Annotated in this window: 48 protein-coding genes, 2 tRNA genes and 3 rRNA genes (2 of these 53 only partly in view); 41 read left to right on the plus strand and 12 right to left on the minus strand. The window is 66.7% G+C overall.

All coding sequences use genetic code 11. From position 1 onward, the window contains the following. Positions 1-9: the 5' end (the start) of an amidohydrolase family protein gene (locus ACQPYS_RS04550; protein WP_431941056.1), read on the minus strand. 1,050 nt of this gene lie to the left of the window's left edge; only the first 9 of its 1,059 coding nucleotides appear in the window; the start codon lies at positions 7-9; its stop codon lies off the left edge, out of view. A gap of 124 nt (positions 10-133) precedes the next feature. Here ACQPYS_RS04550 and ACQPYS_RS04555 point away from each other — a divergent pair, with 124 nt between their 5' ends. The 6 genes from ACQPYS_RS04555 (at position 134) to ACQPYS_RS04580 (ending at position 7,066) form a co-directional block, all read left to right on the plus strand. Further along, positions 134-1,237: a DUF2157 domain-containing protein gene (locus ACQPYS_RS04555; RefSeq protein ID WP_433491775.1), complete on the plus strand. Its 1,104-nt coding sequence runs from the start codon at positions 134-136 to the stop codon at positions 1,235-1,237. A gap of 183 nt (positions 1,238-1,420) precedes the next feature. After that, positions 1,421-2,920 carry a CoA-acylating methylmalonate-semialdehyde dehydrogenase gene (locus ACQPYS_RS04560; RefSeq protein ID WP_433491776.1) on the plus strand — a complete coding sequence of 500 codons (1,500 nt, stop codon included), beginning with the start codon at positions 1,421-1,423 and terminating at the stop codon, positions 2,918-2,920. Positions 2,921-2,925: 5 nt separating this feature from the next. After that, entirely contained in the window at positions 2,926-4,077 is a 1,152-nt protein-coding gene (locus tag ACQPYS_RS04565) for an acyl-CoA dehydrogenase family protein (RefSeq protein WP_063035879.1), read from the plus strand. Between the two features lie 37 nt (positions 4,078-4,114). Further along, positions 4,115-5,203, plus strand: a complete 1,089-nt coding sequence (locus tag ACQPYS_RS04570) for an enoyl-CoA hydratase/isomerase family protein (protein WP_063035833.1) — start codon at positions 4,115-4,117, stop codon at positions 5,201-5,203. Then, the gene (gene mmsB, locus ACQPYS_RS04575) at positions 5,200-6,102 is read left to right on the plus strand and encodes a 3-hydroxyisobutyrate dehydrogenase (RefSeq protein WP_063035834.1); all 903 of its coding nucleotides are present in this window, start codon (positions 5,200-5,202) and stop codon (positions 6,100-6,102) included. The genes ACQPYS_RS04570 and mmsB overlap by 4 nt, the downstream gene beginning before the upstream one ends. Before the next feature lie 187 nt (positions 6,103-6,289). After that, a complete protein-coding gene (locus ACQPYS_RS04580) occupies positions 6,290-7,066 on the plus strand; it encodes an enoyl-CoA hydratase (protein WP_433491777.1) in 777 nt (258 codons plus the stop codon). Between the two features lie 26 nt (positions 7,067-7,092). On the opposite strand, the gene ACQPYS_RS04585 is transcribed toward ACQPYS_RS04580, so the two are convergent. Together ACQPYS_RS04585 and ACQPYS_RS04590 are read right to left on the minus strand one after the other, a co-directional pair. Beyond that, the gene (locus ACQPYS_RS04585) at positions 7,093-8,091 is read right to left on the minus strand and encodes a hypothetical protein (RefSeq protein ID WP_431941053.1); all 999 of its coding nucleotides are present in this window, start codon (positions 8,089-8,091) and stop codon (positions 7,093-7,095) included. Positions 8,092-8,309: 218 nt separating this feature from the next. Then, a complete protein-coding gene (locus ACQPYS_RS04590) occupies positions 8,310-8,852 on the minus strand; it encodes a MarR family winged helix-turn-helix transcriptional regulator (protein WP_431941052.1) in 543 nt (180 codons plus the stop codon). 179 nt (positions 8,853-9,031) lie between these two features. Between ACQPYS_RS04590 and ACQPYS_RS04595 the strand changes: the two genes are divergently transcribed. Beyond that, a tRNA-Cys gene (locus ACQPYS_RS04595) sits at positions 9,032-9,103 on the plus strand. Between the two features lie 71 nt (positions 9,104-9,174). Here ACQPYS_RS04595 and ACQPYS_RS04600 read toward each other — a convergent pair. Both ACQPYS_RS04600 and ACQPYS_RS04605 read right to left on the minus strand, forming a co-directional pair. Next, positions 9,175-10,587, minus strand: a complete 1,413-nt coding sequence (locus ACQPYS_RS04600; RefSeq protein WP_433491778.1) for a metallophosphoesterase family protein — start codon at positions 10,585-10,587, stop codon at positions 9,175-9,177. Positions 10,588-10,603: 16 nt separating this feature from the next. Beyond that, on the minus strand, positions 10,604-11,128 hold the full coding sequence (locus ACQPYS_RS04605) for an Rv0361 family membrane protein (protein ID WP_157107184.1): 525 nt from the start codon (positions 11,126-11,128) through the stop codon (positions 10,604-10,606). Between the two features lie 161 nt (positions 11,129-11,289). On the opposite strand from ACQPYS_RS04605, the gene ACQPYS_RS04610 reads away from it, so the two are divergent. Together ACQPYS_RS04610 and ACQPYS_RS04615 are read left to right on the plus strand one after the other, a co-directional pair. Beyond that, positions 11,290-12,321 (plus strand): hypothetical protein, encoded by a 1,032-nt coding sequence (locus tag ACQPYS_RS04610; RefSeq protein WP_063035839.1) that lies wholly within the window; start codon positions 11,290-11,292, stop codon positions 12,319-12,321. A 105-nt stretch (positions 12,322-12,426) separates the two neighbouring features. Further along, a complete protein-coding gene (locus ACQPYS_RS04615; RefSeq protein WP_433491779.1) occupies positions 12,427-12,978 on the plus strand; it encodes an FAD-dependent monooxygenase in 552 nt (183 codons plus the stop codon). Between the two features lie 338 nt (positions 12,979-13,316). On the opposite strand, the gene ACQPYS_RS04620 is transcribed toward ACQPYS_RS04615, so the two are convergent. From ACQPYS_RS04620 to ACQPYS_RS04630, 3 genes are all read right to left on the minus strand, one after another. Beyond that, positions 13,317-13,389: transfer RNA gene (locus tag ACQPYS_RS04620), tRNA-Arg, on the minus strand. Between the two features lie 93 nt (positions 13,390-13,482). Further along, positions 13,483-14,214, minus strand: coding sequence for a DUF305 domain-containing protein (locus ACQPYS_RS04625; protein WP_084480598.1), 732 nt, complete (start codon positions 14,212-14,214; stop codon positions 13,483-13,485). Further along, positions 14,214-15,152: a DUF3105 domain-containing protein gene (locus ACQPYS_RS04630; protein ID WP_063035842.1), complete on the minus strand. Its 939-nt coding sequence runs from the start codon at positions 15,150-15,152 to the stop codon at positions 14,214-14,216. The genes ACQPYS_RS04625 and ACQPYS_RS04630 overlap by 1 nt, the downstream gene beginning before the upstream one ends. Before the next feature lie 91 nt (positions 15,153-15,243). On the opposite strand from ACQPYS_RS04630, the gene argS reads away from it, so the two are divergent. From argS to ACQPYS_RS04770, 28 genes are all read left to right on the plus strand, one after another. Next, a complete protein-coding gene (gene argS / locus ACQPYS_RS04635) occupies positions 15,244-16,902 on the plus strand; it encodes an arginine--tRNA ligase (protein ID WP_063035843.1) in 1,659 nt (552 codons plus the stop codon). A 58-nt stretch (positions 16,903-16,960) separates the two neighbouring features. After that, a complete protein-coding gene (gene lysA / locus ACQPYS_RS04640) occupies positions 16,961-18,376 on the plus strand; it encodes a diaminopimelate decarboxylase (protein WP_431941045.1) in 1,416 nt (471 codons plus the stop codon). A gap of 23 nt (positions 18,377-18,399) precedes the next feature. Continuing rightward, on the plus strand, positions 18,400-19,761 hold the full coding sequence (locus ACQPYS_RS04645) for a homoserine dehydrogenase (protein ID WP_431941044.1): 1,362 nt from the start codon (positions 18,400-18,402) through the stop codon (positions 19,759-19,761). A gap of 77 nt (positions 19,762-19,838) precedes the next feature. Then, positions 19,839-20,900 (plus strand): threonine synthase, encoded by a 1,062-nt coding sequence (gene thrC, locus ACQPYS_RS04650; protein WP_030522408.1) that lies wholly within the window; start codon positions 19,839-19,841, stop codon positions 20,898-20,900. A 26-nt stretch (positions 20,901-20,926) separates the two neighbouring features. Next, entirely contained in the window at positions 20,927-21,874 is a 948-nt protein-coding gene (gene thrB, locus ACQPYS_RS04655) for a homoserine kinase (RefSeq protein ID WP_063035883.1), read from the plus strand. Positions 21,875-22,186: 312 nt separating this feature from the next. After that, positions 22,187-24,277, plus strand: coding sequence for a transcription termination factor Rho (gene rho / locus ACQPYS_RS04660; RefSeq protein ID WP_433491780.1), 2,091 nt, complete (start codon positions 22,187-22,189; stop codon positions 24,275-24,277). Between the two features lie 350 nt (positions 24,278-24,627). Beyond that, positions 24,628-24,855: a 50S ribosomal protein L31 gene (rpmE, locus tag ACQPYS_RS04665; protein WP_058854887.1), complete on the plus strand. Its 228-nt coding sequence runs from the start codon at positions 24,628-24,630 to the stop codon at positions 24,853-24,855. Between the two features lie 95 nt (positions 24,856-24,950). After that, entirely contained in the window at positions 24,951-26,027 is a 1,077-nt protein-coding gene (gene prfA, locus ACQPYS_RS04670) for a peptide chain release factor 1 (protein WP_039822837.1), read from the plus strand. 157 nt (positions 26,028-26,184) lie between these two features. Next, the gene (prmC, locus tag ACQPYS_RS04675) at positions 26,185-27,060 is read left to right on the plus strand and encodes a peptide chain release factor N(5)-glutamine methyltransferase (protein WP_433491781.1); all 876 of its coding nucleotides are present in this window, start codon (positions 26,185-26,187) and stop codon (positions 27,058-27,060) included. Positions 27,061-27,561: 501 nt separating this feature from the next. Continuing rightward, entirely contained in the window at positions 27,562-28,227 is a 666-nt protein-coding gene (locus ACQPYS_RS04680; protein WP_063035847.1) for an L-threonylcarbamoyladenylate synthase, read from the plus strand. A gap of 61 nt (positions 28,228-28,288) precedes the next feature. Continuing rightward, a complete protein-coding gene (locus tag ACQPYS_RS04685; protein ID WP_063035884.1) occupies positions 28,289-29,455 on the plus strand; it encodes an MraY family glycosyltransferase in 1,167 nt (388 codons plus the stop codon). A gap of 10 nt (positions 29,456-29,465) precedes the next feature. Further along, a complete protein-coding gene (locus ACQPYS_RS04690; RefSeq protein ID WP_063035848.1) occupies positions 29,466-29,933 on the plus strand; it encodes a hypothetical protein in 468 nt (155 codons plus the stop codon). A gap of 395 nt (positions 29,934-30,328) precedes the next feature. Then, complete coding sequence (gene atpB, locus ACQPYS_RS04695; protein ID WP_431941040.1) at positions 30,329-31,054, plus strand: F0F1 ATP synthase subunit A; 726 nt, start codon at positions 30,329-30,331, stop codon at positions 31,052-31,054. Positions 31,055-31,134: 80 nt separating this feature from the next. Beyond that, a complete protein-coding gene (locus ACQPYS_RS04700; RefSeq protein ID WP_030522398.1) occupies positions 31,135-31,383 on the plus strand; it encodes an ATP synthase F0 subunit C in 249 nt (82 codons plus the stop codon). Positions 31,384-31,388: 5 nt separating this feature from the next. Beyond that, positions 31,389-31,949, plus strand: a complete 561-nt coding sequence (locus tag ACQPYS_RS04705) for a F0F1 ATP synthase subunit B (protein WP_030522397.1) — start codon at positions 31,389-31,391, stop codon at positions 31,947-31,949. A 19-nt stretch (positions 31,950-31,968) separates the two neighbouring features. After that, a complete protein-coding gene (locus ACQPYS_RS04710; protein WP_431941039.1) occupies positions 31,969-32,778 on the plus strand; it encodes a F0F1 ATP synthase subunit delta in 810 nt (269 codons plus the stop codon). 80 nt (positions 32,779-32,858) lie between these two features. Next, positions 32,859-34,496 carry a F0F1 ATP synthase subunit alpha gene (gene atpA, locus ACQPYS_RS04715; RefSeq protein ID WP_063035849.1) on the plus strand — a complete coding sequence of 546 codons (1,638 nt, stop codon included), beginning with the start codon at positions 32,859-32,861 and terminating at the stop codon, positions 34,494-34,496. A 58-nt stretch (positions 34,497-34,554) separates the two neighbouring features. Beyond that, positions 34,555-35,526, plus strand: a complete 972-nt coding sequence (locus ACQPYS_RS04720) for a F0F1 ATP synthase subunit gamma (protein WP_431941038.1) — start codon at positions 34,555-34,557, stop codon at positions 35,524-35,526. 22 nt (positions 35,527-35,548) lie between these two features. Then, positions 35,549-36,997 (plus strand): F0F1 ATP synthase subunit beta, encoded by a 1,449-nt coding sequence (gene atpD, locus ACQPYS_RS04725; RefSeq protein ID WP_063131414.1) that lies wholly within the window; start codon positions 35,549-35,551, stop codon positions 36,995-36,997. 6 nt (positions 36,998-37,003) lie between these two features. Continuing rightward, positions 37,004-37,384 carry a F0F1 ATP synthase subunit epsilon gene (locus ACQPYS_RS04730; RefSeq protein ID WP_433491782.1) on the plus strand — a complete coding sequence of 127 codons (381 nt, stop codon included), beginning with the start codon at positions 37,004-37,006 and terminating at the stop codon, positions 37,382-37,384. Positions 37,385-37,651: 267 nt separating this feature from the next. Continuing rightward, positions 37,652-38,074, plus strand: a complete 423-nt coding sequence (locus tag ACQPYS_RS04735; protein ID WP_063035853.1) for a DUF2550 domain-containing protein — start codon at positions 37,652-37,654, stop codon at positions 38,072-38,074. A gap of 115 nt (positions 38,075-38,189) precedes the next feature. Further along, entirely contained in the window at positions 38,190-38,822 is a 633-nt protein-coding gene (locus ACQPYS_RS04740; protein WP_063035854.1) for a cob(I)yrinic acid a,c-diamide adenosyltransferase, read from the plus strand. Between the two features lie 154 nt (positions 38,823-38,976). After that, the gene (murA, locus tag ACQPYS_RS04745) at positions 38,977-40,236 is read left to right on the plus strand and encodes a UDP-N-acetylglucosamine 1-carboxyvinyltransferase (protein WP_063035855.1); all 1,260 of its coding nucleotides are present in this window, start codon (positions 38,977-38,979) and stop codon (positions 40,234-40,236) included. Positions 40,237-40,747: 511 nt separating this feature from the next. Then, a 16S ribosomal RNA gene (locus ACQPYS_RS04750) occupies positions 40,748-42,264 on the plus strand. Between the two features lie 328 nt (positions 42,265-42,592). Further along, positions 42,593-45,724, plus strand: a 23S ribosomal RNA gene (locus ACQPYS_RS04755). Between the two features lie 123 nt (positions 45,725-45,847). Continuing rightward, positions 45,848-45,964 (plus strand): 5S ribosomal RNA (rrf, locus tag ACQPYS_RS04760). The 16S, 23S and 5S rRNA genes sit together here, the layout of an rRNA operon. A gap of 493 nt (positions 45,965-46,457) precedes the next feature. Further along, complete coding sequence (nucS, locus tag ACQPYS_RS04765) at positions 46,458-47,144, plus strand: endonuclease NucS (protein WP_063041051.1); 687 nt, start codon at positions 46,458-46,460, stop codon at positions 47,142-47,144. Positions 47,145-47,154: 10 nt separating this feature from the next. Then, the gene (locus tag ACQPYS_RS04770; RefSeq protein WP_433491783.1) at positions 47,155-47,460 is read left to right on the plus strand and encodes an ATP/GTP-binding protein; all 306 of its coding nucleotides are present in this window, start codon (positions 47,155-47,157) and stop codon (positions 47,458-47,460) included. Between the two features lie 420 nt (positions 47,461-47,880). Here the strand turns inward: ACQPYS_RS04770 and ACQPYS_RS04775 are convergent, their stop codons facing one another. Together ACQPYS_RS04775 and mce are read right to left on the minus strand one after the other, a co-directional pair. Next, positions 47,881-48,897, minus strand: coding sequence for a hypothetical protein (locus tag ACQPYS_RS04775; protein ID WP_039822873.1), 1,017 nt, complete (start codon positions 48,895-48,897; stop codon positions 47,881-47,883). Between the two features lie 86 nt (positions 48,898-48,983). Next, positions 48,984-49,457: a methylmalonyl-CoA epimerase gene (gene mce, locus ACQPYS_RS04780; RefSeq protein ID WP_039822866.1), complete on the minus strand. Its 474-nt coding sequence runs from the start codon at positions 49,455-49,457 to the stop codon at positions 48,984-48,986. A gap of 418 nt (positions 49,458-49,875) precedes the next feature. Between mce and ACQPYS_RS04785 the strand changes: the two genes are divergently transcribed. The 3 genes from ACQPYS_RS04785 (at position 49,876) to ACQPYS_RS04795 (ending at position 52,411) form a co-directional block, all read left to right on the plus strand. Continuing rightward, on the plus strand, positions 49,876-51,054 hold the full coding sequence (locus ACQPYS_RS04785) for an acetyl-CoA C-acetyltransferase (RefSeq protein WP_063041055.1): 1,179 nt from the start codon (positions 49,876-49,878) through the stop codon (positions 51,052-51,054). Positions 51,055-51,132: 78 nt separating this feature from the next. Beyond that, positions 51,133-51,501, plus strand: coding sequence for a DUF3817 domain-containing protein (locus ACQPYS_RS04790; RefSeq protein WP_063041057.1), 369 nt, complete (start codon positions 51,133-51,135; stop codon positions 51,499-51,501). Between the two features lie 61 nt (positions 51,502-51,562). After that, positions 51,563-52,411: a tetratricopeptide repeat protein gene (locus ACQPYS_RS04795; protein WP_063041059.1), complete on the plus strand. Its 849-nt coding sequence runs from the start codon at positions 51,563-51,565 to the stop codon at positions 52,409-52,411. A gap of 358 nt (positions 52,412-52,769) precedes the next feature. On the opposite strand, the gene glgB is transcribed toward ACQPYS_RS04795, so the two are convergent. Further along, positions 52,770-54,926 carry a 1,4-alpha-glucan branching protein GlgB gene (glgB, locus tag ACQPYS_RS04800; protein ID WP_433491784.1) on the minus strand — a complete coding sequence of 719 codons (2,157 nt, stop codon included), beginning with the start codon at positions 54,924-54,926 and terminating at the stop codon, positions 52,770-52,772. Positions 54,927-54,933: 7 nt separating this feature from the next. Beyond that, the gene (locus ACQPYS_RS04805; protein ID WP_433491785.1) at positions 54,934-56,937 is read right to left on the minus strand and encodes a maltotransferase domain-containing protein; all 2,004 of its coding nucleotides are present in this window, start codon (positions 56,935-56,937) and stop codon (positions 54,934-54,936) included. A gap of 565 nt (positions 56,938-57,502) precedes the next feature. On the opposite strand from ACQPYS_RS04805, the gene glgP reads away from it, so the two are divergent. Then, positions 57,503-57,671, plus strand: partial view of an alpha-glucan family phosphorylase gene (gene glgP, locus ACQPYS_RS04810; protein ID WP_433491786.1) — the 5' end (the start) only. The gene runs 2,372 nt beyond the window's last position; only the first 169 of its 2,541 coding nucleotides appear in the window; the start codon lies at positions 57,503-57,505; its stop codon lies beyond the right edge, outside the window.

Consider the following 57,671-nt stretch of genomic DNA (forward strand, 5'->3'; position numbering starts at 1 on the left):
GATGTCCATTGCGCTCCGGCACCTCCTGCGATCGTCTGCGGTCCGAGCGCCGAGCCTAGCGCGTGACCAGGGCCCGGTGGCGTGGATCGGCTCGCGCCGGACGAGTCGGCGGATCCGGCGTCATACTGGGTCTGTGGCCGAACAGGATTCGGCGCCGCGGGCGCCGGTGTCGGGAGCCGATGCGGTTCCCGACCGCGTCGTGAGGGATAAATCCCCGGCCGTCGCGCCCCACCCGGCCGGCGGCCCGGTTGCGCCGGAACCGGAGCGCGCGCCCGCCGCGCTGCGCGATCTGGTCGAGCAGGGTGTGCTCGACGAAACCCAGCTGACAGCGGTGGTCACCGCGCTGAAGCAGGAACGGCCACGGCCCACACCGGCCCGGCTGCTGGCCGAGATCGCGGCCTACGCCGGTGCCGGGCTACTGCTGAGCGGCCTGGTGCTGATCCTGGTGGAATCCTGGGACGATATGGCGAAACTCGGCCGCTTCGCGCTTTTCGCGCTGGTCGCTATCGGTTTGATCGTGGCCGGTGTGGCGACCGCGGGTGGTCCTTCGGTGTTGTTGCGTACGGCATGGCGGTCGATACCCGATATCGGGCACACCGCGCGGACCCGGCTCGCGGTGTGCCTGTTCGTGCTGGCCGCGGTGAGTGTGGCCGCGGCCGCGGCGTCGATCTTCGACAACGGGGCTGCCGGCAGCGACACCACCTGGGTCTGGGCTGCGGGGGCGGGTCTGCTGGCCGCGGCCGCCGGGTATGCCGCGCTGCCGTCACTGCTCGGTCTGCTGGTGTGCACCGGGTTCAGCGTGGCGTTGGTCGTGGGGGTATTGGATGAGGTCGTCGAGCTCGACGACAGCTGGGTCGGCGGCGGGGTGCTGGTGCTGGGTGTCGGCTGGCTCGGTCTCACCCGAACCCGCGTGGTACTCGAGGTGTGGGCCGGGTATCTGGCGGGTGTGGTCCTGGCGGTGGCGGGGGCGCAGACCGTCGACGCGTTCGACGGGAGGTGGCCGGCCTACGCGCTCACCGCGGTCGTGGCGGTGGTGTGCTTCGGTCTCTACGCCACCGACCGGTCCTGGGTGCTGGTGCTGGGCGGCGCCGCCGCGCTGACGATGGCGGCGGTGGAGGCGGTCGCGGACTGGACCGGTGAGTCGGCCGGTGCGTCCGGGGCGATTCTGGTGATCGGCGCGGTGGTGCTGGGGATCGGCAGCTACCTGCTGGCGAGGTCCACGAAAACCGCCGGTTAGCAGAGCGGACGAGGGGACTCGCGGGCCCGGGCGGGGCATTTGCCGCGGGCCCTGGTTTCGGTCTGGGGCCGCGTGTATCGTTTTGCTTGGACGTCCAACTATTGGAAGCCCGCAAAACGACCTTCGTGTGACGGACGGCCGCAGCGCCGCGCCCGCCACCCCCGACACGAGGCAGGGAATCGCATGGTTCGAGAACTCACGCATTTCATCGGCGGGCAGCACGTCCCCGGCACCTCCGGCCGGTTCGGCGATGTCTACGACCCGAACATCGGCGAGGTACAGGCCCGGGTGCCGCTGGCGAGCCGGGCCGAGGTCGAGACCGTCATCGCGAACGCCGAAGCCGCACAGCCGGCCTGGGCCGCGACCAACCCGCAGCGCCGGGCCCGGGTGCTGATGAAGTTCTTGACCCTGGTCAACGATGAGATCGACGCGCTGGCCGCGCTGCTGTCCAGTGAGCACGGCAAGACCATCCCCGACGCCAAGGGCGATATCCAGCGCGGCCTCGAGGTCATCGAATTCGCCGTCGGTATCCCGCACCTGCTCAAGGGTGAGTACACCGAGAGCGCGGGCACCGGGATCGATGTCTACTCGATGCGCCAGCCGCTGGGTGTGGTCGCCGGGATCACCCCGTTCAACTTTCCGGCCATGATCCCGCTGTGGAAGGCCGGTCCCGCGCTGGCCACCGGCAACGCCTTCGTGCTCAAGCCCTCCGAACGCGACCCGTCGGTGCCGCTGCGGCTGGCCGAACTGTTCCTCGAAGCCGGGCTGCCCGAGGGCGTGTTCAACGTGGTCAACGGCGACAAGGAGGCCGTGGACACGATTCTGCACGATCCCCGGATCAAGGCCGTCGGCTTCGTCGGATCCACCCCGATCGCCCAGTACATCTACGAGACCGCCACCGCGAACGGGAAACGCGCGCAGTGCTTCGGCGGCGCCAAGAACCACGCCATCGTCATGCCCGACGCCGATCTCGATGATGTCGCCGATCAGCTCATCGGCGCGGGCTATGGTTCGGCCGGTGAACGCTGCATGGCGATCTCGGTGGCCGTGCCGGTGGGCGAGGAGACGGCGGACCGGCTGGTCGAGAAGCTCACCGAGCGGGTGCACAAGCTCAATGTCGGCAAATCCGACGATCCGGGCGCGGACTATGGGCCGCTGGTCGGGCTCGACGGTGTGGACCGGGTGAAGAAGTACATCCAGCAGGGCATCGACGAGGGCGCCGAGCTGGTGGTCGATGGCCGCGACCTCACCGTCGAGGGCGCCGAGAACGGGTACTTCGTCGGCGCGACCCTGTTCGACCGGGTCGGCAAGGAGATGTCCATCTACAAGGAGGAGATCTTCGGTCCGGTGCTCAGCGTCGTGCGCGCCGCGGACTACGAGGAAGGCCTGCGGCTGGCCAACGACCACGAATACGGCAACGGCGTGGCCATCTTCACCCGCGACGGTGACACCGCCCGCGATTTCGCGGCCCGTGTACAGGTCGGCATGGTCGGTATCAATGTCCCGATTCCGGTGCCGATCGCGTACTACACCTTCGGCGGCTGGAAGCGGTCCGGATTCGGCGATCTGAACCAGCACGGCCCGGATTCGATCCGCTTCTACACCAAGACCAAGACCGTGACCCAGCGCTGGCCGGCGGGATTGAAGGAGAGCAACAGCTTCGTCATCCCGACGATGGAATGACGGCCGTGTTCACGCTCGACGAAGACGAGCGGGCCATCCGCGATACCGCCCGGGAATTCGCCGATGAATACCTGGCGCCGCACGCCGTGGAATGGGACCAGAACAAACACTTTCCGGTGGATGTGCTGCGGAAATCGGGTGCGGTCGGGCTCGGCGGCATCTACGTGAGTGAGGAGTTCGGTGGATCCGGGCTGCACCGGCTGGACGCGGTGCGGATCTTCGAACAGCTCGCCACCGGATGCCCCACCGTGGCGGCCTATATCTCGATCCACAATATGGCGGCCTGGATGATCGACGCCTACGGCGACGACGACCAGCGCCGGCAGTGGCTGCCCGGGTTGACGGCCATGGACCAGCTGGCCAGCTACGCGCTCACCGAACCCGGCGTGGGTTCCGATGCCGCCGCCATCACCACCCGCGCGGTACGCGACGGTGACGACTACGTGGTCAACGGGTCCAAGCAGTTCATCTCGGGCGCGGGAAGCAACGACCTCTACGTGATGATGGTCCGTACCCAGGACACCGGGGCCCGGGGTATCTCGACACTGGTGATCCCCGCCGACACCCCCGGTCTCGAGGTCGGGCCCAATGAAAAGAAGATGGGTTGGAACGCCCAGCCCACCCGGCAGGTGATCCTCACCGACGCGCGGGTGCCGGTGGCCAACCGGCTCGGCGCCGAGGGCGACGGGTTCCGGATCGCCATGAACGGGCTCAACGGCGGGCGGCTCAATATCGCCGCGTGCTCGGTGGGCGGGGCGCAGGCAGCGCTCGAGAAAACCGTGCCCTACCTGGCCGAGCGCAATGCGTTCGGCGCTCCGCTGCTGAACAATCAGGCACTGCAGTTCGAGCTGGCCGATATGCGGACCGAACTCGAAGCCGCCCGGACCCTGCTGTGGCGGGCCGCGGCGGCGCTGGACGCGGATGCCCCGGACAAGGTCGAACTCTGCGCCATGGCCAAACGGTTCGCCACCGATGCCGGTTTCGAGGTCGCCAACGCCGCGCTGCAACTGCACGGTGGATACGGTTACCTGGCCGAATACGGCCTGGAGAAGATCGTCCGCGACCTGCGGGTGCACCAGATCCTGGAGGGCACCAACGAGATCATGCGGATGGTCGTCGCCCGGTCGATGACAGCGTCCGTGGCGGGTGTGCCGTGATCGGCGGACGCCCGGCGGCGAGCGCGAAAGGAAATGAATGAGCGACGAACCCGAAGTCCTGGTCGAACAGCGCGGCGGCCTGGGCCTGATCACCCTGAACCGGCCCAAGGCCATCAACGCACTCAACCACGCGATGACGCTTACCATCACCGAGCGGTTGCGGGCCTGGGCAGGCGACGATTCGGTGCGGACGGTGGCCCTCACCGGCGCCGGTGAGCGGGGCCTGTGCGCGGGCGGCGATATCGTCGCCATCCACCACGACGCCAAGGAACAGCAGGCGGCGGGGCATGTGGGTGCGGCGGCGGATTCGGCGACCGGGAGGTTCTGGCGCGACGAGTACATTCTCAACGCGCTCATCGGCCGCTATCCGAAGCCGTATGTCGCGGTGATGGACGGGATCGTGATGGGCGGCGGGGTCGGCCTGTCGGCGCACGGCAGCCATCGCATTGTCACCGAACGGTCCAAGGTCGGAATGCCGGAGGTCGGGATCGGATTCATCCCCGATGTCGGCGGCACCTACCTGCTGTCCCGGGCACCGGGTGAACTGGGCACCCATATCGCGCTCACCACCGCGCGACTCGGGGGCGGTGATGCCGTCGCCACCGGTTTCGCGGACTACTACGTTCCGGCCGACCGGATCCCGGCGCTGCTGACCACCCTGGAGACCGAGGCCGCGGATATCGCCATCGCGAAATTCGCCGCCGAGGCCCCGGAATCGACCCTGCTCGCGCAACGCGACTGGATCGATGCCTGCTACAGCGCCGATACCGTCGCCGAGATCGTGGCCCGCCTGCAGGCGCACGAGTCGCCGGAGGCGAACAAGGCCGCCGCCGACGTACTGGGCAAATCGCCGGTCGCGCTGCAGGTGACCCTGCGGTCGCTGCGTTCGGCGAAGGGCACCGGCAGCCTGGAGGCGGTGCTGAACGAGGAGTACCGGGTGTCGATCGCTTCGCTGGCCTCGCACGACCTGGTCGAGGGCATCCGCGCCCAGGTGGTCGACAAGGACCGCAACCCGCAGTGGTCGCCCGCCGCCCTGTCCGATGTGACCACCGCGCAGGTCGACAGATATTTCGCCGAACTCGGTGCGCGGGAACTGGGTTTGACGATTCCGGAGGACAAACAATGAGCAAGACGATCGGCTTCCTCGGCCTCGGCCATATGGGCGGCCCCATGGCGGCCAACCTGGTCAAGGCCGGCTACGACGTACACGCGTTCGACCCCTCGCCCGCGGCGCAGGAACAGGCCCGCGCCGACGGGGTCGCGCTGGTCGATTCCGGTGTGGCCGCGGCCACCGGGCGTGACATCGTGATCACCATGCTCACCAACGGCAAGCTGGTGCGCACCGTGTACGACGAACTGCTGCCGGCCGCGAACCCGGGAACGCTGTTCATCGACTGTTCGACCATCGATGTGGCCGACGCCCGGGCCGCAGCCGTTGCCGCCGCGGCGGCCGGGCACCGGGCCCTGGACGCGCCGGTCTCCGGCGGTGTCTCCGGGGCGGCCGCCGGAACGCTGACCTTCATGGTGGGCGGTGCGGATACCGATTTCGCCGAGGCGCTGCCGGTGCTCGAGGTGATGGGTGCCAAGGTGGTGCACACCGGTGCCGCCGGGAACGGGCAGGCCGCCAAGATCTGCAACAACATGATCCTCGGCATCTCCATGATCGGCCTGTCGGAAGCGCTGGTGCTGGGTGAGAAACTGGGTCTGAGCCATCAGGCGTTCTTCGATGTCGTATCCACGGCCTCGGGGCAGAGTTGGTCGCTCACCACCTATTGCCCGGTTCCGGGCCCGGTACCGACCAGCCCGGCGAACAACGACTACACACCGGGGTTCGCCACCGCGTTGATGAACAAGGACCTGGGTCTGGCGGTGGAGGCGTTGCGCGCCAACGGTGTCGAGGGCCGGATCGGGCAACTGGCCGCCGAGATCTATCGTGAGTTCAACGAGAACTCGGGCGACCGGGATTTCTCGGCCATCATCACCGACGTCCGCGAACGCAGCGGCGGAACCGGTCCGGCCGAATAGCCGGTCCGGTGGAGGGCAACGTTTCACCGACCACCGCGAGTCGGTAACGCAGCCGTGGGCCGGGCCCCGTGGAGACGTAGACACCGTCGTAACCGTCGTGCCGCGCCCTCGCGCCGTGTCGATACCGCTCGTCCGGCGCGCGGTATCGTCACCGATGTTCATGACCTTTCGAACCAGAGGATGCGCCGTGACCGACTTCGAGACGATTCTGCTGGAGCGCAAGGATGGGGTCGCCCTCATCACGCTGAACCGGCCCAAGGCGCTGAACGCGCTCAACGCGCAGGTCCTCGACGATGTGATCGCCGCGCTCGACGAGGTCGAACGTGACGACGAGATCGGCGCGGTGGTGATCACCGGTTCGGAGCGGGCCTTCGCCGCCGGCGCGGATATCAAGGAGATGCAGCCGAAGTCGTACATGGACATGTTCCTGGACGACTATTTCGCCCGCTGGGAGCGGCTGGCCCAGTTCCGTAAGCCGACCGTCGCGGCGGTCGCGGGGTATGCGCTGGGCGGCGGCTGTGAACTCGCCATGATCTGCGACATCCTGATCGCGGCCGACACCGCCGAATTCGGGCAGCCCGAGATCAAGCTCGGCGTCATCCCGGGTATCGGCGGTTCGCAGCGGCTGACCCGGGCCATCGGCAAGGCCAAGGCCATGGATCTGGTGCTCACCGGCCGCAATATGGATGCCGAGGAGGCCGAGCGCGCCGGTCTGGTGGCGCGGATCGTGCCCGCCGCCGACCTGCTGGACACCGCGCTGGAGGTCGGCGTCACCATCGCGTCGATGTCGCTGCCGGTGGCCATGATCGCCAAGGAAGCGGTGAACCGGTCCTTCGAGACCACGCTGGCCGAGGGCCTGCGGTTCGAGCGGCGCGTCTTCCATTCGCTGTTCGCGACCGCGGACCAGTCCGAGGGCATGGCGGCGTTCGTGGACAAGCGGCCCGCGAACTTCACCAACCGCTGATCCTCCGGTGCGCGGCCCGGCCCGATTCAGGGCGCGGGCGGCGCGTCCAGGATGTCGGTGGGAACGTGATTGCTCCGGGTGGGTTGCGCGGCGCCGTTCTGGGCCGTGAGCAGCCCGGCCACGGTCGCGCCCAACCCGATCGTCACCGCCGCGGCCGCATAGACCTTGCGCCGCCCGACAGTGGACGGGGCCAACGACACCACCTGCCCGCCCGCACGGATATGCGCGGTGCGGATACCGGTGGCGGGCCGTTCGGCCGCGAACAGTAGCGCGCCGCGCGCCGAGACGTACTCCGGTTCGGAATCGCACACCACCGGCAGGTCCAGCAGTTCGGTCAGGCGGGTGCGCAGGGCCGGATTGCGGGCGCACCCGCCGAGGAGGGCCACCGCGTCCGGTGCCGCCTCTGTCTGCTCGGCCACCCGGTGCACCAGCGCGGCAGCCGACTGCACCGCGGCCGCGCAGAGTTCGGCGAGGTCACTACGGGTGATCACCGCGCGTTCGGCGGTATCGGGGTCGGCGGCGGTCACCACGCGGGCGCTACTCAGTGCTTCCCGGTACCGCCGGGCCGCCGTTTCATCGGTGTACACACCCGCGGAGTCCAGCCATTCGCACAGCATTTCGTTGTAGGCGTCGCCGCCCAGCCCCGGGCAGTGGGCGCCGGCCAGCACGGTATCGGTGCGGCAATCGATCTGGGTGAGGGTGAGACCGGAGGAACCCAGGTCGAACAGGGAGACCACCCCGGTCGTCGGCAGTTTCTCGGTGAACCTGAGGTAGCGCAACTGCGCCAGCGGCTCGTCCACCAGGGTGACGCGGCCGGTGCCGAGGGCATCGCCCACCACTTCGGCCTGCTCGCGGTTGTGGCAGGTCACGGCGGTGCCGGTGATGTACTCGTCGCGCCGATCGGCGGCGCCGTACATCCGGCGGATCGCGATGAGCGCCGGTTCGGCCACCGAGGCGCGGGCCGGGCGGGGGATATGGCATCGATCTATCGGCGGCAGGTGCGGTTGATCCGAATGAGTGAGCACCGCACGCGCACCTGAGGCGCCTACTGATACCCCGAGAACCAGCACCATAAACTTATGGTGCGCCGCGGGGCGGTCGTTGCCAAGCCGAACCCCCGAGAAATTCGCCGAACGGGTGCCCGGCCGTGATGTGTTCGCTGCGGACCCGGCGCCGGCGATCATTCGATATGCCCTGTTCGGGGCCGGGTTTGCCGGCCTCACGCCGGAGGGCCGCAATACGGTCAGGGTTCGGCCCAGCGGGCCGGTTCCTCGCCCGTATCGAAGTCTCCCGCGGCGTGCCGGAACTCGGCGAGCAACTGCAGCAGCGTCCGCAACCGGTCGGGCGGCAGTTCCGGTTGCGCGAACACGCGTTCGTTCAGATAACCGGTGGCCTCGGCGACGAGAGCCCGCCCGGCAGCGGTGATCTCGATCAACGTGGCCCGCCGGTCGTTGGGATGCGGTACCCGGTTCACCAGCCCCGCCGCCTCCAGTCGATCCACCGAATTGGTGACACTGGTCGGGTGCACCTGCAGCCGGGCGCTGGCCACCGCCATCGGCAGCGCGCCGGTCGCGCTGAAGTTCAGCAGTTGCAGCAGTTCGTAGCGCGAGAAGGTCAGGCCGGTCGGGCGCAGCGCTTCGTCGACGCGCGCCATGACGATCTGCTGGGCGCGCACCAGTGAGGTCACCGCGGCCATCCCGTCGGCGACCGCACCCCATCCGTGGCCGACCCATTGACGGTGGGCCTCCTGGATCGGGTCGAGGGGGAGCGGGCGGGGGCGAGACATGTGTTCGATCATTGCACGGCACCTCGCCGGTGAACCGCGTCGTGGGCGCTCCCCGGTGGCGGGTGTCACCCGCGGCGCCGGGCCGCGCCGCCGCCGGTCCTGGCACTGTCATCGGTTGCGATCCGGCTGAGCACAACTGTGTGCTGTGCGGTGATGGCGAGCCATGATCATCGGGTCACGCGGGCGTGGCTGAGTGGTTCAGGCAACGGTCTGCAAAGCCGTTCACGCGGGTTCGATTCCCGCCGCTCGCTCGGTATGCCGGCCGGGCCGGAGTCGTTCCCGATTCCGGCCCGGACCGTGCCCGAATCCGGGTCACGGTTCGTCAGGTGAGTCCCGAGAAGTCGCGCAGTACAACGTGATTGCGATCGGCGAAAGTACCGAGTGTGTACTCGGGAAGCAGGCCGAAGTACTCGGTGCGGGTCAGTGTGCTCCAGCGCCGGGATTCCGACGTGCGGGTCTTGTAGAAGTTCACCGTGTACCCGCCCTCGTAGATCCGCAGCAGGCTGTACCCGCCGGGATACTCCTTGATCGCGCCGACCTCCAGGAATTCCACCGCGCAGGCGGTATCCGGCCGGGTCCGGCGATTGCGGTGGCTATGGCCGCTGTGTTGCAGGAAAACCCCCGGCGCGTCCACGTACAACCGCTGCAACCGCAGCGCGGTATCGCGGTCCAGTACGAAACCGGGACCGGCCGTATTGGTGAGCCCGGACTCCACGGTGACCGGGTGGTGACCGAACACCAGTGTGGGGCGGTCGGGTTCGGCGCGCAGCAGTTCGGTGACCCGGTCGAACTGCGCGGCCTCGAGGACCCCGCCCGCGCCGTCCAGTGCGCTGGTGTCCAAGCCGAGGATGCGCAGACCGCCGAGTTCGTGTTCGACCGGCTGTTGCCGGGGCCCGAATACCTCGCTCCAGCAATCACGATGGTCTGTGGCGCCGGGAACGGCCGGGCAGTCCGCGTATTCCGCGCCGGTGTGTGGGCGGTCGTGGTTCCCGCGTACGGCGAGATAGTCCTGACCGTCGCTGCCCCAGCGGTCCAACCGGTCGCGCACCGCGCGCACTTGCGCGGGGGTGGCCTCGGCGGTCAGGTCACCGGCCAGTAGCAGTAGTTCCGCGCCGCGGTCGGGGCGGCGCAGATCGCCGAGCACGGCGTCGAACATGACCTCCGGATAGGGCGGCAGACCCGGTTCCTGGCGTGCCCCGGGTGGCAGCCCGCCCGCGACCAGGCCGCTCACGGTCTCCCCGTAGTGGACGTCGTTGGCGAGCGCCAGGGTGCGCAGTAGCCGTCCCGGCGGCGGTACCGCGGTGCTGAATGTCGCGGTGGCTTCCGGGGTGCCGGGCGCGCCGGTGGCGACCGAGAGCGCGGGCGTCGCCCGCGCCCCGGCCGATCGTGCCTCGAATCGGTAGGCGCGGCCCGGTTCCAGTCCGTCGATCTGCGCGTAATGGAACGGGGTGGGGCTCTCGGAAGCCCAGGCCGGACGGAGCGGGCGGGAACCGTCCGCCGGGCCGAGCAGTAGCTCGCCGTCGGTGGGCACCGGGAGCGCGCTGCCAGGATCGCGGCTGGTCCAGGTGAGCACGGCGACGGTATCGGTGACCGTGACGACTTCCAGGTCGGTCGCCCGCACCGAGCCGGGCGACGCCGCCGCCCGGCCCGCACCGGAGAGTCCGGCGGCGGGCAGCAGTGCCGCGAGGCCGAGCGCGCCCAGTACGGTGCGGCGCGAAGGTCCGCAGCAGCTCATCGGCATCCGCCGTCGATTATTGCGGTGTGCTGTCGGAGGAGGAGCAGACCCGCCATTCGCCGTCCTCTTTCACGAGACTCTCTTCGGAACGGTCGTCCATCTGCTCGTCGTCGCCCCCGCCCGGTGCCGACAGGCTGAACTTACCCTTGATCTCGGCTTTCGCGTGGTCATCGGTGACGACGATATTGTCGACCGAGTCGATATCGACGGTGAATCCGAGCTTTTCGGCCTCGGACTTCTCCGCATCCGACATGGCATCGAAATCGTCCCGATCGGCCTTGCAGGCCAACCCGGTGGCGGCCGCGAAACCGTCGTCGCTGAGCGTGCCGTAGAACTCGCGCAGCGAGGCCTCGATCTGCTGGTCGTCGGAGGACAGTGGGGTGCGTCCCTGCAGAGTCGGCACCACCACGGCGGCGAGGGCTGCGACGACCACGAGTGCGGCCACTACCGCGCCCACGATGAGGCGCCGCTTCCGCGTGGGCCGGGCGCTCTCGGGCGGCCGCGGCTCGTTCGGGGGCGGGCCTGCCGGTGGCTGGGTCAAAACTTTTCTCCGTTCCCGGGGGATCCTCCGAACACTACGACACGTCCCGCGTCGCTGTCCGGCCCCGCAGGTCACCGTGGCCGAGTGATCCGCGCGCGCAACGGCGCCGACTCGCCCTACACTCCTTCCGGCGGTATCCGAAATAGGTGGAGGTAAGTGTTATGTCCGGTCGCGGTGTCCATCTTTGCGGCAGTGTGCCGCTCTCCGACGCCGCGGCGGTCTTCACTCAGGTCGCTATCCGTCTGGGCGGGCATATCACCCGGATCCCCGACGGTGAGACCGGAGAGCGCGATAACTTCGTGGTGTGGCAGCTGCCCAGGCTGCAAGCGCACCCCAACCTTGTCACCGTGCCGCCGCCCAGCCCGGAGTACGGTCCGAGCGAGCGGGTGCAGCCGGCGCCGGGAAACGAAGCAGCGACAATCGATTTCGGCGCGCTCGGGTATGCGCAGGCCGCGCGCGCATCATGGCAGGTGTTCGAACAGCTCCGCGCGCAGGGTGTGCTCCGGCCCGGCGTCCGATTCCAGGTGAGCCTGCCGACCCCGATCTCGGTGATCGGCGCGTTCGTCGCGGGCCCTCAGGCAGAACTGGAGATCCGTTACGAGGCGGCGATCCTGGCCGAATTGGATCAGATCACCTCGGCGATTCCCCATGAGGATCTGGCGATCCAATGGGACGCGCCCGTCGAATTCGCTCTATTCGAAGGCGTCTTTCCGTGTTGGTTCGGCGACGACTATCCCGCCCGGCTGGGCGGCGTGATCGAGCGGCTCTCCCGTCTCGGTGATGCGGTTCCCGCCGGGGCGGAGCTGGGCTATCACCTCTGCTACGGCGATTTCGGTCATCGGCATTTCGTCGAACCCGCCGATTCCTCGAAACTGGTGGATGTGGCCTCCGGTTTGGCTACCGCGCTGAAGCGTCGGCTGAACTGGGTCCACCTGCCCGTCCCGAAGGGGCGCACGGACGCTGCGTACTTCGCCCCGCTCGCGGGGCTGGCGACAGCACCGGAGACCACACTCTTCCTGGGCTTGGTGCACGCCTCTGATGGTTTCGATGGTGCTCGCCGCCGCATCAAGGCCGCGGCCGAGTTCGTGCCCGAGTTCGGTATCGCGACCGAATGCGGTTTCGGCCGCCGACCGGCCGCCCAGATCCCGGAACTGCTGGATCTGCACGCGCGTTTGGCGAATTCATTGGATTGACCGGTGGTCGTGGCCGGACAACATGGCGGAGTCGTGCCCGTTCGCGCCGGCGGTCGCCTTCGACGACTACGAGAATCCGGTTCGCACCTGCCTGCGCTACCTGGTGTGCCCTACCGGGCGCGCGGCCCGGGCGGCCGTGGGTCCTCGGCGTTCTTCACCTACCGCAGCCCCGACCCGGCGGCCGAGCTGGCTCGCGGCGCCGTACCGGCGCTCACCGCGGCATTCGGTGATCTGGGGCGTGGAGTGGCCGAAGCCCTTCGGCAAGTCGCCGCCGACCCGACCGACGCCTACTTCGACTCGGTCGGCCAGATCGTCATCGACCGGTGGAGCAGCGGCCGGGTCGTACTCCTGGGTGATGCTGCCTGGTGCGTCACGGTCTTCGCCGGCTACGGCGCGGCCCTGGCCCTCGACGGCGCCGATCGGCTCGGTACCGCCCTCACGGCCCACGGTGACGACCTCACCGCCGCCCTCGACTCCTGGGAGCAATCGCTGCGTCCGGAGGTCCGCAAGCGGCAAGCTCTCGCTCGTAAAGGGATCGGCCGATTCGTCCCACCCATTCGTGCGCATGTCTGGGCCGGGGATCTCATGCTGCGCGCCATTCAACTCCCCGGTATCCGAGGTCTCGTCCAGCGCTCGATCCGGCGCGCGAACAACTAGCCGCCGGCCGAGGGGTTCGGAAATGCTGCAGGGGATGTTCGGGATGATGCCCGGCATCCGCCCCGGCCGGTGACGGAGGAACGGATAGCGGCCGCCCTCCGGCGATCGATCTCCGCGGCGGGCGGTGCCCGGTGGAGAAAGCCCGCTGACCGGAAGTGTGGTCCGAGCAGGTCGGCGGCGCCACCGCTCGGGGTTCACCCGCGTACCTGGAACGCTGTGCCGGGCGGCGCCGGCGAATACTTCGTGCGGGGGGCGTACCCACTCGTGACATCCGGGCCGGCCGAAAACGAGAAAGACCCCCGACCAGAACCCAGCTGGTCGGGGGCCTTGCTCGTGCGTGCCCTCGGCAGGAATCGAACCTGCGGCCTTCTGCTCCGGAGGCAGACGCTCTATCCCCTGAGCTACGAGGGCGGGGATCCGCCCGGTGTAACCGGCAACCGGTCGATCGGGCGGACCACAGCGTATCGCATCATCGCCGATGCGGCCAAAACGAGTGGTGGCGGTTCAGTTCAGGGGCAGTGGCCGGCCGCCGCGAGCGGCGAGCATATCGGTGATGAGCCGGGCCTCACCCTGCTGCGCGGCGAGCATCTGCCCGGCCAGGATGCCGATCTCGCCGGTTTCGGCGTGTTCGGCGCCGTATTCGAGCATCGGGACCCCGCCCTGGTGGTGGCGCAGCATGAGTTGCAGGAACAGCACATCGAGATCGGCGCCGCGCGCGTCACGCAGCCGCTGGATGTCCTCGGTGCTCGCCATACCCGGCATCGCGGCCACGGCCCCGGCCCCGTGTGCCCCGGAGCCGTGGTCGTGACCGCCGCTGTGCTGGTCGTCACCGTGCCCGGTGTCGTGCATCCAGCCCATGTAGCCGTCCGTGCCGCGCGCGGGGGCGCCCCACATCTGTAACCACCCCTGCATCCGGCCGATCTGGCTCTGCTGGGTGGTCAGGATGTCGTAGGAGAGGCGCTGCACCGCGGGATCGGCCGAACCCAGCAGTGCGATTCCCGACATCTCCACGGCCTGGGTGTGATGGGCCGACATGTCCTGCGCGAATCCGATATCGACCGGAGTCGGCGCGGGCCTGCCGGACTCGTCCGGTGACAGCAGCACACCCGCACCGAATCCGACCACCAGCAGCGCGATGGCGGCGATGATCAGCAACGGGGTGCGCTGCCCGCGCAGCTGCGCGCGAAGCCCGGACTCGGGCCGCCGCCCGGACTCGGGGGTTTCCGTTTCCGGCATTACTGTCCGGCTCCGGGTGCCTGCTGGTCGGGCACAGTGCCGGGTGCCTGCTGGTCGGGCAGGGTGCCGGGCATCCCCGGGATCGCCGGGATACCACCGGGCAGCCCGCCCGGGAGACCGCCGCCGGGCATCCCCATCCCACCGAGTTCGCCCAGGTCGGGCTGCAGGCCGGCACCGTCCATCGGCACGGCGTCGGGGCCCGGTTCGCTCGGGTCGTAGGGCGGCGGGTTCTGGGTGTCGAAGGCGACCGTCGCGCAGTCCGCGCCGACCTCGGGGTAGGCGAAGTTGTTCAGCCGCAGCGCGGTGATGAACTGACCGATCCGCTCGTCGTCGGCGCTGTTCACGGTGAGCTGATGCCCCCAGGACTGCAGCGAGACGGGGGCTTCCTGGGCGGGGTGCGGCGACATGAGCATGTACTGCTCACCCTCGACCTTCTTCTTCAGTGTGTCGATCCCGGCCTGGTCGACCTTGTCCGGGTTGTAGGTGATCCACACCGCGCCGTGCTCGAGCGAATGCACCGCGTTCTCGTCGCGCAGCGCCTTGTCGTAGACGGTGCCCATGCAGTTGGCCCAGGAGGAGTCGTGCGGGCCGCCGAACGGCGGGGTCTGGTCGTAGGCCACCCGCTTGGTCGCGTCGACGTGCAGACCGGCCGGGTACTCCTTCTTCACCACACCCTCGATCTGGTCGGAGGGGTCCTTCTGCTGCTCCGAGGGGGTGAACTTCTCCAGGGCGGCCTTCTCCTGATACTTGGGCACCAGGTTCACCGCCAGCGCCGCGACCAGCCCGACGAGTACCACGACCGCGCCGACGGTGAGCCAGGGGATTCGCTGCGTGATCGGCGGTTTGCCCTTGTTCCTGTTGCTGCCCGCGCGCGCACCCGCGACTTTGCCCGCCGCCTTCACGGCCTTCGCCGATTTGGCGCTCGTCCTGTTCGGCATACCGGTCCCAGTCTTTCCACGTCGATGAACAGTGCCGAGCTGCGGTGCCCACTCGCGGCGCGCACCCACTCGGACCATAGGATAGAGACTCGTGACTCCAGCCGACCTTGCAGATCTCCTTCACGCCACCGCGGCGAAGGTCCTCGCCGAACGTGGACTGGATGCCGCGGTGCTGCCCGATACGGTCGATGTGGAGCGTCCGCGGAATCCGGAGCACGGTGACTACAGCACCAATGTAGCGATGAAGGTCGCGAAGAAGGCCGGGACCAGCCCACGGGAGCTGGCCGGCTGGCTCGCCGAGGCGCTGAGCGATACCGAGGCCGTCGCCGCCGCGGAGGTCGCCGGGCCCGGCTTCCTCAATATCCGGGTTGCGGCGTCCGCCCAGGGCGTGGTGCTCGAGCAGGTGCGTGCGGCCGGGGCCGCCTACGGCACCGGCGCCGCGCTCGCCGGTACGAAGATCAACCTGGAATTCGTCTCCGCCAACCCGACCGGCCCGGTGCATCTGGGCGGGACCCGCTGGGCGGCGGTGGGCGATGCGCTGGGCCGGATCCTGGCCGCGCAGGGCGCCGACGTCACCCGCGAGTACTACTTCAACGATCACGGCGCCCAGATCACCCGGTTCGCCGAATCGCTGGTCGCCGCCGCCACCGGCGCGCCGACTCCGGATAACGGGTACGCGGGCGCCTATATCGGCGAGATCGCCGACCGGATCGTCACCGCCCATCCCGGCGCAGCCGAGCTCGAACCGGAGAAGCGGCTGGAGTTGTTCCGCGCCGAGGGCGTGGAACTGATGTTCGCGCACATCAAGGAAACGTTGCACGAGTTCGGCACCGATTTCGATGTGTATTTCAACGAGAGTTCGCTGTTCGCCTCGGGGGCGGTGGAACGCGCGGTGGACACGCTGAAGAATTCCGGTGACCTGTACTCGAAGGACGGCGCCTGGTGGATCGCCAGCTCCGAGTACGGTGACGATCAGGACCGCGTGGTCATCAAGAGCGACGGGAACGCCGCCTATATCGCCGGCGATATCGCCTACCTGCAGGACAAGCGGTCGCGCGGTTTCGACCTGTGCATCTATATGCTCGGCGCCGACCATCACGGCTACATCGGCCGGTTGAAGGCCGCGGCCGCCGCGTTCGGTGACGACCCCGACAGCGTCGAGGTGCTCATCGGCCAGATGGTGAACCTGCTGCGCGACGGAGTGGCGGTGCGGATGAGTAAACGGGCGGGCACCGTGGTCACGCTCGACGATCTGGTGGAGGCCATCGGCGTCGACGCCGCCCGCTACTCGCTGGTGCGCAGTTCGGTGAACTCGAGCATCGATATCGACCTGGACCTGTGGGCCAAACAGGACAGTGTGAACCCGGTGTACTACGTGCAGTACGCGCACGCCCGTGCCGCGTCCATCGCGCGCAATGCCGCCGAATTCGAATATGACACGGTGACACCGGATTTCGCCCTTCTCGACTCCGAGTTCGAAGGCGCGCTCATCCGCACCATCGGTGAGTTCCCGCGGGTGGTGGCGAGTGCGGCGACTCTGCGGGAACCGCACCGCATCGCGCGGTACCTGGAGGAACTGGCCGGCGCCTACCACCCGTTCCAGACCAACAAGGCCCTGCGGGTGCTGCCGCTGGGCGACGAAGCCGTATCGCCGGTCAACGCCGCCCGTCTGGTGCTGGTGAACGCCACTCGCCAGGTGCTGGCCAACGGCCTGGCCCTGCTCGGCGTCACCGCCCCGGAGCGGATGTGACCGCGCCCGGCAATCGCATCGACCGACTGTTCCGGCAGTGGACGAGGAAGGAAGACCGATGAGTGTCCATCCCGCCGGGCCCCGGCACGCCGAGATACCGCACGCCCCGAATCTGCCGGAACGCCCGGCCGATCCGCGGCAACTGATCGACCTGCCCGCGCAGGTGTGGCCGCGCAACGCCAGCCGCGGCGCCGACGAGGTGGTCCGGCTGGCGGGCGTACCCGTCACCGAACTCGCCGCGAAGTTCGGAACGCCGCTATTCGTGGTGGACGAGGACGATTTCCGCTCCCGCTGCCGCGATATGGTGCGCGCGTTCGGGGCCGATTCGCGAGTCCATTACGCCTCCAAGGCGTTCCTGTGCGGCGAGATCGCGCGCTGGATCCGCGACGAAGGACTCTCGCTGGACGTGTGTTCCGGCGGTGAACTCGCCGTCGCGCTGCACGCCGGCTTCCCGGCCGGGCGCATCGCCCTGCACGGCAACAACAAATCGGTGGCCGAACTGGAGGCCGCGGTGGCGGCCGGAGTCGGCCACGTGGTCGTCGACTCGCTGATCGAGATCGACCGGCTGGACGCCGTCGCCGGTGCCGCCGGGGTCGTGCAGGACGTCCTGGTCCGGGTCACCGTCGGTGTCGAGGCGCACACCCACGAATACATCTCCACCGCGCACGAGGACCAGAAGTTCGGCTTCTCCATTTCCGGTGGCGATGCCATGGAAGCGCTGGCACGGGTGTTCGAGGCCGATAATCTGCGGCTGGTCGGGCTGCACAGCCATATCGGATCGCAGATATTCGAAATCGACGGTTTCGAAATCGCCGCGCACCGGATGCTGGGTCTGCTGCGCGAAGCGGTCGACAAATTCGGTGTCGAGCGCACCTCGCAGATTTCGCTGCTCGATCTGGGCGGCGGTCTGGGTATTTCCTATCTGCCCTCCGACGATCCGCCGCCGCTGGACCTGTTCGCCGAGAAACTCCGCGCACTGGTGGCCCGCGAGGCCGAACGCGCCGGGCTGCCCGTGCCGCGTATCGCGGTGGAACCGGGCCGCGCCATCGCCGGCCCCGGCACCGTGACCCTCTACGAGGTGGGCACCATCAAGGATGTCTCGCTCGATGGCGGCCTGCGCCGCCGCTACGTGAGTGTGGACGGCGGGATGAGCGACAATATCCGGCCCGCGCTCTACCAGGCCGACTACCACTGCCAGCTGGTGTCCCGTGGTTCCGAGGCGCCGCCGGTGGTCGCCCGCGTTGTCGGAAAACACTGCGAGAGCGGCGATATCATCATCCGTGACACCTGGTTGCCGGCCGACGCGGGCCCGGGGGACCTCATCGCGGTCGCCGGTACCGGTGCCTACTGCTACTCCATGTCGAGCCGGTACAACCTGCTGACCCGTCCCGCCGTCGTCGCCGTGAGCGACGGCGCGGCCCGGTTGATCCTGCGCCGGGAAACGGTCGAGGACCTGCTCGGCCTGGAGGTCTGATGGACGCGACGAAAGGGGCGAGCATGCCAGAGGCGGCCGAAGTGGTACCGGGGCGATGGGGTCCGGACCGCCCGATCGGTATCGCGGTACTGGGTATGGGCAATGTCGGCCGCGAGGTCGTGCGGATCCTGCGGGATCACGCCGACGACCTGCAGTCGCGGGTCGGCGCGCCGCTGACCCTGCGCGGAGTCGCGGTGCGCAGCCTCGACCGCGACCGCGGGCTCCCCGCCGAACTGCTGACCACGGATGCCGAGGCCCTGGTGGCCCGGCCCGATGTCGACCTGGTCGTCGAGGTGATCGGCGGTATAGATCCGGCCCGCAAACTCATCCTGGCCGCACTCAATGCCGGGAAGTCCGTGGTCACCGCCAACAAGGCGCTGCTGGCCGATTACACCGGCGAACTTGCCGCGGCTGCCGAGCGCAGCCGCGCCGACCTGTATTTCGAGGCCGCGGTGGCCGGCGCGATTCCGGTGGTGCGGCCGCTCATCCAGTCGCTGTCCGGCGACCGGGTGAACCGGGTGGTCGGCATCGTCAACGGCACCACCAACTTCATCCTCTCGGCCATGGACGAGACGGGTGCCGACTACGGCGACACCCTCGCGGAAGCGACCCGCCTCGGCTACGCCGAAGCCGATCCGACCGCCGACGTCGAGGGCTACGACGCCGCCGCGAAGGCGGCGATCCTGGCCTCGCTGGCCTTCCACACCCGGGTGACGGCCGCCGATGTCTACCGCCAGGGCATCGCCACGATCACCGCCGAGGACCTGGAAACCGCGTCCGCGCTGGACTGCACCGTCAAACTGCTGGCGATTTGCGAGCGGGTACCGGCGGGTGTGGGCGAGCCCACCCCGGCCGAAGGTGGCAAGGACCGGGTGTCGGTGCGGGTCTATCCGGCGCTGATCCCCCGTAAGCATCCGCTGGCCGCGGTGACCGGAGCGTTCAACGCGGTGGTCGTGGAGGCCGAGAATGCCGGTCGGCTCATGTTCTACGGGCAGGGCGCCGGCGGGGCGCCCACCGCCTCGGCCGTACTCGGTGACCTGGTGATGGCTGCCCGTAACAAATTCTTCGGTGGCCGGGCCCCGGGTGAATCGGTCTATGCTGAGCTGCCGATCGCGCCGATCGGCGACACTCCCACTCGCTACCACGTGAATCTCAAGGTCGAAGACCGTCCCGGCGTACTGGCGAGGGTGGCCGGCGAATTCTCCAACCACGGAGTGAGTATTTCGACGGTCCGGCAGGAGGGGCACGACGACAAGGCGCGGCTGGTGGTCGTGACCCACCTCGCGACCGAGGCGGCTCTCTCGGAGACCGTCGCCGCGCTGTCGGGTATGGAATCCGTCACATCTGTCACCAGCGTTCTGAGATTGGAAGGCACCGAAGAATGACAACAGCATCGCGCAGCGATTCGGTGGCGGGCTCCGCGACGGGTGGGCCCTCCGGCGGCGTCGCCCCGCAGGCGGGAGTGCACTCCCGCTGGCCCGGGCTCATCGCTGCCTACCGCGACCGTCTCGCGGGCGCGGCCGACTGGGAACCGGTCACCCTCTTCGAAGGCGGGACCCCGCTGGTCCCCGCACCGCATCTGTCGCAGCTCACCGGTTGCGAGGTGTACCTGAAGGTCGAGGGTGCCAACCCGACGGGTTCGTTCAAGGACCGCGGGATGACCATGGCCATGACCGATGCCAAATACCGCGGTCAGCAGGCGGTGTTGTGTGCCTCCACCGGTAACACCTCCGCGTCGGCCGCGGCGTACGCCACCCGTGCGGGAATGACCTGCGCGGTGCTCATCCCGCAGGGCAAGATCGCCATGGGCAAACTGGCCCAGGCCGTCATGCTCGGCGCGAAGGTCATCCAGGTCGAGGGCAATTTCGACGACTGCCTGGAACTGGCCCGCAAGGTCACCTCGGACTTCCCGTCCATCGGCCTGGTGAACTCGGTGAATCCGGCGCGGATCGAGGGACAGAAGACCGCGTCCTTCGAGATCTGCGATGTGCTCGGCCGGGCCCCCGATGTGCACGCGCTGCCGGTGGGCAATGCCGGAAACATCACCGCCTACTGGCGGGGCTACCGCGAATACCGGGCCGATGGCGTGACCGAAACGCTACCCCGCATGCTGGGCGTCCAGGCGGCCGGAGCGGCCCCGCTGGTCAACGGTGCCCCGGTCAGCCACCCGGAGACCATCGCGACCGCCATCCGGATCGGCGCGCCCGCCTCCTGGAACGGCGCCGTGGCGGCCAAGGAGGAATCCGGCGGTGCGTTCCGTGCGGCCACCGACGAGGAGATCCTGCACGCGTATCGTCTGGTCGCGGCCGAAGAAGGCGTTTTCGTGGAGCCCGCGTCGGCGGCGAGTGTCGCCGGTGTGCTGGCCGCCCACGCCGAGGGCTGGCTGGAACCCGGACAGACGGTGGTCTGCACGGTCACCGGAAACGGTCTGAAGGACCCCGATACCGCCCTGCTCGGTATGCCCGAGGTGCAGGCCATCCAGGTCGACCCGGTCGCCGTGGCCGCACGACTCGAACTGGCCTGACGGTGGATACGCGTGAAAGCCGGCTCGTGGCTCCGACTCTGCCGGCCGGTATCACGGTCTCGGTCCGGGTGCCGGCCTCCACCGCGAATCTGGGGCCAGGTTTCGATTCGCTGGGTATGGCCCTGGGGATCTACGACGAGATCGAGGTGCGCAGTACCGATTCCGGCCTGAACATCCGGATGGAGGGGGAAGGCGCCGACGAGGTGGCCTGGGGGCCACAGCATCTGGTGGTGCGGGCGATCGAACGCGGGCTGGAATCGGCGGGCATCTGGGCGGACGGCCTGGACGTGCTGTGCCGGAACGCGATTCCGCATTCCCGCGGGCTGGGTTCCTCCGCCTCGGCCGTGGTCGGCGGGCTGGCCGCCGGGCGAGCGCTGGCCGCGCGATTCGATCCGTCCCTGGTGGTGGACACCGATCAATTGGTGCAGCTCGCCGCGGAATTCGAAGGCCACCCCGATAACGCCGCCGCCAGTGTGCTCGGTGGAATCGTCGTGTCCTGGACCGAGACCGGCCCCGGCCCGGATACCGATATCGGCGCCCCGCAACGCCTCTACCGGGCGGTTCGCCTCGACGCGCATCCCACGGTGCATCCGGTGGTCCTGGTCCCCGAGGAACGGTCCTCCACCGCGCAGACCCGGGGGCTGCTGCCCGAACTGGTGCCGCACCGGGACGCGGCGTTCAACGTGAGCCGGGTCGCGCTTGCGGTGGTCGCGCTGACCCAGCGCCCGGACCTGCTGCTGCCGGCCACCGCGGACCGGTTGCACCAGACCCAGCGTGCCCCCGCGCTGCCGCTGACCACCGCCTGGATCCAGCGATTGCGTGATGCCGGCATCGCGGCCACCGTCTCTGGCGCGGGACCGACCGTGCTCGCTCTTCTGACCTGCCCGTTTCCCGAAGAGCTACGGTTGCGGGCCGCTGCGGACGGGCTCCGGGTCATCGAGCCGGGCATCGCGGAAGGCGTGCAGATCAGCTGACGGGCGCGTCCGCCTTGCCGACCTTCGTACTCGCCCGCTATCCTGGGCAGGTCCGTACATCGCGCGCATCAGACGCCGGTGCTTCATCAGGGCAATCGCTCCAGCAGGCTCCAGGCTCGAGCCCTCATGCCATGGGGGTGCCGCGCAGCCACTCAACTGGAATGATCTCTTCCACCTTTTCCAGCGGTGGCGAAGCACCCGGTCCCGGAGGGGCAGGCGATACGGCTACAAATCCGAGTCCGGCAGCGAGATCGGGCTACGGAACGAACCCTCGACACAGCACACGGCCATCGAGGGAAGGAAAGGATCTCCGTGACAGATACGGACCTGCTCGCGACACCCGGGGTGGAATCCGACTCCGAACCCTCGGGCAATCGCGAAAGTGACTCCGGACAGATTTCTTCGAAGATGAGCGAGAACACCGACATCGGATCGGGGCTGACTGGAATGTTGTTGCCGCAGTTGCGCGCACTGGCAGGGGAACTCGGAATTCGAGGCACCTCCGGTATGCGCAAGGGTGATCTCATCGCCGCCATCAAGGAAAACCAGGCCGGCAGACCCGCCGCCGCGGAGCGCAGCACCCGCGCGAAGGCTGCCAAAGAACGTAAAACCGCTGACCAGTCTGCCGAGGCCGGGACCGCGGCGCCTGCCGTCGAGGCCGCGCCCGCCGCCGCGTCGGCTCCGGCGGTCGAAGCGCCCGCCGCCGACACCGCGGTGAACAAGGACTCCGTGGCCGCGGACAAGGGCAAGCCCGAGCAGGCCGCCACCAACGGTTCGGCGACCGCCAACGGCACCGCAGGCACTGCCGCGGACACCGAATCCGGCGCCAAGTCCGGCAGAGCCGACAACAAGCCGGCCGAGGGTGCCGAGGATTCGGGCCGCGATTCCGGCCAGCGCGGTCGTGGCCGCCAGCGTCGTGGCCGCGACCAGCAGCCCAAGAACGGCGAGCCGGCCGGCGAGGATGCCAAGCAGCAGGACGGCGCGAAGAGCGACACCGTCAAGCAGCAGGACGGTAAGGACAGCAAGGACAGCAAGGACGGCGAGCAGGGCGAACGCCGTCGCGACCGCAACCAGGGCCAGCAGGGTCAGGGCGGCGATCAGCGTGGGTCCGGTGGTAACCGGGGCGGCGGCGATCGCGGTGGCGACGACGAGGAAGGCGGCCGGGGCCGCCGTGGCCGCCGGTTCCGCGAGCGTCGCCGGGGTCGCGACCGCGACGGCGGCGGCGGTGAATCGCGCGAGCCCGAGATCCGCGAAGACGATGTGCTCCAGCCGGTCGCGGGCATCCTCGACGTACTGGACAATTACGCGTTCGTGCGGACCTCCGGCTACCTGGCCGGGCCGAACGACGTTTACGTCTCGATGAATCTCGTCCGGAAGAACGGCCTGCGCCGCGGTGACGCGATCACCGGTGCGGTCCGCGCGCCGCGTGACGGCGAGCAGAGCAACCAGCGGCAGAAGTTCGATCCGCTGGTGCGGCTGGACACCGTCAACGGCGCCGAAATCGATTCGGCCAAGCGCCGCCCCGATTTCAACAAGCTGACCCCGCTGTACCCGAACCAGCGGCTGCGCCTGGAAACCCAGCAGAACAAGCTGACCACCCGGGTGATCGACCTGATCATGCCGATCGGTAAGGGCCAGCGTGCGCTGATCGTGTCCCCGCCCAAGGCCGGTAAGACCACGATCATGCAAGACATCGCCAACGCGATCGCGATCAACAACCCCGAGTGCTACCTCATGGTGGTGCTGGTCGACGAACGTCCCGAAGAAGTCACCGATATGCAGCGTTCGGTGAAGGGCGAGGTCATCGCCTCCACCTTCGACCGGCCGCCGTCCGACCACACCTCGGTCGCCGAACTGGCCATCGAGCGGGCCAAGCGCCTGGTCGAAATGGGCAAGGACGTCGTGGTGCTGCTCGACTCGATCACCCGTCTGGGCCGCGCGTACAACAACTCCTCGCCGGCCTCCGGGCGCATCCTGTCCGGTGGTGTCGACTCCACCGCGCTGTACCCGCCCAAGCGGTTCCTCGGCGCGGCGCGCAATATCGAGAACGGCGGTTCGCTCACCATCATCGCCACCGCCATGGTGGAAACCGGTTCGACCGGTGACACGGTGATCTTCGAGGAGTTCAAGGGCACCGGTAACGCGGAGCTCAAACTGGACCGCAAGATCGCCGAGCGGCGCGTGTTCCCCGCGGTGGACGTCAACCCGTCCGGTACCCGTAAGGACGAGCTGCTGCTCAACCCGGACGAGGCCGCGGTGCTGCACAAGCTGCGTCGTGTCCTGTCCGGTCTGGACTCCCACCAGGCGATCGACCTGCTGATCGACCGCCTGCGCAAGAGCAAGAACAACCTGGAGTTCCTGATGCAGGTCTCCAAGACCGCCCCGGGTGCCCTCGACGAATGAGCTGTGCCTGTTCGCGGCGCCTTGGGCGCCGCGGGCCCGAGGCCCCTGAGGTCCCTTCAAGGGCCTCGCCGGACTCGGCACCGAGCGGGTCGACCCTTTCCGAAGGTCGACCCGCTCGGTGGTTTCCGGGGGCGTGATCCGCTGGTCTGCGGAGGTGGCGTAGGGGTGGGTCACCGCGAGGCTCGGAACAAATCCCGGGGTGGGGGCGTTTCAGCAGGCATCGGTGATTCTGGCATACTGGGCCGCCGTGCGTCTGCGAATCGCGCAGACAATCCCGCCTGAAGTCGGTTCCGGTTCACGTTCGGCGCAGATGCCCGAGCGACCCGGCGACCAATATCGAGAGGACACCCATGAAGGCAGGAATTCACCCGACCTACGTCGACACCACGGTGGTCTGCGGTTGCGGTAATACCTTCCAGACCCGCTCCACCAAGGAATCGGGACACATCACCGTCGAGGTCTGCTCGCAGTGCCATCCGTTCTACACCGGCAAGCAGAAGATCCTGGACACCGGTGGTCGCGTGGCCCGCTTCGAGGCCCGCTACGGCAAGCGTGCCAAGAAGGCCGACGCCAACTAGCTTTTCCGCCAACGCCCGGTCCTGCAGTCGCAGGCCGGGCGTTGGCGTTTTTGTGCCCTCCCTTCCCCGCGTCGCCCTGAGTAGGAGCCACGTTCATGGCCGAGAAAACCGCGCCGTCCGCGATCGACGATGTGCTGGCCGAATACGCCGGACTGGAAACCCAGCTGGCGGATCCGTCCCTGCACAACGACCCGGACGCCGCGCGGCGAGTTGGGAAGAGGTTCGCCGAGCTGGCCCCGGTGATGACCACCTACCGGAAACTCACCGCCACCCGCGACGACCTCGAAGCTGCTCGGGAACTGGCCGCCGACGACCCGGCGTTCGCCGCCGAGGTCCCCGGACTCGAGGAACAACTCGAAGAACTCGAGAAACAACTCGCCGATCTACTCGCCCCCCGCGACCCGCACGACGGCGACGATGTGGTGCTGGAGGTGAAATCCGGCGAAGGCGGTGAGGAGTCGGCCCTGTTCGCCGCCGACCTGGCCCGCATGTACGTCCGCTACGCCGAACGCCGCGGCTGGAAAGTCGAGATTCTCGATGCCGCCGTCTCCGACCTCGGCGGCTACAAGGAAGCGACACTCTCCATCAAGAGCCGCGACGCCGCCCGCGACGGTGTGTGGTCGCGTTTCAAATTCGAAGGCGGCGTGCACCGGGTGCAGCGGGTGCCGGTCACCGAATCGCAGGGTCGTGTCCACACCTCGGCCGCCGGCGTCCTCATCTACCCCGAACCGGACGAGGTCGAAGAAGTGCAGATCGACGAAAGCGATCTGCGTATCGACGTCTACCGCTCCTCCGGCAAGGGCGGCCAGGGCGTCAACACCACCGACTCGGCGGTCCGCATCACCCACCTGCCCTCCGGAATCGTCGTCACCTGCCAGAACGAGCGATCACAGCTGCAGAACAAAGCCCGCGCCATGCAGGTCCTGGCCGCCCGCCTGCAGGCCCTGGCCGAGGAACAGGCCGAGCAGGAAGCCGCGGAGGGCCGGGCCGGGCAGATCCGTACGGTCGACCGCTCCGAACGCATCCGCACCTACAACTTCCCGGAAAACCGCATCGCCGACCACCGCATCGGTTACAAAGCCCATAACCTCGACGCGGTTCTCAACGGCGAAATGGACGCGCTACTCGACGCTCTGGCCACCGCCGACCGCGCGGCCCGCATGGCCGAGTAGCAACACTTGACGAGCGGGCCCACAATCCCGCCTTCACCGGTAAGTCCGTAGCCGGATTTCCGGCGTGACCGCACCGCCGAAGGTCGCGAGCACGCCCTGACCTCCACGAACCGCCCTCTCTTCGACCCCGCGTCCGCCGACCCGCAAGAATGGCACGGTGCCCCGCGTTCAGCTCCGCCCTGCGCTCGCCGAAGCGATGGAAGTTCTCGATGCGGCCGGAGTGCCCAGCCCGCGCGTCGACGCCGAGCAGCTGGCAGCGCATGTATTGGGTGTGGAGCGATCCCGGCTGCTGCTGAACCCGTTGATCGGGGCCGAGCAGCTCGCCGATTATCGGGTGCTGGTGGCCCGTCGCGCGGAACGGGTGCCACTGCAGCATCTGACCGGACGTTCGTTCATGGGTGAGATCGATCTCGCCGTGGGCCCCGGCGTTTTCGTACCCCGGCCAGAGACCGAGTTGCTCTTCGCCTGGGCGCTCGCCCACCTCGCGGCGGTCCGCCACGATCACACGCCGGTGGTGGTGGACCTCTGCACGGGTTCGGGGGCGCTCGCGCTGGCGGTGGCGCACGCTCGACCCGATGCCGATGTGCACGCGGTGGAATCGGACCCCGACGCACTGATCTGGGCCCGCCGCAATGCCGAACAGTGCGCCGCCGACGGTGATGCCCCGATCACCCTGCACCACGACGATGTGACCGACCCGTATCTGCTCACCGAACTCGACGGTTACGTCGACCTCGTCGTCGCCAACCCGCCCTATATCCCGGACGGCGCCGAACTGTCCCCCGAGGTGGCCGGCCACGACCCGCACCGCGCCCTGTTCGGCGGCCCCGACGGTCTCGACGTGATCCGCCCCCTGGTACCGCTCATCGGCCGCCTGCTCCGGCCCGGCGGGGGAGCGGCGATCGAGCACGACGACAGCAACGGTGGGGAACTCGCGCGCCTACTGGCGGCGGACGGGCGGTTCACCGAAATCGTGGAGCACCCGGATCTGGCCGGGAAGCCACGGTTTGTGGCGGCCATCCATACGAGCTGACAGACACTATTCGCGGCCGTTCGCACGCCCACCTCCTGGCAGCTGGGCCTATTGTCCGGCGCAGGGCTTGCCGGCGTCCCCGCGCACAGGCGTCCACATTCGGAACCTGGTGCGGACGTACCGGCCGAGCCAGGACATGTGGGTTCGCTCGTGAGGTGCTGTGTTTCTCGGCGGCGCCGGCGCCGCCGCAGGGTCGAGACCAAGAGGACCTCAACCCTTTGAGAGCGTCTCGCAACACTCGACTTATGTGGGCCGGGTCGGCATTCGATGTCCTGGTCGGATGCTGACCTCCACGCCAGGTGGGGCCTGTATCCGATCCTTTCGCGATGGCCGATACGCTCCGGTGCCGAGTCTTGCGAGGCCCTGAGAGGGGCGCGGGCCGTCCCGTCGTTCAGCGTCCGAAGTGCAATGCGCCGAAGGCGCGAGTCTCGGGCGCTGAACGACGGGACCAAGGGGCCCTCGCCCCCGCCCCGCCGAAGGCGGGGCCATACCATTGTGCGCGTGAGTACCGTCTACGACTGCGCCGATCCCGACTCGCGCGCCGCCGGCCTGGCCGCGGCTACCAGTGCTCTGAGATCGGGGCGGTTGGTCGTAGTGCCCACCGATACGGTTTACGGCCTGGCTGCCGACGCGTTCGATTCCGCGGCTGTCGCGTCGTTGCTGGCGGCCAAGGGCCGGGGGCGGGATATGCCGGTGCCGGTGCTGGTGGGTTCATGGAACACGATCGACGGACTGGTGTTCTCGGTACGGCCGCAGGCCCGTGAACTGATCCGGGCGTTCTGGCCCGGTGGTCTGAGTATCGTTGTGCAGCAGGCTCCTTCGCTGTCCTGGGATCTCGGCGAGGCACGTGGCACGGTGATGCTGCGGATGCCGTTGCATCCGGTGGCGCTGGAGTTGTTGCAGGAGGTGGGTCCACTGGCGGTGTCCAGCGCCAATATCTCCGGTAGGCCTCCGGCCGAGAATGTGTCGCAGGCGCGGGAGCAGCTCGGCACCCAGGTGGGGGTGTTCCTGGACGGCGGTCCGGCCCAGCACGCGAAGCCGTCCACCATTGTCGATCTCACCGCCGATCAACCGCGGGTCCTGCGCGCGGGCGCGGTGCCGACCGAGGCGGTCGCCGAGGTGCTGGGAGTCACCGCCGAGTCGTTGATCGGGTCCGTCGCGCGGTGAATGCAGCGGCTTCGATGAGGGTTCGGGCGGTATCCCCGGTCGCGAGGCGGTGGTCGGCGCGATGACCGGTTACGGTGCGGTCGTCCCGCTACGTGAGCTCCTGCTGGTGTTGTTGATCTCGGCGGTGGTGACCTTTCTGGCCACCGGCGGCATCCGGACATTGGCGATCGGGTTCGGCGCGGTGGCTATTCCGCGTGATCGCGATGTGCACGTGAAGCCGATCCCGCGGATGGGCGGGGTGGGTATGTACATCGGTGTGGTGGCGGCCGTTTTGTTCGCTCATCAGTTGCCGGCACTGCGCCGCGGCTTCGATTACCGGCCCGATATCGCCGCCGTGCTCGTCGCGGCGACGATCATCGTCGGTGTCGGGATCGTGGACGACCGCTGGGGTCTGGACGCGCTCACCAAATTCGCCGGTCAGGTCACTGCCGCCGGGGTGATGGCGGTAATGGGCCTGGGCTGGTACCTGATCTACGACCCGTTCAACAACAGCACCGTCGTCCTCGACGGCTTGCAGGGCGGTCTGGTCACCGTCGCGGTCGCGGTGACCCTGATCAATGCCATGAATTTCGTCGACGGCCTGGACGGGCTGGCCGCCGGCCTGGGCTTGATCGCTTCGTTCGCGGTGTTCGCGTTCGCGGTCGGCCTGCTCACCGAACAGGGCGGTTCGGTGGACAGCTATCCACCCGCGCTGCTGGCCGCCGCCATGGCCGGGGCCTGTCTCGGGTTCCTGCCGCACAATTTCTCGCCGGCCCGGATCTTCATGGGTGATTCGGGATCCATGCTGATCGGGTTGGTGCTGGCCGCCGTGTCGACCAGCGCGTCCGGCCGGATCCCGCTGCAGGGTTACGGGCCGCGCGATATCGTCGGCCTGCTCTCGCCGCTGCTGCTGGTCGGTGCGGTGATGTTCATTCCGGTACTGGACCTGCTGCTGGCGATCGTGCGCCGGGTGCGGGCCGGGGTCAGTTTCTCCACGCCCGACAAGATGCATCTGCACCACCGGCTGCTGCAGATCGGGCATTCGCAGCGCCGGGTGGTGCTGGTGATCTATCTGTGGGTCGGCATCCTCGCGTTCGGCGCGGTCGGCACTTCGGTGATGGACCGCCGGGTGGTGGTACTGATGATGGCCGCCGGTCTCCTGTTCGCACTGGTCGTTACCGCTGTCCCGGGGTTGTGGCGGCGGCAGGCGCGCCGGGACGCGGCGGGCTCGGTTTCCGACTCCGGGTAGAGTTCGGGCCGTGTCCACGAGTTCTGCCGGCCCCAGCACCCCCGACAGCGCCGATGCCCCGCTCCGCGCGGCCCTGCGCTACGGACTGATCGGTCTGGTCGTTTTGACGGCGTCGGCGGCGGCGATCGCGACCGCTCTGGCCGGGACCCCCGGACTGTGGGGTGCGTTGCTGGGCGCCGCGATCGGTGGCGGCTTCATCCTGACCACGGCGGTGGTCGTGCTGCTCGGCGCGAAACTACCGCCGTCCACCGCCGGGCTGATAATGCTGGTCAGCTGGGTCGGGAAGCTGCTGGTGGCGCTGATCGTGGTCGCCGTCCTGCAACGGTTCGAGTTCTATGACCGGGTCGCGCTGTTCCTGACCGTCGTGGGGGCCCTGGTCATCGTTCTGGGGGCCGAAACGTACGGTGTATTGCGACAGAAAGTCCCCTATGTAACTGTCCCCGAGCGGGGCGGAAAAGAGGACCCTGACCAGGGCTGACCAGGGTCTACGACAATTTGTCGTAGGTTACATCGCCCCCGCTACACGTTGTCGTAGTTCTCTTGGTAAAGTATTGGTAAGCAAGCGACTAAGCCAGGGGTGCCGACCCGGCCCTACCAGCTACCGCTATGCTACTGCCGTGCCGTGCTCGTAAAGGGTTCGGTTCTGCATGTCGACGATGTCGCCGACACACGTACAGACGCCAGCGCGGATCGCCGCTACAGCTGCTGACGACCTCGAGCCGACCTCAGTCGACCCACATTGATCGTCAATGTCCGATCGAACCGCGGGAGCGAAAACTTCCCGCGGCCCGAACACGGGAGAGAACGCTGAGCGTCACTACCTTGGCCGCGGAGTTTCACGCGCCGTCGCTAACCGACTTCTTCCCTCCGGCGGTGCTGTTCGAAGGGACCCCCTTCGAACTCGATCGGCTGATGCTGGTCCGGCTGTTGATGACCGCCGTCCTGATCGCATTCCTGTTCCTGGCGTTCCGGACCCCGCGAATCGTGCCGAAACGGCTGCAGAACATCGGCGAAATGGGTTTGGTCTTCGTCAAGGAGCAGATCTGTGACGAGATCCTCGGCAAGGAAAACGGCCGCAAGTTCTTCCCGCTGATCGCGACGATCTTCTTCACCGTCCTCTTCCTGAACTTCTCGGGTGTGATCCCCGGTCTGAACATCTCGTCGAACGCGCGTATCGGTATGCCGCTGGTACTGGCCGTGGTCGCGTATATCGCGTTCAACTACGTGGGCATCAAGAAGTACGGCTTCTTCACCTATATGCGCAGCAGCATCGTCGTTCCGAATGTTCCGCCGGCCATGCACGTCCTGCTCATTCCGATCGAGTTCATTTCGACCTTCGTGCTGCGGCCCTTCACGCTGACCGTCCGACTCATGGCCAATATGCTCGCCGGTCACATCATGCTGGTGCTGTTCTTCAGCGCGACCCAGTTCTTCCTCTTCGACGCGGACGCCTGGATGAAGGTGTTCTCGCCCTTCTCGCTGCTGGGCGGGCTCGCATTCACGCTGTTCGAACTGCTGGTCATCTTCCTGCAGGCCTATGTGTTCGCGTTGCTGACCGCCGTGTACATCAGCCTTGCCCAGCACGCCGACGAGCACTGACCGACGACCGGAACAACCGATAAGGACCTGCTGCACCACGCCGTCCGGCGGGTGAGCAACAGAAAGGGAATGGAAGACTCATGAGCCTCTCGTACCTGGCCCAGGAAGCTGCCACCAACGAATCCACGCTGAAGGGCCTCGGCGCTGTCGGCTACGGCCTGGCCGCCATCGGCCCGGGCATCGGCGTCGGTATCGTCGTCGGTAAGGCGATCGAGGGCATTGCCCGTCAGCCCGAACTCTCCGGCACCATCCGGACCAACATGTTCCTCGGCATCGCGTTCACCGAAGCCCTGGCGCTGATCGGTCTCGTCGCCGGCTTCATCTTCTGATTCCGATGAACGAGTTCATTCTGCTCGCAGCGGCTGAGGGAGAGGATGTGAATCCTCTCATCCCCGCGACGTACGACATCGTCTGGTCGGCGGTCTGCGTGGCGATTATCGCCTTCGTGGTCTACAAATACGCCGTTCCGCGCCTGATGAAGGTGCTGGACGAGCGCGCCGACAAGATCGAGGGTGGCATCGATCGGGCCGAGGCCGCGCAGGCCGAAGCGCAGGAGACGCTGCAGCAGTACCAGAAGCAGCTGGCCGACGCCCGCCTGGAAGCCGCGAAGATCCGCGAAGACGCCCGCACCCAGGGCCAGCAGATCCTCGCCCAGATGAAGGCCGACGCCCAGGCCGAGAGCGACCGTATCGTCGCGGCCGGGCACACCCAGCTGGAAGCCCAGCGCCAGCAGATCCTGACCGAGCTGCGGGCCGAGGTCGGCCGCACCGCGGTGGACCTGGCCGAGAAGATCATCGGGCAGTCGGTATCGGACGAGGCCAAACAGGCCGCGACGATCGAGCGATTCCTCGACGAGATCGACCGTTCGGACGCCGGTATCGGGGTCGGAAGGTAACGACGGAGGAGTGAAAACCATGTACGCAGCGAGCCGTGAGGCCAGCTCCCGGTCCAAGGAGGCGCTTCGGGCCGCGCTGACCGGAAGCAACGGTGTTGCGGCCACGACGGGGTCCGAACTGTTCGCCGTTGTCGACGTACTGGACGACCAGCGTCCGCTGCGTGTGGCGCTCGCGGACGTATCGGTGCCCGGTTCGGCCCGCGCCGAACTGACCGAGCGGGTCTTCGGGAGCCAGGTCAGCGCTGCCACTCAGGCGGTGCTGACCACTGCGGTCGCCCAGGACTGGTCGCGTGCCCGGGATCTGGTCGACACCCTGGTGCTGCTGGGTCAGCTGGCATACCTGGAATCGGCCTCCGAACAGGGCCGGCTGACCGCCGTCGAGGACGAACTGTTCCGCTTCGGCCGGATCATCGCCGACAACCCGGAGCTGGAACAGGCCCTGTCCGACCGCACCGCCTCGGCGTCGGCCAAACGAGAGCTGCTCGAGCGGTTGCTGTCCGGCAAGGCCGAGACCATTACCCGGGCTCTCGCCGAGCAGGTGGTGACCAGGCAGCGTGCCGGGATCGGTGTGGCCTTCGACGAACTGTCCGACCTGGCCGCGGCCCGGCGCGAACAGATCGTCGCGCACGTCCGGTCGGCGATCGAGCTGACCGACTCCCAGCGTGAACGGCTGGGCGGCGCCCTGGCACGTATCTACAACAAGGCTGTCACCGTGCATGTCGAGGTCGATCCCGAACTGTTGAGCGGGCTCGTCGTGCGCATCGGCGACGATGTGATCGACGGCAGCGCGATCGGCCGGCTGGACCGGCTGCGTCGCTCGCTGACCTAGCGGCGGGGCGCCGGGCGCAGCCCGACGCGAACCGCTCAACACCCCGACATTCCAGACCAGAGACCGAGAGCAGGAAGAACATGGCGGAGCTGACGATCTCCTCCGACGAGATCCGTAGCGCGATCGAAAGCTACACCCAGAGCTACACCCCGGAAACCTCCATCGAGGAAGTCGGTGTCGTCACCGATACCAGTGACGGCATCGCGCACGTCAGCGGCTTGCCTTCGGCCATGGCCAACGAGCTGCTCGAATTCCCGGGCGGTGTGCTCGGCGTCGCGCTGAACCTCGAGGACCGTGAAATCGGTGCCGTCGTTCTCGGCGAGTTCGCCGAGATCGAAGAGGGCCAGCAGGTGCGGCGCACCGGCGATGTGCTCTCGGTCCCGGTCGGCGACAAGTTCCTCGGCCGCGTCGTGAACCCGCTCGGTCAGCCGATCGACGGTCTGGGCGAGATCGAGGCCGACGATCGTCGCGTCCTCGAACTGCAGGCCGCCACCGTGCTGGAGCGTCAGCCGGTCGAGGAGCCGATGGCGACCGGCATCACCGCGATCGATGCGCTCACCGCGATCGGCCGGGGGCAGCGTCAGCTGGTCATCGGTGACCGCAAGACCGGTAAGACCGCGGTCTGCATCGACACGATCCTGAACCAGAAGGCCAACTGGGAGTCGGGCGATCCGGCCAAGCAGGTGCGCTGCATCTACGTGGCGATCGGCCAGAAGGGCTCTACCATCGCGGGCGTCAAATCCGCTCTCGAGGAGCACGGCGCACTGGAGTACACCACCATCGTCGCCGCCCCGGCCTCCGATTCCGCCGGCTTCAAGTGGCTGGCCCCCTACACCGGTTCGGCCCTCGGCCAGCACTGGATGTACCAGGGCAAGCACGTCCTGATCGTATTCGACGATCTCACCAAGCAGGCCGAGGCCTACCGCGCCATCTCGCTGCTGCTGCGCCGCCCGCCGGGCCGCGAGGCCTACCCGGGTGACGTCTTCTACCTGCACTCGCGTCTGCTGGAGCGTTGCGCCAAACTCTCCGACGAGATGGGCGGCGGTTCGATGACCGGTCTGCCGATCATCGAGACCAAGGCCAACGACATCTCGGCCTTCATCCCGACCAATGTCATCTCCATCACCGACGGTCAGGTCTTCCTGGAGTCCGACCTGTTCAACAAGGGTGTTCGCCCGGCGATCAACGTCGGTACCTCGGTCTCCCGTGTCGGTGGCGCCGCCCAGACCAAGGGTATGAAGAAGGTCGCCGGTTCGCTGCGTCTGGAAATGGCCCAGTACCGCGAGCTGGAGGCGTTCTCCGCCTTCGCCTCCGACCTCGACGCCGCCTCGCTGGCGCAGCTCGAGCGCGGCGCCCGCTGGGTGGAACTGCTCAAGCAGGACCAGTACTCGCCGATCGCGGTCGAGGACCAGATCGTCTCGATCTACCTGGTCGACGCCGGCTACTACGACTCGGTGCCGGTGGCCGATATCCGCCGGTTCAATGTCGAGCTGCTCGAGGATCTGCACGCCAATGCCGCGGATGCCTTCACGAGCATCGCCGGTGGCAAGGTGCTGCAGGACGAGGCGGCCGAGCAGATCAAGGCGGCCACCGACAAGTTCAAACAGGGCTTCCTGGCGTCCGACGGCAGCCGTGTGGTGAACGAGGCCGCCGCCGGCGAACTGGCCCACGAAGAGGTCGAATCGCTGTCGGTCACCCGCAAGCACGTCGAGAAGTAGACCGGGCGAACCATGCGCTGTTTTCCTGTCACGCCGCGAATGAGGGGAGTGTGAACCGATGGCTACCTTGCGCGAGCTGCGCTCCCGTATTCGTGGTATCAACTCGATCAAGAAGATCACCAAGGCCCAGGAACTGATCGCGACCTCCCGGATCACCAAGGCCCAGGCTCGGGTCGCGGCCGCCAAGCCGTACTCCGAGGAGATCACCAAGGTGGTCGCGGAGCTGGCGAGTGCGTCGAAGAACCTGTCGCACCCGCTGCTCACCGAACGCACCGATCCGAAGCGTGCCGCGGTCCTGGTGATCACCAGCGACAGCGGCCAGTGCGGTGGCTACAACTCCAATGTGCTCAAACGCGCCGAGGAGCTGATGACCACCCTGCGTGACGAGGGCAAGGAACCGGTGCTCTACGTCATGGGCAACAAGGGCCTGACGTACTACACCTTCCGTGATCGTCGGCCGGTCGCCTCGTGGACCGGGTTCTCCCAGCAGCCGACCTATCCGGATGCCTCGGCGGCCTGCAACCACCTGGTGGACAGCTTTATGGCCGGGTCCGCGGGCGAGGTACCGGCACCGGACGGTACCGGTACGATCGCGGGCGTGGACGAGCTCCATATCGTCTACACCCGGTTCGTGAGCATGCTGTCGCAGACGCCGGAAGTGCGCCGGATGGCGCCGATCCAGATCTCCTTCGTCGACGAGAGCTTCGATCTGGGCGCGGATATGCTGTCCGATTCGCCCACGGCCGAGGTGAGCGCGCAGTACGAATTCGAGCCCGACGCCGATGTGCTGCTGGCGGCGCTGCTGCCCAAGTACATCAACACGCGGATCTACGCGTCGTTGCTCGACGCAGCGGCATCCGAGCACGCCGCTCGGCGCACCGCAATGAAGGCGGCCACCGATAACGCCAACGAATTGGCGAGTTCCCTGTCTCGCCAGGCCAACTCGTTGCGGCAGGCCAACATCACGCAGGAAATCAGCGAAATCGTCGGCGGCGTGAATGCCCTGGCGGCCAGCTCGGAACGCGACTGAGACGCAGGAAGAGAAACCAGAAATGACCGCAGCTGTTACTCGAGAAGACTCGAGCCGGACCGGCGCCGCCAGTGGCCGTGTGGTCCGCGTCATCGGCCCCGTCGTGGACGTCGAATTCCCGCGGGGCTCCATTCCAGAATTGTTCAACGCCCTCGCCGCCGAGATCACCCTGAAGTCGGTTGCCAAGACGTTGACCCTCGAGGTCGCCCAGCACCTCGGTGACAACATCGTGCGCACCATCTCGATGCAGCCCACCGACGGTCTGGTTCGCGGCGCCGAGGTTCGTGACTCCGGTAAGCCGATCTCGGTGCCGGTCGGCGATGTCGTCAAGGGGCACGTGTTCAACGCGCTCGGCGACTGCCTCGACAGCCCCGGCCTCGGCCGCGACGGTGAACAGTGGGGTATCCACCGCAAACCGCCGAGCTTCGACCAGCTCGAGGGCAAGACCGAAATCCTCGAGACCGGCGTCAAGGTGCTCGACCTGCTGACCCCGTACGTGAAGGGCGGCAAGATCGGCCTGTTCGGTGGTGCCGGTGTCGGCAAGACCGTTCTCATCCAGGAGATGATCACCCGTATCGCGCGGGAGTTCTCCGGTACCTCGGTGTTCGCCGGTGTCGGTGAGCGCACCCGTGAGGGCACCGACCTGCACCTGGAAATGGAAGAGATGGGCGTCCTCCAGGACACCGCCCTCGTCTTCGGCCAGATGGACGAGCCGCCGGGTACCCGTATGCGCGTCGCCCTGTCGGCGCTGACCATGGCGGAGTACTTCCGCGATGTGAAGCACCAGGACGTGCTGCTGTTCATCGACAACATCTTCCGGTTCACCCAGGCCGGCTCCGAGGTCTCGACCCTGCTGGGCCGGATGCCCTCGGCGGTCGGTTACCAGCCGACCCTGGCCGACGAGATGGGTGAACTGCAGGAGCGGATCACCTCGACCCGCGGCCGGTCGATCACCTCGCTGCAGGCCATCTACGTGCCCGCCGACGACTACACCGACCCGGCTCCGGCGACCACCTTCGCCCACCTGGACGCGACCACCGAGCTCTCCCGCCCGATTTCGCAGAAGGGTATCTACCCCGCCGTCGACCCGCTGACCTCGACCTCTCGTATTCTCGAGGCCTCGATCGTCGGCGACCGGCACTTCGCGGTGGCCAACGAGGTGAAGCGGATCCTGCAGAAGTACAAGGAACTGCAGGACATCATCGCCATCCTCGGTATGGACGAGCTCTCCGAGGAGGACAAGGTCCTCGTCGGCCGTGCCCGCCGGCTGGAGAAGTTCCTCGGCCAGAACTTCATCGTGGCCGAGAAGTTCACCGGTCAGCCTGGCTCGGTCGTGCCGCTGGAGCAGACCATCGACGACTTCGACCGGGTCTGCAAGGGCGAATTCGACCACTTCCCGGAGCAGGCGTTCAACAGCTGCGGTGGTCTCGACGATGTCGAGGCGGCCGCGAAGAAGATCGCCGGAAAGTAGTCCTTCATGGCGGATATGTCAGTTGATCTCGTCGCGGTAGAGCGGCGGCTCTGGTCGGGCCGGGCGAGTTTCGTCAGCGCCCAGACCACCGAGGGACAGATCGGCATCATGCCCGGGCACGAGCCGCTGCTCGGCCAGTTGGTCGAGGGCGGCACGGTGACCATCGTGGACACCGAGGGCACCCGGATCGTGGCCGCGGTACACGGCGGTTTCTTCTCGGTCACCGCCGATACGGTGCGGGTCTTGGCGGAGTCCGCCGAGTTCTCCACCGAGGTCGATGTCGCGGCCGCACGCCAGGTGCTGTCCGACGGATCGGCGTCGGCGGAAGCCCAGCTGGCGGCCCAGGCCCGGGTCCGCGCGGTGGAACAGGCCGGCGCGAAGGCCTGATCTCCCACGCGGGAGCACAACAGAATGATCTCGGCTCCGGCCGGCGGCGAATCCTCGTCGCCGGCCGGAGCCGTTTGATCGGGGTCCCGGTTCATACCGGCGTTGCCCGCGGGCGCCTCCGGGATCGATGACGTCGCATTATCCGAGACATCCCCATGCCATTTGTAAACTGGTTCGTGGTTGAATGGCCGCGGGTGCATCTGCCGGTCCGATCCGGAGATCGCCTCGGATGAGCGAGCGAAGGGATGTGCAGCATTGCAGACCGGGATGGTGCTTCTGATCATTCTGGTGCTCGTGCTGGTCGCATTGGCTCTGGTTTCCACTTATCGCCTGGTCATGTTGCGGCGCGGCGGCACCGCGGCCATCCTGCGCGTACTCCCGGCGCGCGGCGGGGAACGCTGGCGCCACGGGGTCATCCGCTACGACGAGGATCACCTCGTCTTCTTCAAACTCACCAGCCTGAAGATCGGCGCCGATTCGGTGATCCGGCGCCGCGGTATCGAGATCGGTGATCGCCGTCGCCCGCAGGGTGACGAGCACGACATCATGACCGAGGAGATCGCGGTGATCGGGGTGTCCGATCGCAACGGCGATTACGAGCTGGCGCTGGACCGCGCGGCGCTGACCGCGTTCCTTTCCTGGGTCGAGTCCCGGCCCTCGGAGCGGGCCCGCCGGCTGCGCGGCCACTGAACTCGGGCGGTCGGCAGATTGCCCGGCCCGGCTCTACACGCGAGCGGACAGTACGGCGCAAATGCGCATCCGCCACAACCCCCTGGCCGGGCCGAGGGACGTTAGGGTGGGTCCTGTGAGCGTGCATCTGACGCGGATCTACACCCGCACCGGCGATGACGGGACCACCGGTCTCAGTGATTTCTCCCGGGTGCCGAAAACCGATCCGCGGCTGATCGCCTACGCGGACTGCGACGAGGCCAATGCCGCCCTCGGGGTCGCGATCGCACTCGGCGGCCCGGACCCGGAACTGACAGCGGTCCTGCGCGCGGTCCAGAACGATCTCTTCGACGCGGGCGCGGATCTGTCCACTCCGGTGGTGGAGAACCCGAAGTATCCGCCGCTGCGCATCACCCCGAGCTATATCGAACGACTGGAACAGTGGTGCGACCGGTTCAATGCCGGGCTGGCTCCGCTCGATTCCTTCATCCTGCCCGGCGGCACGCCGCTCGCCGCGCTGCTGCACACCGCACGCACGGTCGTCCGGCGCGCCGAACGTTCGGCGTGGGCGGCCGTGGAAGCACATCCCGTCGACACCGGTGTGCTGCCGGCCCGATACCTCAACCGGCTGTCGGATCTGCTGTTCATCCTCAGCCGCTACACCAATCCCGACGGTGATGTGCTCTGGCAGCCCGGCGGTGGCCGGGCGGGCGGGGCCGGTGCGGCGGCTCCGGACGAACCCGGCGCGGGTCCCGCGTCCGAAAGCTGACGGATTCCGTCCGAAGGGTGGAAACTGCTCCTGGCGATCGGGTAGCCGAGCCGCCGCGCGCGAGGGCTCGGCGTTGTCTCGACCGGCAGCGCGATGCGATCGTGGGCGCTCTATCCTTGCACTCACTGGTGCGCCGAATACTCGGAGAGGCGGCATGGAACGGTTTTTGGTAACTGGCGGCAACCGGCTGGTCGGTGAGGTCTCGGTGGGAGGCGCCAAGAACAGCGTCCTGAAACTGATGGCCGCTGCGCTGCTCACCGAAGGCAAGACCACCATCACGAACTGTCCGGACATCCTCGACGTGCCCCTGATGGCCGAGGTGCTGCGCGGTCTCGGATGCGACGTCGAGATCTCCGGCGATGTGGTGACGATCGATACCCCGGCCGAACCCAAGTACCACGCGGATTTCCCGGCGGTGACCCAGTTCCGTGCCTCGGTCTGTGTGCTCGGTCCGTTGATGGCCCGCTGTAAACGCGCGGTGGTGGCGCTACCCGGTGGTGACGCCATCGGTTCCCGGCCGCTCGATATGCACCAGGCCGGGCTGCGGTTGCTTGGCGCGACCAGCGAGATCGAGCACGGATGCGTGGTCGCCCGGGCCGACGAGCTGCAGGGCGCGCGTATCCGGCTGGACTTCCCGTCGGTCGGTGCCACCGAGAACATCCTCATGGCCGCGGTGCTCGCGCAGGGGGAGACGGTGATCGACAATGCCGCGCGTGAGCCCGACATCGTCGACCTGTGCACCATGCTCACCCAGATGGGCGCGCGTATCCGCGGTGCGGGTACCTCGGTGCTCACCATCCATGGCGTGAAACGGCTGTCGCCGATCACGCACCGGGTGATCGGCGACAGGATCGTCGCGGCCACGTGGGGTATCGCCGCCGCCATGACAATGGGTGATGTGCGGGTGACCGGGGTCAATCCGCAGCACCTGGCACTGGTCCTGGACAAGCTGCGGTCGGCCGGCGCGCGGATCTCGTTCGAACCCGAGGGTTTCCGGGTCGTGCAGGCCGATCGCCCGCGCGCGGTCAACTTCTCCACCCTGCCGTTCCCTGGCTTCCCCACGGATCTGCAGCCGATGGCCATCGGCCTGGCGGCTATCGCGGACGGCACCTCGATGATCACCGAGAACGTTTTCGAAGCGCGCTTCCGGTTCGTCGAGGAGATGATCCGGCTGGGCGCCGATGCCCGGACCGACGGGCATCACGCGGTGGTCCGCGGTATTCCCCGGCTCTCCAGTGCGCCGGTGTGGTCCTCCGATATCCGCGCGGGGGCCGGGCTGGTCCTCGCGGGCCTCGTCGCCGACGGGGTGACAGAGGTGCACGACGTTTTCCACATCGACCGCGGATATCCGAACTTCGTGGAGAAACTCCAGGCGCTCGGCGCCGGCGTGGAACGGGTGGGAGTGGGAACTTGACCGTTCAAGGCGGCCCCGGTTCGGAAACGGTCTCGGAAACAGTCGCTGAAAAGTCGCTCTGACCAGGCGATTTGACATTGAATTAGATGCCACGTAACTTTATCCAAGTCAGAGCGACACGGACACCGACCCGGGGCCCGGAGCGAAGCGGAAACGCCGAGCCGGAGGGACCAGGGAAACGAGGTAGGACGAGGAGCGCCTGGCGATCACACTAGCTCGACCGGGATGCCGATTTGCAATCGGATAAACGGATGAGCTAAGCTTGAGAAGTTGCCTCACCGATCGAGTGGCTTAAAAGCCACGAGATAGTGTGTGCGTGTGTTCTTTGAGAACTCAATAGTGTGTTGATGAATGTCAGTGCCAAATATTTGATTTGGTTTCGGTTCTTCATACCCCCGTGTGGAGGACTGAACATTTAAGTCAGCTAAATTCCAGCTGGCGATTTATTTTGCTGGGTTTTCGGACTCTGGTTTGTACTTTTGATTGCGCCTTCGGGTGTGATTGTGAGTCTTCAACGGAGAGTTTGATCCTGGCTCAGGACGAACGCTGGCGGCGTGCTTAACACATGCAAGTCGAGCGGTAAGGCCCTTCGGGGTACACGAGCGGCGAACGGGTGAGTAACACGTGGGTGATCTGCCTTGCACTCTGGGATAAGCCTGGGAAACTGGGTCTAATACCGGATATGACCTTCGGTTGCATGACCGGGGGTGGAAAGATTTATCGGTGCAAGATGAGCCCGCGGCCTATCAGCTTGTTGGTGGGGTAATGGCCTACCAAGGCGACGACGGGTAGCCGGCCTGAGAGGGCGACCGGCCACACTGGGACTGAGACACGGCCCAGACTCCTACGGGAGGCAGCAGTGGGGAATATTGCACAATGGGCGGAAGCCTGATGCAGCGACGCCGCGTGAGGGATGACGGCCTTCGGGTTGTAAACCTCTTTCGACTCCGACGAAGCGAGAGTGACGGTAGGAGTATAAGAAGCACCGGCCAACTACGTGCCAGCAGCCGCGGTAATACGTAGGGTGCGAGCGTTGTCCGGAATTACTGGGCGTAAAGAGCTTGTAGGCGGTCTGTCGCGTCATCTGTGAAAACTTGGGGCTCAACCTTAAGCTTGCAGGCGATACGGGCAGACTAGAGTACTTCAGGGGAGACTGGAATTCCTGGTGTAGCGGTGAAATGCGCAGATATCAGGAGGAACACCGGTGGCGAAGGCGGGTCTCTGGGAAGTAACTGACGCTGAGAAGCGAAAGCGTGGGTAGCGAACAGGATTAGATACCCTGGTAGTCCACGCCGTAAACGGTGGGTACTAGGTGTGGGTTTCCTTCCACGGGATCCGTGCCGTAGCTAACGCATTAAGTACCCCGCCTGGGGAGTACGGCCGCAAGGCTAAAACTCAAAGGAATTGACGGGGGCCCGCACAAGCGGCGGAGCATGTGGATTAATTCGATGCAACGCGAAGAACCTTACCTGGGTTTGACATACACCGGAAACCTGCAGAGATGTAGGCCCCCTTGTGGTCGGTGTACAGGTGGTGCATGGCTGTCGTCAGCTCGTGTCGTGAGATGTTGGGTTAAGTCCCGCAACGAGCGCAACCCTTATCTTATGTTGCCAGCGCGTAATGGCGGGGACTCGTGAGAGACTGCCGGGGTCAACTCGGAGGAAGGTGGGGACGACGTCAAGTCATCATGCCCCTTATGTCCAGGGCTTCACACATGCTACAATGGCCGGTACAGAGGGCTGCGATACCGTGAGGTGGAGCGAATCCCTTAAAGCCGGTCTCAGTTCGGATCGGGGTCTGCAACTCGACCCCGTGAAGTTGGAGTCGCTAGTAATCGCAGATCAGCAACGCTGCGGTGAATACGTTCCCGGGCCTTGTACACACCGCCCGTCACGTCATGAAAGTCGGTAACACCCGAAGCCGGTGGCCTAACCCTTGTGGAGGGAGCCGTCGAAGGTGGGATCGGCGATTGGGACGAAGTCGTAACAAGGTAGCCGTACCGGAAGGTGCGGCTGGATCACCTCCTTTCTAAGGAGCATTTCTCCACGGACACCCGAATAGTCGGGATGGTAAACGTCTTGTGGCAGAGGCCATTTCGGAAGCGAATGTTTTCCGATGGTTGCTCATGGGTGGAACGCTGACAATCTCCATCACGTATGGCCGCAGCCGAGTCTGTGGTGCTGGTGGATATATCAACACACTGTTGGGTCCTGAAAGAACAGACGTTCTTTCCAGGCAAAAAATACGATCTGCTCGGATTTTCTGAGATACTGCCGGTTTGGCCGGTGAGTCCTGATGTTCGATTCGAGTGGGTGTGTTGTTTGAGAACTGCACAGTGGACGCGAGCATCTTTGTTTTGTAAGTTTTTAAGAGCGTACGGTGGATGCCTTGGCACCAGGAGCCGATGAAGGACGTAGGAGGCTGCGATAAGCCTCGGGGAGCTGTCAACCGAGCTGTGATCCGAGGGTGTCCGAATGGGGAAACCCAGCACGAGTGATGTCGTGTTACCCGCACCTGAATATATAGGGTGTGTGGAGGGAACGTGGGGAAGTGAAACATCTCAGTACCCACAGGAAGAGAAAACAACATGTGATTCCGTGAGTAGTGGCGAGCGAAAGCGGATGAGGCTAAACCATGCGTGTGTGATAGCCGGCAGGCGTTGCACGTGTGGGGTCGTGGGGCTCACTTTCTTGTCACTGCCGTGGCGAGCAACAGTCAGAAAAGTTCGTGTTAGCTGAATTGGTCTGGGACGGCCAACCGTAGACGGTGAGAGTCCGGTAGGCGAAAACATGTTCTCTGTTGTAGTGGGTGCCCGAGTAGCAGCGGGCCCGTGAAATCTGCTGTGAATCTGCCGGGACCACCCGGTAAGCCTGAATACTCCCTGGTGACCGATAGCGGACTAGTACCGTGAGGGAAAGGTGAAAAGTACCCCGGGAGGGGAGTGAAATAGTACCTGAAACCGTGCGCTTACAATCCGTCAGAGCCTCTGCACAGCTTGCTGTGGGGGGTGATGGCGTGCCTTTTGAAGAATGAGCCTGCGAGTTAGTGGCATGTGGCGAGGTTAACCCGTGTGGGGTAGCCGTAGCGAAAGCGAGTCCGAATAGGGCGTGTGAGTCGCGTGTTCTAGACCCGAAGCGGAGTGATCTACCCATGGCCAGGGTGAAGCGACGGTAAGACGTCGTGGAGGCCCGAACCCACTTAGGTTGAAAACTGAGGGGATGAGCTGTGGGTAGGGGTGAAAGGCCAATCAAACTCCGTGATAGCTGGTTCTCCCCGAAATGCATTTAGGTGCAGCGTCGCGTGTTTCTCACCGGAGGTAGAGCTACTGGATGGTCTAGGGGGCCCACAAGCTTACCGAAATCAGCCAAACTCCGAATGCCGGTGAGTGAGAGCGCGGCAGTGAGACTGCGGGGGATAAGCTTCGTAGTCGAGAGGGAAACAGCCCAGATCGCCGGCTAAGGCCCCTAAGCGTGTACTAAGTGGAAAAGGATGTGGGATTGCGCAGACAGCCAGGAGGTTGGCTTAGAAGCAGCCACCCTTGAAAGAGTGCGTAATAGCTCACTGGTCGAGTGATCCTGCGCCGACAATGTAGCGGGGCTCAAGTACACCGCCGAAGCCGCGGCAGTCGCACAATACATCCACATCGGATTACGGTCTGGTGTGCAGTGGTGTGGCTGGGTAGGGGAGCGTCGTGTAGCCAGGGAAGCAGCGGGGTGACCTAGTTGTGGAGGCTGCGCGAGTGAGAATGCAGGCATGAGTAGCGAAAGACGAGTGAGAAACTCGTCCGCCGAATGACCAAGGGTTCCTGGGCCAGGTTAATCCGCCCAGGGTGAGTCGGGACCTAAGGCGAGGCCGACAGGCGTAGTCGATGGACAACGGGTTGATATTCCCGTACCCGTGTATCCGCGCCCAATGGCGAATCATCTGTGCTAAGTGCCCAAAACCTGATGGACCTCCTTCGGGAGGCCGGATGGGGCTGCGCACGACCCTGGGTGTAGTAGTCAAGCGATGGGGTGACGCAGGAAGGTAGCTGGGCCAGTCAGTGGTTGTACTGGTGTAAGCCTGTAGGGCGTTGTGTAGGCAAATCCGCACAACATACAGCCTGAGAGGTGATGCGTAGCCGATTGAGGCGAATTCAGTGATCCTATGCTGCCGAGAAAAGCCTCTAGTGAGTTGGTACACGGCCCGTACCCCAAACCGACACAGGTGGTCAGGTAGAGAATACTAAGGCGATCGAGAGAACTGTGGTCAAGGAACTCGGCAAAATGCCCCCGTAACTTCGGGAGAAGGGGGGCCCGAGCTGGTGACCGGCTTTACGCCGTGAGCTGGTTTGGGCCGCAGAGACCAGAGAGAAGCGACTGTTTACTAAAAACACAGGTCCGTGCGAAGTCGTAAGACGATGTATACGGACTGACGCCTGCCCGGTGCCGGAAGGTTAAGAGGACCGGTTAGCGCTTCGGCGCGAAGCTGAGAATTTAAGCCCCGGTAAACGGCGGTGGTAACTATAACCATCCTAAGGTAGCGAAATTCCTTGTCGGGTAAGTTCCGACCTGCACGAATGGCGTAACGACTTCTCTGCTGTCTCGACCACAGACTCGGCGAAATTGCATTACGAGTAAAGATGCTCGTTACGCGCGGCAGGACGAAAAGACCCCGGGACCTTCACTATAGCTTGGTATTGGTGTTCGGTACGGTTTGTGTAGGATAGGTGGGAGACTGTGAAACGGGCACGCCAGTGCTCGGTGAGTCGTCGTTGAAATACCACTCTGATCGTATTGGACCTCTAACCTCGGACCATGATCTGGTTCAGGGACAGTGCCTGGTGGGTAGTTTAACTGGGGCGGTTGCCTCCCAAAATGTAACGGAGGCGCCCAAAGGTTCCCTCAGCCTGGTTGGCAATCAGGTGTCGAGTGCAAGTGCACAAGGGAGCTTGACTGTGAGACAGACATGTCGAGCAGGGACGAAAGTCGGGACTAGTGATCCGGCACCGGCAAGTGGAAGCGGTGTCGCTCAACGGATAAAAGGTACCCCGGGGATAACAGGCTGATCTTCCCCAAGAGTCCATATCGACGGGATGGTTTGGCACCTCGATGTCGGCTCGTCGCATCCTGGGGCTGGAGTAGGTCCCAAGGGTTGGGCTGTTCGCCCATTAAAGCGGCACGCGAGCTGGGTTTAGAACGTCGTGAGACAGTTCGGTCTCTATCCGCCGCGCGCGTTGGAAACTTGAGGAAGGCTGTCCCTAGTACGAGAGGACCGGGACGGACGAACCTCTGGTGTGCCAGTTGTCCCGCCAGGGGCACGGCTGGTTGGCTACGTTCGGAAGGGATAACCGCTGAAAGCATCTAAGCGGGAAGCCTGTTCCAAGATGAGGTTTCCCACCACCTAGAGTGGTTAAGGCCCCCTACAGACCATGGGGTTGATAGGCCGGAACTGGAAGCACAGTAATGTGTGGAGGTGACCGGTACTAATAGGCCGAGGGCTTACCAAACGAAGATTGCTACGCGTCCACTGTGCAGTATCTGAAACAACACACAGATACAGAAGACACCACGCAAACCAGGAAACAATACTGGGGAGTGTGGGTGGCTCTCTGTGGATAGTTTCATAGAGTTACGGCGGTTATAGCGGCAGGGAAACGCCCGGTCCCATTCCGAACCCGGAAGCTAAGCCTGCCAGCGCCGATGGTACTGCACTCGACAGGGTGTGGGAGAGTAGGACACCGCCGGAACATATTTCCCTCTAGGGGCCCACAAAGTGGGCCCCTAGAGGTGTTTCAGAGATGACCTTCCGGGACATATGGCCTCTGATTCGGCCCGAAGCGGTGTCGCGATCCGACTCGGCCCCGTGCGAGATTCGTGCGCTGGTGCCGAGAGCGGTGGGCCCACTGCCCGGCGAACGATCCTTGCTCGCCGGCCGGGGCGGAAACACGGCCCCGGACATACCCCTTCGAATGCCGCCTTCTGTAGCTCTAGTGCAGTTCCCGGGCCTTCGGCTTCCACTCCTCTATCAGGGCACGGCGACGTATCTCGAATTCCCGACGGTCTTTCTCCGGCCACGTATCGGTATCCATGTCCAGGCCGCGGGTCGTTACGAACGCCACCCAGCCGATCGGCGGGGCGAGGCTCTGGGCGTCCAGCGCGCAGAAGAGTTCCGGCGGCCCGGCCGCGGCATGAGGCCGGGCCGTCGCGGATGGGTGATGGACAAGGCCTAGACTCTGCCGGATGCGACTCGTGATTGCACGGTGCCAGGTGGACTACGTGGGGCGGTTGACCGCTCACCTGCCGATGGCCCGTCGGCTGCTGATGATCAAGGCGGACGGGTCGGTGCTGGTCCATTCCGACGGGGGTTCGTACAAGCCGTTGAACTGGATGAGCCCGCCCTGCTGGCTGGACGAGCGGCAGCCGGACGCGGCTGCCGCGCAGCTGAAGGCGCTGTGGGTGGTCAGCAACAAGGCGGGGGAAGAACTGCGGATCGGTGTCGAGGAGATCGAGCACGATTCCATCCACGAGCTGGGGGTGGACCCCGGGCTGGTGAAGGACGGGGTGGAAGCGCATCTGCAGGAACTGTTGGCCGAGCATGTGGAAACCCTCGGTGCCGGATACAGCCTTGTCCGGCGGGAATACATGACCGCCATCGGGCCGGTGGATCTGCTCTGCCGTGACGCCGACGGACGCACCGTGGCCGTGGAGATCAAGCGCCGGGGCGAGATCGACGGGGTCGAACAGCTCACCCGGTACCTCGAGTTGCTGAACCGCGACCCGTTGCTGACGCCGGTCGCCGGGGTGTTCGCGGCGCAGCAGATCAAGCCTCAGGCGCGCACGTTGGCCGAGGATCGCGGGATCCGCTGCCTGACCCTGGATTACGACGCCCTACGTGGGACCGAGAGCAACGAATTCCGCCTCTTCTAGACTTGGGGTCATGCCACGACGAAATCCGCGCAGTGCGCGCTCCCGCGTGGAGCCGCCGCGGATCGGTGGCGGATTCGGTGATGTCTACCGCCGGACGGAATCGGGGCCGGACGGGGACGAGTACGTCGTCCGTACGGTGCCGGGGGCACGTGCGGTGAAGCGCTACCGCTGTCCGGGCTGTGACCACGAGATCATGCCGGGGGTGCCGCATGTGGTGGCCTGGCCGGTCGGCAGCGGCGAGACCGACCGCCGGCACTGGCACGGCGGTTGCTGGAACGGCCGGGGAACCCGGGGGATCACCCGGCGGTGGTCCTAGCGGCGTACCTGCGCGGCCGAGCTCTCCGCGGCCGGCCGAAGCGGAACTCCCGCCGACGGCACGATCTGTCTGTGCCTGTTGCTCGGCGCGGCCACCCACGCCGCCGCGTTCGAGAGCGTTTTCCATGCCTCGCAGCGCCGGACTCACTCGGCTCGGGCCGGCAACGGTGCCTCGAGGACCATCGCAGGGTGCCCGTCGCAAGCCGCCAACGCCCTTGTTCGGTGTCTCGAGTAGCAAACAGCCCGTCGTCGAGAGAGTTCCGAGGAGGGCGGTGGGAGCCGGCGGCGCGTGCGCCACGGAGCGCGGCTCATGTTTCCTCCGCCCGGCCCCGGACTCCGGATATGAGGAAGGCCGCCCCGGTGGGAGCGGCCTTCGGATCTTTCGGTGTTCCGGTGTCGCCGTGTACGTTCCGACAGCAGCTCAGTGGCTGATGTCGGCGTTCTCGCGTTCTTCCTCGAGGATATCGTCGGAATCGTCCTCGGAGCTCACCTCGGGGATGGCCTTCTGACGCGGGCCGTTCACAGACTTGTTGTTCTGACCGCTGCCGATGGACTTACGCGGCTGCTCGGGCACACCGTCGAGCAGTTCGCTCTCCCGGTTCACGGCCGCGAGCATGGCCGGCACCGAATCGAGCTGGCCGCGGATACCGAGCAGCTGGGCCAGGACCCGGCCGCGCAGTACGCGCATCTCCTCGGCCAGTTCCTTCGCATGCGCGATCTTGCGCTCGGAGGTCTGGGTCGCCGAGGTGATGAGGCGGTTTGCCTCGTCGGTGGCGTCCTTGATCCGCTGGGCGGCCTCGGCCCGGCTGGTGGCCTCGAGCTCCTCCATGGCGCGGGTCAGTTTGGTACGCCGCTCGGCCATGGTGACCTCGAAGTCCTGCTGCGTGGCCTTGCGCTTGGCCTCGGACTCCTTGGCCAGGCGCTCGGCGTCGGCCTGGGCGGCATCGATGATCTTGGCGGATTCGGTACGAGCATTCGCCAGCGTCTGCTCGTATTCGATTTCCAGCGCTTCGCGCTTTTCCTTGGTTTCGGCCAGCAGGGATTCGTATTTGCCGCGCATTTCGGTGGCCTGCTGCTCCGCGATGGAAACCATCTCGGCGGCTTCGGCCTGGGCGAGCGCGCGAACCTCGGACGCCTCGTCCGAGGCCAATCGCAACATGCGGGAGATGCGGTCGCTCATCCCCTCCGCGGTGGTCGGCGGTACGGACAGCCGGTCGACTTCCTTGCGGAGCTCGTCGATTTCGTCGCGGGCGTCTTCCAATTGACTGGCGAGGTTCCGCGCCTGGGCGGCGGCGGCGTCGCGGTCGGTGGCGGTAACCCGCAACTCGGCATCGAAGCGGTCGAAATAGTTACGCACCTCGTCTTGCGCATAACCCTTGCGCACAACGGTGAAGGGCAGCGCAACGAAGCGATTGCGATCGGACTCGGGTGACGACATGGCCAACAAACTACAGCCTGAGACCTGCGCATGGTGAGCCGACCGGGAATGTTATCGGAGCGTCTCCTTACAGCCCGATCTCGAGACTAGTGCGTAACATTCGGATCCGGTTCCAGTAACTCGACCAGCACACCGCCAGCATCCTTCGGATGGACGAAATTGATACGGGAGTCGGCGGTTCCGCGTCGCGGCGCCTCGTAGAGAAGGCGCATGCCGCGATCGCGTAGATATGCGGAAACGGCTTCGATATCGGTGACCCGGAAGGCCAGCTGCTGCAGGCCCGGGCCGCTGCGATCGATGAACTTCGCGATGGTGGAGGTTTCGTCCAGCGGCGCCAGCAACTGCAGAGCAGTCGAATCGTCCTCGGCGGCGGGCGCGGACAGCATCGCTTCCTGAACGCCCTGTTCCTCGTTGACCTCCCGGTGGGTTTCGACCAGGCCAAGGTTCTCCGCATACCAGGCGACGGCGGTATCCAGGTCGGGAACTGCGATACCGACGTGGTCGACCGCGACGATGTAGTCGGCGGGAATGAACTCTGATGACGGGGTAGCGGTGCTCACCCTTCGAAAGTAGCGCGTTCCACCGTGCCGCGGTCGCGTACCCGCCCGGATCGGGCTCAAGAGAGGGCGGCCGCCCTCAAATCTCGACGAGGTGTGCCGCGCATCCCTGCACGCCGATCCGGGGGGACCGCAAGCTACCGTGGAGTAGTCCGCGTCGCGCGTCGCTTTCGGGTGACACGCGGTTCGCGGGGTCGAATCGCGCACGTCCCGGGCCGAAACCCGGGAGCCGGGCGAGGCCGTTCCCGGGCCGGTCACCTCTGTGGTCGGCGCCCGCCCCGATTCCGGAACGCCGGAGTGGGGAACCGGGGTCGCGAGGATCCCGACCCTGCCGAAGGCGGGGCAGATGAACACAGCCCGGGGCCCGAGGGCCCCGGCCCCGCGCCGCCGTCGGCGACGCAACAGATACAGGAGGCTCGTCGTGACCAACTCCGTGATCGTGGCCGGTGCGCGTACCCCGATCGGCCGGCTGCTGGGCGGTCTGAAGGATTTCAGCGGATCGGATCTGGGTGGGTTCGCGATCGCCGCGGCGCTCGAGAAGGCCGGCGTCCGGGGCGACCAGGTCGACTACGTGATCATGGGCCAGGTGCTCACCGCGGGCGCGGGACAGATTCCGGCCCGGCAGGCCGCGGTGGCGGGCGGTATCCCGATGGATGTACCCGCGCTGACGCTGAACAAGGTGTGCCTGTCCGGGATCAATGCGATCGCGCTCGCGGATCAGCTGATCCGGGCCGGGGAGTACGAGATCGTGGTGGCCGGTGGGCAGGAATCGATGAGCCGCGCCCCGCATATGCTCGAGAAGAGCCGCGAGGGATTCAAATACGGTGACGTGACCCTGCGTGATCACATGGCCTACGACGGGCTGCACGATATCTTCACCGACCAGGCGATGGGCGCGCTCACCGAGCAGCGCAACGACGCCGACCCGATCACCCGGGCCGATCAGGACGCGTTCGCCGCGGCGTCGCATCAGCGGGCTGCCGCCGCCTGGAAGAACGGGATCTTCGACGACGAGGTGGCACCGGTGGAGGTGCCGCAACGCAAGGGGGATCCGGTCGTGGTGCGGCAGGACGAGGGGATCCGGGCCGACACCACCGCGGAATCGCTGTCCAGGTTGCGTCCGTCATTCCGTAAGGACGGGACGATCACCGCCGGGTCTGCTTCGCAGATCTCCGACGGTGCGGCCGCGGTGGTCGTGATGAGCAAGGCCAAGGCGGAGGAGCTGGGGCTGAGCTGGATCGCCGAGATCGGTGCGGCGGGTGTGGTGGCCGGCCCGGATTCGACCCTGCAGGACCAGCCGGCCGATGCGATCGCCAAGGCGTGTGCCAAGGAGGGTATCGCCCCGGCCGATCTGGATCTGGTGGAGATCAACGAAGCGTTCGCGGCGGTCGGTATCGCCTCGACTCGCAAGCTGGGGATTGATCCGGCGAAGGTGAACGTCAACGGCGGCGCCATCGCGGTCGGGCATCCGCTCGGGATGTCGGGTGCGCGAATCGTGCTGCATCTGGCGCTGGAACTGAAGCGTCGCGGCGGCGGGATCGGTGCGGCGGCGCTGTGTGGCGGTGGCGGTCAGGGCGACGCGCTGATCGTGAAGGTATAGACCGCCCGGTTTGTCTTGTGTGACCGGTGTGACCGGTTCGACTACGACACCGTGTAGTGGCTAGTGCACAATGGGCGCATGAACTTCCTTGGTCTGGGTACCGTTGCCGGCAGGTTCCGCTTCTTCGCAGTGCTCGAGGCACTGTCCTGGCTGGGCCTGCTGGTGGGAATGGCGTTCAAGTACCTCCCCGCGGAGGGTAACGAGATCGGCGTGAAGATCTTCGGCCCGATACACGGCGGCATCTTCGTCCTGTTCTTGCTGGCGGCGCTGCTGGCCGCGCGGGAGCTCGAATGGAACTGGAAGACCACGGTGCTGGCGCTGCTGTCCAGCATCCCACCGTTCTTCACGGTCGTCTTCGAGGTGTGGGCCGTACGCACCGGCAAGCTGGGCGAGCTGAGTGCGGCCGGCGCCACCGAGTCCCCGCAGACCCTCGCGGCCTCCTCGTGACAAACTGGAGCCTGTGACTCGACCAGCATCCCGTCGTCCTTCACCCGCCGCAGCCGCCGCCATGTCCGGGGCGGTGGATCTGTCCGCCCTGAAGCAGCCGCCCGCGGGTGCGCCGGCCGCTACGGGCGACCATACGGTCACCGAAGCGGATTTCGAGACCAAGGTGCTGCGCCGCTCCGCCCAGGTACCGGTCGTGGTGGCGCTGTACTCACAGCGCAGTCCCGGCAGCATCGAACTGGTCCAGCTGCTGGAGCGGCTGGTGGGTGAGGCCAACGGCACCTGGGATCTCGCCGCCGTCGAAGCCGAGAGCAATATGCGGATCGCGCAGGCCTTCGGCGTCCAGGGCATCCCGACGGTGATCGCGGTCGCGGGCGGACAACCGCTGGCCGATTTCCAGGGCAACCAGCCCGAAGCACAGGTCTCGCAATGGCTGACCGCCGTCGTGCAGGCGGTGGAGGGCAAACTCGAGGGCGACTCGGACGCGCCTCAGGAGCAGCCCGCCGATCCGCGGTTCACAGCAGCGGAGGCACTGCTCGAACAGGGCGAACTGGCGGGTGCGGAATCGGCCTATGAGTCGATCGTCGCCCAGGAGCCCGGCAATACCGAGGCCAAGGCGGCACTGCGGCAGGTGAAGTTCCTGCGCCGGGCGCAGGAAATCCCGGAATCGGCGATCGCCACCGCCGACGCGGACCCCGGCAATGTCGCGGCCGCGCTCGATGCCGCCGATGTGGAACTCTTCCAACAGCAGCCCGAGGCCGCGTTCGACCGGCTCATCGCCCTGGTTGCCCGGACCGCCGGTGACGAACGCACCACGGTCCGGACCCGGCTGCTGGAACTGTTCGAACTTTTCGACCAGGCCGAGCCGTTCGTGGTGGCGGCCCGCCGCAAACTGGCCACCGCGCTGTACTGAATCTATGGCGCCGCCTCCGGCGGCGGGGTCGAGGCCCCCTCGGTCCCGCCGTTCAGGCCTCGGGACTCGCGGCTTCGCCGCATGCGATGTGCGGTGGACCGTCCATAGAATGCGACCATTGAGCACCTTCGGCCAAGGGGCAACCCTTTCCGGGCCTCGTAAGACTCGGCACCGAGCGGGGGCTGCCGTTCGTGAAGTCGATCCGAAACAGGGGTGGCCGAGCGGTCGAGTCGGCAGCCGGTCCGGACATCGCATGCCGACGTAACCCGCGTGCGTGGATTTCGGCGAGACGACCCATTAATGAAGGCGGCCGGGGCGCCGCCAAGTCATCGCTGATCTCCGGGGAACGTGTGGCTGGTCAGGGGCGCGGGATCAGCCAGATGACACTGAGTGGGCCGAGTGTGAGGGCGGCCGAGGCAGGACGGTCGTGCCGGCTCACCGGGTCGGCGTGGACCGTGCCGAGGTTGCCGGAGCCGGTGCCGCCGTACTCGAGCGCGTCGGTGTTCAGGATTTCCGTCCACTGCCCGGCGGCGGGCAGGCCGATGCGGTAGTCACGGTAGGTGGTGCCGGAGAAATTGCAGACACAGGCGACCGTGCTGCCGTCGGCGCCGTGGCGGAGAAACGCCAGGACATTGGACTCGCGGTCGTCGGCGGTGATCCACGAGTGGCCGCCGGGGGTGGTGTCCTGGCTCCAGAGAGCGGGATGATCGCGGTAGGTCCGGTTGAGGTCGGCGACCAGCAGCTGGATACCGCGGTGTAGCGGATTGTCGAGTTCATGCCAGTCGAGACCGTGGTCGTGCCACCATTCGCGGTAGTGCCCGAACTCCTGGCCCATGAACAGCAGTTGCTTGCCCGGGTGGGCCCACATGTAGGCGAGCAGCGCGCGGACCCCGCCGGCTTTGGCGAACTCGTCGCCGGGCATCCGAGTCCACAGTGTGCCCTTGCCGTGCACGACCTCGTCGTGGCTGATGGGCAGGACATAGTTCTCGCTCCACGCGTACATGAGCGAGAAGGTGATCTCGTTGTGGTGCCAGGTGCGGTACACGGGATCCCGGCCCAGATAGCCGAGGGTGTCGTGCATCCAACCCATATTCCATTTCATGGAGAAGCCGAGCCCGCCGACCTCGGTGGCGCGGGTGACGCCGGCCCAGGTGGTGGATTCCTCGGCGATGGTGACGACACCCGGATACGAGGCGCGCAGGCTGTCGTTGAGTTCGGTGAGGAACGCGACGGCCTCCAGGTTCTCGCGGCCGCCCTGGACATTGGGTTCCCAGCCGCCGCCGGGCCGGGCGTAGTCGAGGTACAGCATGGCCGCGACCGCGTCGACCCGCAGGCCGTCGATATGGAATTCCTCGACCCAGAACCGGGCGTTGGCGACCAGGAAGTTGCGTACTTCGGGCCGTCCGTAATCGAACGCGTAGGTGCCCCATTCGGGCTGTTCGCCGCGGCGCGGGTCCGGGTGCTCGTATAGGGGGGTGCCGTCGAACCGGGCCAGGGCCCATGCGTCGCGCGGGAAATGCGCGGGTACCCAGTCGAGGATGACGCCGATACCGCCGGCGTGCAGATGGTCGACGAAGGCGCGGAAATCATCCGGGCTGCCGAAGCGTGCGGTCGGGGCGTAGTACGAGGTGACCTGATATCCCCAGGAGCCCCCGAAGGGATGTTCGGCGACGGGGAGCAGTTCGACATGGGTGAAACCGAGGTGGCGTACGTATTCGCTGAGTTCGGTGGCGAGTTCGCGGTAGCCCAGTCCTGGACGCCAGGACGCGAGATGCACTTCGAAGACACTGAACGGGGCCCGCGCCGGATCGGTGTGGCCGCGGGCGGTGAGCCAGCCCGAGTCGGTCCAGCGGTGCTCGGCCGAAGCGACGACGGACGCGGTGGCCGGGGGGACCTCGGTGGCGAAGGCGACCGGGTCGGCGTGATCGGCGATCCGTCCGTCGGCCCCGTGCACCCGGTACTTGTAGCGATCGCCGGGCGCCGCGCCGGGTACGAAGACCTCCCACACTCCCGACGCCCCGAGCGAGCGCATCGGCCAGGTACCACCCTGCCAGCGGTCGAAATCGCCGAAAACGGTGACGCCGCGGGCGTTCGGCGCCCAGACCGCGAAGGAGACACCGGTGACTTCACCGTCGAGACCTCGATAGGTGCGCGGATGCGCGCCCAGTACCTCCCACAGTCGTTCGTGCCGGCCCTCGCCGATGAGGTGCAGATCCAGCTCGCCGAGGGTGGGCAGGAAACGGTAGCCGTCGGCGGTCACGGTGGCCGGTCGGCGCGGATGCACGGTGACGATCCGGTAGTCGAGGATCTCCGGGTACGGCAGCACGGCCGTGAAGAGTCCGTGCCCCAGCAGGTCCAGCGGATGATCGACCCCGCCGACCAGCACCGACACCGACTCCGCGGTGGGTCGCAGCACCCGTACCGCGGTGCCGTCGGGGTGTGGGTGCGCGCCGAGCACTGTATGTGGGTCGGGATGGGTGCCCGCGGCGAGAAGCAGCAGGTCGCGGCGATCCATCACGGCGTCACCGGAACCCGCGCCGGTACGCCAGGGCGGCTCGGGCGTGATGGGGTACCGGGGGCAGCGCGATGATGTGGGAGACCGCGTGCGCGGGATCGAGCCGGATGTAGTTGGTCTGCGCCCAGTGGTACTGCTCGCCGCTGATCTCGTCGTGGACGACCGGGTGGTCGTGCCATTCCCGGCCGACGGCGGGCAGGTCCAGCGACAGCATGCCTTGTTCGGCGGTGAAGGGGTTCAGGTTCACCACGACCAGGACGGCGTCGCCGGTGGCGGGGTCGGTCTTCGAATACGCGAGCAGGTTGTCGTTGTCGATGTGGTGGAAGTGCAGGCAGCGCAACTGCTGGAGCGCCGGGTGCCGGCGGCGGATCTCGTTGAGCCGGGTGAGTAGCGGCTCGAGAGATTCGCCGCGGGCGCGGGCCTCGGCGAACGGGCGCGGTCGCAGCTCGTACTTCTCCGAATCCAGGTACTCCTCGCTACCGGCGCGTACGGCCCGGTGCTCGTACAGTTCGTAACCCGAGTACACCCCCCAGCTGGGGCCCAGGGTCGCGGCCAGGACCGCGCGGATCGCGAACATACCGGGACCCCCGTGCTGCAGGCTCTCATGCAGGATGTCGGGTGTATTGACGAAGAGGTTGGGCCGGGCTTCGTCGGCTTTGGCGGTGAGTTCCAGACCGAATTCGGTGAGCTCGTGTTTATGCGTACGCCAGGTGAAGTAGGTGTAGGACTGGCTGAATCCGCGGCGCGCGAGACCGTAGAGCCGCGCGGGATAGGTGAACGCCTCGGACAGGAAGATCACGTCCGGATCCGTGCGGCGCACCGCGGCGATCAGCCACTCCCAGAAATCGGCCGGTTTGGTGTGGGGGTTGTCGACCCGGAAGATCTTCACGTCGAGCCCGACCCAGTACCGCACCACCCGCAGCACCTCGGCGTACAGGCCGTCCGGGTCGTGATCGAAATCGAGCGGATAGATGTCCTGGTACTTCTTGGGCGGGTTCTCGGCGTAGGCGATGGTGCCGTCGGGCAGCGTGGTGAACCATTCCGGATGCGCGCTCACCCACGGATGGTCGGGCGCGCACTGCAGGGCCAGATCCAGTGCGACCTCGAGACCGAGCTCTGTCGCGGTGCGGACGAAGGCGGTGAAATCGGCCTCGGTACCCAGTTGCGGGTGGAACGCGTCGTGACCGCCCTCGGCCGAACCGATCGCCCACGGTGACCCGACCTCGCCGGGGCCCGCGGTGAGCGCGTTGTTGCGGCCCTTGCGGTTCACCAGGCCGATGGGATGGATCGGCGGCAGGTAGACCACATCGAACCCCATCGCCGCGATCCGGGGCAGTGCGTTCGCGGCGGTCGCGAAGGTGCCGTGCACCGGGGTTCCGTCGGCATCGCGCCCACCGGTCGAGCGGGGGAAGAACTCGTACCAGGACCCGGTGCGGGCCCGCGAGCGTTCCACCAGCACCGAATACTGCGGCCCGCGCGTGAGCAGCTCCCGCAACGGCGTCCGCCGCAGGATCTCGGCGACTTCGTCGGTGAATGCCGGAGCCACCCGCGCCGGGAGCGGGTCGGTGCCGCGGAGCGCGGCCGCGGCCGCCCGCAGCCGCTCGAACTCCCGCTTCGGCACCGCCTGCGCCGCCCGGTCCAGCAGCCGGGCCCCGATTTCCAGATCGTTGGCCAGGTCCGCCGCGCTCTGCCCGACCGCCAGTTTCGCCTCCACCGCCGAACGCCAGGTCGCGATGGAATCCGCCCACCCCTCGACCCGGAAATGCCACAACCCGGGTGCCGTGGGCGTGAAGACACCGTTGAAGACATCGGGTTCGTAGTCGGGGGTCATCGGGACCCGCACCGACCGCGACGAGCCCGGCGCACGCACCGCCAGAGAGGCGCCGACCGCGCCGTGCCCGTCCCGCCACACCACGGCACGTACCGGGAAAACCTCCCCGACCACGGCCTTCGCCGGGTAGCCGCCGGGGACGTGCGGGGCGGTGTCATCGATGGCGATGCGGCCGGTCATCAGATATTCGGCGCGGATACTCTCCCGTTCACGGGGGAGGGAAAGCGCCGTCCTCCTTTCCAGAGGTACTGCCGTCGCTGGAATACACCCGGCGCGGGTTCGGGCTGCGCGGCGGCCGGTTGGTGTTGGCCAAGGGCATCAGTATTCAGGTGGTGCGGTCGCGCGAGTCGCCGTCCGAACCGACGAGTGTGCGCACCACCCAGGATTCGTTGGGGCACCGGTACGCCTCGTTCGTGGTGACCCATGAGGACAACGTAAGACAAGTGGATCACCTCCTCCGGGATGGTGGTGCGGTTGCAGTCTGAGCCGGAAATCTCCTGCCTTCGGACATGAGGGACGTTAACCTCACTACGTTATTGGCAACGACTGCGGTAGTGGGAACCGGCGCGAGCGAAGTCGGCGGCGTGCCTCTTCTGTCTCCTCCGGATGGTCTACCTCTATGGTCGTGGCCCGCCCCCGATTCTGGACCGACGGAGCGAAGGAGCGCAGGAGGGAATAATCGGGGTCACAGGGCCCCGACCCGCGCGCCGAAGGCGCGCAAATATACACAGCTAAGCTCGGGCGGATGAAGGCACTGCGTCGGTTCACCGTCCGCGCCCACCTGCCGGAGCGGCTGGCCGCGCTGGACGAGCTGTCCACCAATCTGCGCTGGTCGTGGCACGGTCCGACCCAGGATGTATTCGCCGCCCTGGACCCGCGCCGGTGGGCGGAGACCGGGCACGATCCGGTACGGA

This window comes from Nocardia grenadensis, assembly GCF_050942415.1.
Taxonomy (GTDB): Bacteria; Actinomycetota; Actinomycetes; order Mycobacteriales; family Mycobacteriaceae; genus Nocardia; species Nocardia grenadensis.

What these genes read in the sequence shown, in the direction of transcription:
- ACQPYS_RS04770 (WP_433491783.1), top strand. Translation starts at nt 47,155, where the DNA reads ATGCCACGACGAAATCCGCGCAGTGCGCGCTCCCGCGTGGAGCCGCCG.
- ACQPYS_RS04610 (WP_063035839.1), top strand. Translation starts at nt 11,290, where the DNA reads ATGTCCGGTCGCGGTGTCCATCTTTGCGGCAGTGTGCCGCTCTCCGAC.
- ACQPYS_RS04730 (WP_433491782.1), top strand. Translation starts at nt 37,004, where the DNA reads ATGGCGGATATGTCAGTTGATCTCGTCGCGGTAGAGCGGCGGCTCTGG.
- ACQPYS_RS04790 (WP_063041057.1), top strand. Translation starts at nt 51,133, where the DNA reads ATGAACTTCCTTGGTCTGGGTACCGTTGCCGGCAGGTTCCGCTTCTTC.
- ACQPYS_RS04590 (WP_431941052.1), bottom strand. Translation starts at nt 8,852, where the DNA reads ATGTCTCGCCCCCGCCCGCTCCCCCTCGACCCGATCCAGGAGGCCCAC.
- ACQPYS_RS04560 (WP_433491776.1), top strand. Translation starts at nt 1,421, where the DNA reads ATGGTTCGAGAACTCACGCATTTCATCGGCGGGCAGCACGTCCCCGGC.
- ACQPYS_RS04645 (WP_431941044.1), top strand. Translation starts at nt 18,400, where the DNA reads ATGCCAGAGGCGGCCGAAGTGGTACCGGGGCGATGGGGTCCGGACCGC.
- ACQPYS_RS04805 (WP_433491785.1), bottom strand. Translation starts at nt 56,937, where the DNA reads ATGACCGGCCGCATCGCCATCGATGACACCGCCCCGCACGTCCCCGGC.
- rpmE (WP_058854887.1), top strand. Translation starts at nt 24,628, where the DNA reads ATGAAGGCAGGAATTCACCCGACCTACGTCGACACCACGGTGGTCTGC.
- atpD (WP_063131414.1), top strand. Translation starts at nt 35,549, where the DNA reads ATGACCGCAGCTGTTACTCGAGAAGACTCGAGCCGGACCGGCGCCGCC.
- ACQPYS_RS04775 (WP_039822873.1), bottom strand. Translation starts at nt 48,897, where the DNA reads ATGTCGTCACCCGAGTCCGATCGCAATCGCTTCGTTGCGCTGCCCTTC.
- ACQPYS_RS04705 (WP_030522397.1), top strand. Translation starts at nt 31,389, where the DNA reads ATGAACGAGTTCATTCTGCTCGCAGCGGCTGAGGGAGAGGATGTGAAT.
- ACQPYS_RS04710 (WP_431941039.1), top strand. Translation starts at nt 31,969, where the DNA reads ATGTACGCAGCGAGCCGTGAGGCCAGCTCCCGGTCCAAGGAGGCGCTT.
- atpA (WP_063035849.1), top strand. Translation starts at nt 32,859, where the DNA reads ATGGCGGAGCTGACGATCTCCTCCGACGAGATCCGTAGCGCGATCGAA.
- ACQPYS_RS04735 (WP_063035853.1), top strand. Translation starts at nt 37,652, where the DNA reads ATGGTGCTTCTGATCATTCTGGTGCTCGTGCTGGTCGCATTGGCTCTG.
- ACQPYS_RS04700 (WP_030522398.1), top strand. Translation starts at nt 31,135, where the DNA reads ATGAGCCTCTCGTACCTGGCCCAGGAAGCTGCCACCAACGAATCCACG.
- ACQPYS_RS04795 (WP_063041059.1), top strand. Translation starts at nt 51,563, where the DNA reads ATGTCCGGGGCGGTGGATCTGTCCGCCCTGAAGCAGCCGCCCGCGGGT.
- prfA (WP_039822837.1), top strand. Translation starts at nt 24,951, where the DNA reads ATGGCCGAGAAAACCGCGCCGTCCGCGATCGACGATGTGCTGGCCGAA.
- ACQPYS_RS04630 (WP_063035842.1), bottom strand. Translation starts at nt 15,152, where the DNA reads ATGCCGAACAGGACGAGCGCCAAATCGGCGAAGGCCGTGAAGGCGGCG.
- ACQPYS_RS04570 (WP_063035833.1), top strand. Translation starts at nt 4,115, where the DNA reads ATGAGCGACGAACCCGAAGTCCTGGTCGAACAGCGCGGCGGCCTGGGC.
- lysA (WP_431941045.1), top strand. Translation starts at nt 16,961, where the DNA reads ATGAGTGTCCATCCCGCCGGGCCCCGGCACGCCGAGATACCGCACGCC.
- ACQPYS_RS04720 (WP_431941038.1), top strand. Translation starts at nt 34,555, where the DNA reads ATGGCTACCTTGCGCGAGCTGCGCTCCCGTATTCGTGGTATCAACTCG.
- ACQPYS_RS04685 (WP_063035884.1), top strand. Translation starts at nt 28,289, where the DNA reads ATGACCGGTTACGGTGCGGTCGTCCCGCTACGTGAGCTCCTGCTGGTG.
- ACQPYS_RS04600 (WP_433491778.1), bottom strand. Translation starts at nt 10,587, where the DNA reads ATGAGCTGCTGCGGACCTTCGCGCCGCACCGTACTGGGCGCGCTCGGC.
- murA (WP_063035855.1), top strand. Translation starts at nt 38,977, where the DNA reads ATGGAACGGTTTTTGGTAACTGGCGGCAACCGGCTGGTCGGTGAGGTC.
- mmsB (WP_063035834.1), top strand. Translation starts at nt 5,200, where the DNA reads ATGAGCAAGACGATCGGCTTCCTCGGCCTCGGCCATATGGGCGGCCCC.
- nucS (WP_063041051.1), top strand. Translation starts at nt 46,458, where the DNA reads ATGCGACTCGTGATTGCACGGTGCCAGGTGGACTACGTGGGGCGGTTG.
- glgB (WP_433491784.1), bottom strand. Translation starts at nt 54,926, where the DNA reads ATGGATCGCCGCGACCTGCTGCTTCTCGCCGCGGGCACCCATCCCGAC.
- ACQPYS_RS04625 (WP_084480598.1), bottom strand. Translation starts at nt 14,214, where the DNA reads ATGCCGGAAACGGAAACCCCCGAGTCCGGGCGGCGGCCCGAGTCCGGG.